This is a genomic window from Streptomyces sp. WM4235 (assembly GCF_001279725.1).
Classification (GTDB): Bacteria; Actinomycetota; Actinomycetes; order Streptomycetales; family Streptomycetaceae; genus Streptomyces.
Genome location: NZ_LGDE01000423.1, coordinates 1 through 54,576 on the forward strand (window position 1 = coordinate 1; position 54,576 = coordinate 54,576).

The following is a 54,576-nucleotide window of genomic DNA, read 5'->3' on the forward strand; positions in this document are numbered from 1 at the left end:
GGGCTGGAGGGGTGGGGTCAGACGTGGGCCAGGGGGGTGGTGGTGAGGGTCTCGGTGGGGGTGGCCGCCGTGATCAGGGCGGCCATGACCCGGGTGTCCTTGTCGCGTTCCGGGTGCCACTGGACGCCCACGACCCAGCGGTCCGGGTCGGGGAGTTCGATGGCCTCCACCGTGCCATCCAGGGCGTGGGCCGAGACGATCAGACCCTGGCCCAGGCGGTCCACGGCCTGGTGGTGGTAGGTCGGCACGTCCGCCTCCTCCGGCACCAGCGCCGCGTACCGGGTGCCCGCGACCGGGCGGACCGGGTGCGAGGAGATGGCGCCCGGGGTGTGGACGTGGCCGTCGAGGTGCTGGATCAGGCTGCCGCCCAGGGCCACGTTCAGCGCCTGCATGCCCCGGCAGATGCCGAGCAGCGGGAGGTCCGCGGCCAGGGCGGCCCTGATGAGGGCCAACTCCCACTCGTCGCGGACCGTGGCGGGTGCGCCCGTACGGGGGTCGCGGGGGGCGCCGTAGTGGACGGGGTCGACGTCCGGGCCGCCCGCGACGACCAGGCCGTCCACCCGGCTCAGCACCTCCGCCGCGCGTCCCGGTTCGTCGGGCGGCAGCAGTACTGCGGCGCCGCCCGCCGCCTGGACGAGTTCGTAGTACCCGGAGGGGACGAGGGCGGTCGGGAGGTCCCACACGTTGTAGCGGGTGGATTCCTCGACGTAGGTGGTGATGCCGATGAGCGGCCTGGGCACGGGTGCTACCTCCAGGGTGGTTCCGGGGTGGTGCGACGGACCCGTACCGGCGAACCGGTACGGGCCCAGGATTTCAGTCGCGGGTCAATTCCGCCTCGGCGGCCGCCAGCGCCGCGAACTCCTCCTCGGGCGCGGAGGCCACCAGGTGGTGGCGGCTGTAGAGCGCGAAGTAGGCGAGGGCGACGGCGTACACGGCCAGCGCGATGAAGGCCGCGTCCTTGTCCACGAGGAAGGTCGCGACGAGCGCCGAGAGGGCCAGGACGAAGGCCACCGAGGAGGTGACGATGCCGCCCGGGGTGCGGTACGGGCGCTCCAGACCGGGCTCCCGCCGGCGGAGCACGATGTGCGAGAGGGCCATCAGGGCGTACGAGATGGTCGCGCCGAACACGGCGATGTTCAGCATGCGCGGACCGTTGCCGGTGGCGGCGGCCAGGGCGAAGCCGATCGCGCCGGGGATCAGCAGGCCCAGGTACGGGGCCTTGCGCTTCGAGGTCAGGGACAGGAAGCGCGGCAGGTAGCCCGCCCGGGAGAGGGCGAACAGCTGGCGCGAGCCGGCGTAGATGAGGGAGAAGAACGACGCCACGAGGCCCGCGAGTCCCGCGTAGTTGACGAACGTCTTCAGCCACGAGAGGCCGGAGTTGCCCTCCAGGGCGACGACCAGCGGGTTGCCGGCGTCCTTGAGGACGTCGGCGCCGCGGGCGCCCGTCGAGGCGAGGAAGGTGATCAGGGCGAGCAGGACGAGGATGCCCATGGAGATCGACAGGGCCCTGGGCATCGAACGGACCGGGTCCTTGGCCTCCTCCGCCGCGAGGGGGACGCCCTCCACGCCCAGGAAGAACCACATTCCGAAGGGGAAGGCGGCCCAGATGCCGAGGACGCCCAGCGGAAGCCAGGAGCCCGAGCCGAAGGCGCTGCTGTCGACGGCGATGTCGTTCAGGTTCGACGCGTCGAACTCGGTGAACGCGCCGAGCGCGAAGACGATCAGCGCGATCACGGCGACGGCGGTGACGACGAGGGAGAAGCGCAGGGCCTCGCCGACGCCCCACAGGTGGATTCCGATGAAGATGGCGAAGCAGGCGAGGTAGACCGGCCAGCCGGAGGTCAGGCCGAAGAGGTTCAGGGATTCGACGTAGTCGCCGATGAAGATGGAGATCGCGGCGGGGGCGAGGATGTACTCGATGAGGATCGCGGTGCCGGTGAGGAAGCCGCCCCACGTGCCCAGTGCCCGGCGGGCGAAGCCGTAGCCGCCGCCCGCCGTGGGCAGGATCGCGGAGAGTTCCGCGAGGGAGAAGACCAGACAGGCGTACATCGTGCCCATCAGGACGGTGGCGATGGCCAGGCCGCCGAAGCCGCCTTGCGCCAGGCCTATGTTCCAGCCGGAGAAGTCCCCGGAGACGACGTACGCGACGCCGAGACCGGTGAGCAGCAGCCAGCCGGCGCTGCCGCGGCGGAGCGTGCGGCGTTCCAGGTAGCCGTCGCCGCCCTCGGGGGACGTGGTGGGATCGGCCGCGGCTGTCAGCCGGGCCTCGGTGTCGTCGGCCATGTGCGCTCCTGCCTAGGGCAATGGTTGTGAGGCGTACCTTTGCGTCATGGGAGTGGAGCGCGCAAGACCCCTGCGTTAAACAGGGGTTACGAAACGCTCTCGGTCCGAAACCTGGCTGAATCAGCCATGAAGGGCTGATTTCAGGCCAGAAATCCCCGCAGGAGCGCCGCCGTCCCGCAGCAGTGTTCGCGCATCGTCTCTCGCGCCGCGTCCGCGTTCCCCTCCAGGACCGCGTCCACCACGGTCGAGTGCTGCTGCTGCGAGTGCTCCAGGTTGCGCACCAGCAGCGGAATGCAGTCCAGCAGGTCGTTCACGGTGGCGCGGACGGCCGCGTACTGGGCCGTCAGCGTGGCCGAGCCGGCCAGTTCGCACAGGGTGAGGTGGAACAGGGTGTCCTGGCGGCGGTAGTCCGCGAGCGGGGCGTCGTGGGTGGCGGTCAGCGCGCCGAGCAGCCGCTCGGCGCCCTCCTCGGTCAGCCCCTGCGAGGCACACAGCCCGGCCGCGCCCACCTCCAGCACCTCGCGGAAGCGCAGCGCGTCCTCGATGTCCACGCCCGCCACCCGCCGCCGCAGCTCCTGCTCGGCGCCGCCGGCGGGGGTGTCGGGGCGGTTCAGCACGAACGTTCCGCCGTACCGGCCGCGACGGGCCTCCACCAGGCCCTGGTCCTGGAGCACCTTCAGCACTTCCCGCAGGGTCACCCGGCTGATCCCCATCCGCTCGGCCAGCTCGCGCTCGGCCGGAAGCCGCTCCCCGCCCGGTACCAGGCCCAGTCGGACGACCTGGAGGATCTGCTCCAACGCCTCCTCGAAACCGTTGCCCGCCCGCACCTGTCGCAGCACGGGATTCAGCCGTGCGATCGCGTCGCCTTCACTGGTCGTATCGGACATCTCGGCCCCTCCCCTTCCCAAGCAATGGTTCTGTTCAATACCTTAGGCGCACTCGGCTCACCGAAGGAGAGATTCCAGTGGTAGACCGCAAGCCGCCGCTCGCGATCGAGGAGCTCCGCTCCCTCGTCGCCAGCGGTGAGATCGACACAGTCGTCCTGGCCTTCCCCGACATGCAGGGGCGCCTCCAGGGCAAGCGGTTCGCCGCACAGTTCTTCCTCGACGAGGTACTCGCCCACGGCACCGAGGGCTGCAACTACCTGCTCGCCGTCGACACCGACATGAACACCGTCGACGGATACGAGATGTCCTCCTGGGACCGCGGTTACGGCGACTTCGCCATGCACCCCGACCCGGCCACCCTGCGCCGCCTCCCCTGGAACCCCGGCAGCGTCTTCCTCCTCGCCGACCTGGCCTGGAACGACGGCTCGCCGGTGGTCGCCGCCCCGCGCCAGATCCTGCGCCGCCAACTGGAGCGCCTCGCCGACCTCGGGTACACCGCCATGGTCGGCACCGAACTGGAGTTCATGGTCTTCCAGGACACCTACGAACAGGCCTGGAACGCCAACTACCGTGACCTGACACCGGCCAACCAGTACAACATCGACTACTCCGTCCTCGGCACCGGCCGCATCGAGCCCCTGCTGCGCCGCATCCGCAACGAGATGCAGGCCGCCGGCCTCGTCGTCGAGTCCGCCAAGGGCGAGTGCAACCTCGGGCAGCACGAGATCGTGTTCCGCTACGACGAGGCGCTCACCACCTGCGACCAGCACTCCGTCTACAAGACGGGAGCCAAGGAGATCGCGGCCCAGGAAGGCGTCTCGCTCACCTTCATGGCCAAGTACGACGAGCGCGAGGGCAACTCCTGTCACATCCACCTCTCACTGGGTGACGCCGACGGACACAACGCGATGGCCGGCGGACCCGACGACCCCGACGGCATGTCACCGGTGATGCGTCACTTCCTGGCCGGCCAACTGGCCGCGCTGCGGGACTTCTCCCTTCTCTACGCCCCGAACATCAACTCCTACAAGCGTTTCCGCCCCGGATCCTTCGCACCGACCGCCGTCGCCTGGGGCGTGGACAATCGGACCTGCGCACTCCGAGTGGTCGGCCACGGCCGCTCCATGCGCTTCGAGAACCGCCTGCCGGGCGGCGACGTCAACCCGTACCTCGCCGTCTCCGGCCTCGTCGCCGCGGGCCTCTACGGCATCGAGCACCGCCTGGAACTGCCCGAGGCCTGCGCCGGCAACGCGTACACCGCGGACTACGCCCACGTCCCCACCTCCCTGCGGGAGGCCGCGGAACTCTGGGAGAACAGCGAGATCGCCAAGGCCGCGTTCGGCCCGGAAGTCGTCGCCCACTACCGCAACATGGCGCGCGTGGAACTCGACGCGTACGACTCCGCGGTGACCGACTGGGAACTGCGCCGCTCCTTCGAACGCCTCTGACCGCACCCACCCCGCACCCACCGCACCCGAACGTCTGAGAGGCACCACGTGTCCGATGAGCTGGCCCCCCTCGATCTGAGAGTGCTGAACCCGGCCACCGAGGAGATCGTCGCCACCGTCCCGACCGCCACACGGGACGATGTCGACGCCGCCGTCACCAGGGCCGCCGCGGCCCAACGGGCCTGGGCCGCGGCCTCACCCGCCGACCGCGCCCGACTGCTGCGCCGCTTCGCGGCGGTGGTCGACGGACACGTCGAGGAACTCGCCGCCCTGGAGGTCCGGGAAGCCGGACACACCATCGGCAACGCCCGCTGGGAAGCCGGCAACGTACGCGACCTGCTCGACTTCGCCGCCGGGGGAGTGGAACGACTCTCCGGTCGGCAGATCCCGGTCGCGGGCGGCATCGACGTCACCTTCCTCGAACCCCTCGGCGTCATCGGCGTGATCGCCCCCTGGAACTTCCCCATGCCGATCGCCGCCTGGGGCGTGGCACCCGCCCTCGCCGCGGGCAACGCCGTCATCCTCAAGCCCGCCGAGACCACCCCCCTCACCGCCCTGCGCCTCGCCGAACTCGCCCTCCAGGCCGGGATCCCCGAGCACCTCTTCCAGGTGCTCCCCGGCCGGGGCGCGATCACCGGCGACGCACTGGTCGAACACCCCGGCGTCGCGAAGATCGTCTTCACCGGCTCCACCCCCGTCGGCAAGCGGATCATGGCCAAGTGCGCCGACCGGGTGAAGCGGCTCACCCTCGAACTCGGCGGCAAGAGCCCCAACATCGTCTTCGCCGACGCCGACCTGGAGGCCGCCGCCGCGGCGGCCCCGATGTCCTTCCTCGACAACACCGGCCAGGACTGCTGCGCCCGCACCCGGATCCTCGTACAGCGCTCCGTGTACGACCGGTTCCTCGAACTCGTCACCCCCGGCATCGAAGGCGTGCTCGTCGGCGACCCGTCCGACGAGAAGACCCAGATGGGCCCGCTGATCTCACAGGCGCAACGGGAGCGCGTACGGTCCCACGTGACCGACGACCTCACCGCGATCCGCGGCACCGCCCCCGACGGCCCCGGCTTCTGGTACCCCCCGACCCTCGTCGTCGATGTCGACCCCACCGCGCCCGTCGCCGTCGAGGAGGTCTTCGGCCCGGTCGCCGTCGTCCTGCCCTTCGAGGACGAGGAGGACGCCGTGCGCCTGGCCAACGCCACCACGTACGGGCTCTCCGGCTCCCTGTGGACCCGCGACATCGGCCGCGCCCTGCGCGTCTCGCGCGCCGTCGCCGCGGGCAACCTGTCCGTCAACTCCCACAGCAGCGTCCGCTACTGGACGCCCTTCGGCGGCTACAAGCAGTCCGGCCTCGGCCGGGAGCTCGGACCCGACGCCCTCACCGCTTTCACCGAGACCAAGAACGTCTTCATCAGCACGGAGGCCTGAACCCACCATGACCACTTCCGACAACGAGATCGTCTGCCGCCGCCTGGTCGGCCGTACCGCCGTCATCACCGGAGCCGGCAGCGGCATCGGTCTCGCCACCGCGCGCCGCCTCGCCTCCGAGGGCGCCAACATCGTCTGCGGGGACATCGACGAAACCGCCGGCAAGGCCGCCGCCGAGGAAGTCGGCGGAACCTTCGTCAAGGTCGACGTCACCAGCCCCGAGGAGGTCGAGGCGCTCTTCAAGACCGCCTTCGACACCTACGGCTCCGTCGACATCGCCTTCAACAACGCGGGCATCTCACCCCCCGACGACGACTCGATCCTCACCACGGGCCTGGAGGCCTGGAAGCGGGTCCAGGACGTCAACCTGACCTCCGTCTACCTCTGCTGCAAGGCCGCCCTGCCCTACATGCAGCGCCAGGGCCGCGGCTCCATCATCAACACCGCCTCCTTCGTCGCGATCATGGGCGCCGCCACCTCCCAGATCTCCTACACCGCCTCCAAGGGCGGCGTGCTCGCCATGTCCCGCGAACTCGGCGTGCAGTTCGCCCGCGAGGGCATCCGCGTCAACGCGCTCTGCCCGGGACCCGTCAACACCCCGCTCCTCCAGGAACTGTTCGCCAAGGACCCCGAGCGCGCCGCCCGTCGCCTCGTCCACATCCCGCTGGGCCGGTTCGCCGAACCCACCGAGATCGCCGCGGCCGTGGCCTTCCTCGCCAGCGACGACTCCTCCTTCATCAACGCCACCGACTTCCTCGTCGACGGCGGCATCGCCGGCGCGTACGTCACCCCCCTGTAGCCGACCCGCGGGCACGCGCCCTCCCCTCGACCACCCCCCGACAGCCGGGCGTCGCACGACGCCCGGCTGTCGTGCTCCACCATCCGCGACGCCCCCGCAGGAATCAGGAGTGCCCACCCCCATGACCCGATCCGGTCCCGCGCGACGCCTTCGGGCCGTCGCGGCCGCCGCGGCGATGGCCGCCGGCTCCCTCGCCGCCACCGCGCCCGCCGCCCAGGCCGCCCACCCCGGCGGCCACTGCACCACCCCCACGCTCGAAGCCGGCTGGTACGGGGACAACCAGGCCCGGCTCCAACGGCTCCTCGACACGTACGGCACCTGCGCCCCGTACCGACCGAACCGCGACAAGCCCGTCGCCGTCTTCGACTGGGACAACACGGTCGTCAAGAACGACGTCGGCGACGCCACCATGTTCTGGCTGCTGCGCAACGGCAAGATCCGCCGCCCCGCCGACGGCGGCTGGGCCGGCACCAGTCGCCACCTCACCCCGGCCGCCGCCGCGGCCCTGGCCGACGCCTGCGACCGGCTCGCCCGCCCCGGCGCCCCGCTGCCCACCGGCACCCCCGCCGGCGCCGACTGCGCCGACGAGGTCAACGCCGTCTACGGCACCGCCGCCACCCGGTCCGGCGCCGCCGCCTTCGCCGGCTGGGACCACCGCACGACCGAGCCCGGGTACGCCTGGCTGTCCCAGCTCACACGGGGCTGGACCGCCCGCGAGGTCCGCGGCTTCGCCGCCGCCGCACGGGCCGAGAACCTGGCCGCGCCCGTCGGCGCGAAACAGCGCGTCGGCACCACGACCGCCACCGGCTGGGTCCGCTACTACGACCAGCAGAAGGACCTCATCCGCGCCCTGCGGAAGGCCGGCTTCGACGTCTGGATCAGTTCGGCCTCGCCGCAGCCGGTCGTCGAGGTGTGGGCCCGGGGCGTCGGCATCGACGCCGACCACGTCATCGGCATCCGCAACACCACCACGCGCGACGGCCGTTACACCGCCCACCTCCAGGGCTGCGGCTCCGTCAAGGACGGCGCCGACACGATGATCACGTACATCGACGGCAAGCGGTGCTGGATCAACAAGGAGGTCTTCGGGGTACGGGGCGCCGCCGCCGAGAAGGTCCAACCGGCCGCCCGCCGCCAGGTCTTCGCCGCCGGCGACTCCGACACCGACATCTCGTTCCTGCGCGACGCCACCGCGCTGCGGCTCGTCCTCAACCGCAACAAGAACGAACTCATGTGCCGCGCCTACGACAACAGCGACGGCAAGTGGATCGTGAACCCGATGTTCATCGAGCCGAAGGGCCGCAAGGCCGGCCCGTACCCGTGCGCGACGACGGGTCACGTCGAGCGCGACGGCACCCCGGGCCCCGTCCGCCGCGGCGACACGAGCGTCATCCCCGACCAGCAGGACACCGTGTACTGATCGGCCCGGCTCGCCGCGACGGCCTAGAGGAACGTGCGGCCCTCGCCCCGGTACGTCGGGGCGGTGGCCGTCACCCGATCACCCTCGACGAGGTGCAACGTGTCGAAGCGCTCGCACAGTTCGCCCGCCTTCGCGTGCCGGAACCACACCCGGTCGCCGATCAGCAGATCGTCGGCCGGGCCGCCGAGCAGCGGCGTCTGGACCTCGCCGGCGCCCTCCTGCGGGTCGTAACGCAGGCCCGCGGGGAGGTACGGCACGGGCAGCCGGTCCGGGCCGGGCGCACCCGAGGCCGGATACCCGCCGCCGAGCACGGTCACGACCCCCACGCCGGGCCGGCGGACCACGGGCTGGGCGAACAGGGCGGCCGGCCGCCCCCGGAAGGACGTGTAATTGTCGAACAGCCGCGGCACGTAGAGCCCCGAACCGGCGGCGATCTCCGTGACCGCGTCCTCGGCGGCGGTCTGCTGCACGCTGCCGGTGCCGCCCCCGTTGACGAACTCCAGGTCGGGCACCACCGCACGGACGGCCCGTACCGTCTCGGCGCGACGGGCCGCCAACTCCCTGCGAGCCGCGCCCTGCATCAGGCGGATCGCCCGGGACCGCAGCGGGCGCCCGGCCAACGAGTCGCCGACACCGGCGACATGACCCTCGTAGCCCATCAGCCCCACGACCCGGAACCCCGCACGGGCCGAGACCGCGCGGGCCAGGTCCGCGAGCTGCCGCGGCTCGCGCAGCGGCGAACGGCGGGCGCCCACCCGGACCCTGCCGCCGAGGAGGTGCAGCGCGGTGTCCAACTCCAGACAGACCCGGATCTCCTGGGAACCCCCGTCCCTGGCCCGGTCGATGAGTTCCACCTGGGCGAGGTCGTCCACCATCACGGTGATCGCCCCGGCCAGTTTGGGGTCGTCCGCGAGTTCCGCGAAACCGGCGAGGTCGGCGGAGGGATAGGCGAGGAGCACGTCCTCGAACCCGGAACGGGCCAGCCAGATGCTCTCGGCGAGGGTGTACGACATGATCCCCTCGAACCCGGGTCGGGCCAGCACCCGTTCGAGCAGCACACGACACCGGACGGACTTGCTGGCCACCCGGATCGGCTTGCCGGCCGCACGGCGGACGAGGTCGTCGGCGTTGGCGTCGAACGCGGCCAGATCCACGATGGCCAGCGGCGCGTCGAGGTGGGCGGTGGCCTTGTCGTACCGGGCACGGTCGGAAGTCATGGCGGCAGCCTGCCATGCCCGTGTACCGGTGGGTAGGGGGTGCGTGTCACCACCCCGCGCGGCCGAGAACGACCACCATTCGGCCGTGACCCCGGCTTCCCCGCCCGGGACGCGGCCCCGACGAGCGGGTCGGCCGCCCTCCGGCGACCCGGGGTCGACCGCGCACCCCTTCCACCCCCCTGCCGGGGCCCCCGTACAGTACGGGGAAGGCCGCAGCGTAAGAACGGGGGCGGAGCAGCCGGATGACGACGTCCACACCGCAATCGCCGGTCCTGGCCGAGACCGACCCGCCCCCGCGCCGGCGCCCCGCACGCGTGACGGCCGCCGTCCTCTTCGGGGTGTTGGGAACCGGCCTCGTCGGCGGAGCCGCGTTCACCGCCTGGATCGAACACCGGGAAGCACAACGCCCCGTGGCCCCCGACGCCGCCTACCGCAAAGCGGCCACGCTCTGGCGCGACGCCCCCGTCGACCGCCTCTTCCCGCCCTCCCTCGACGGCCGCGACAAGGGCCCCGACGGCGCCGACCGGGCCTGGACCCGGATCGCGCTCGCCCCCGACGCCGACTGCCCCGCCGCCCTCGACGCCACCTGGCGCGCGACCCTGGCCGACACCGGCTGCACCCGCGTGCTCCGCGCCACCTACATCGACTCCACCCGCAGCTCCCTGATCGCCGTCGGCCTGGTCTTCACCACCGCGGACTCCACCACGATGGCCGGCTTCCGCGACCGGATGACCCTCCCCTCCGCCTTCGGGTTCTCCGACTCCCGGCGCGCCGCCTGGACCGCCACCCCGATCGCGGGCGCCCCCGCGATCGTCTACACCGTCTCCGCGTTCGCCGACGGCCGCGCACCCGACGCCCCCCGGCCCGCCGAGGAGGCCGTCCGGCAGGACGCGACCGGCGTCGTGGCCGAGTCCGGCCTCGGCCACGACGCCAAGGCCGTCGCGTCGGAGGTGGGACGCGCGGTCACCGCCCTGGCCGCCCCGCCCGCGTCACCCGCCCCGGACCGGAAGGCCCGACCGTGAGCGTCCCGCTCCTGAGCCGCCCGGGCGTGAGTCGCTCCCGCGCCGCCGCCGCACTCGCCCTCGCCGTCCTCCTCGCCGGAGCCGGCGCGCACCCCGCCTCCGCCGACGCCATCCGGGACCGCCAGTGGGGCCTGCTGGCCCTGCGCGCGGAGGAGGCGTGGGGAACCACCCAGGGCGACGGGGTCACGGTCGCCGTCCTCGACACCGGCGTGGACGCCACCCACCCCGACCTCGCCGGCCAAGTGCTCGACGGCACCGACCTCGTCGGCATGGGCGCCGGCCGCGGCGACCGCGCCTGGGCCCGGCACGGCACCGCGATGGCGAGCATCATCGCCGGACGCGGCCACGGCCCCAGCCGCGGCCAAGGCATCCTCGGCATCGCCCCGCAGGCCAGGATCCTGCCGGTACGGGTGATCCTGGAAGAGGCCGACCCGGGCCGGGCGAAGGCCCGCGGAAGCAAGTCCGGGGCCCTCGCCGAGGGCATCCGCTGGGCCGCCGACCACGGCGCCGACGTCATCAACCTCTCGCTCGGCGACGACAGCGAGTCCGCCCACCACGAGGGCGCCGAGGACGAGGCGGTCCGGTACGCGCTCGGCAAGGGCGTGGTCGTCGTCGCCTCCGCGGGCAACGGCGGCGAGCGCGGCGACCCCACCTCCTACCCGGCCGCCTACCCGGGGGTCATCGCCGTCACCGCCGTCGACCGCGAGGGCCGCAAGGCCGACTTCTCCACCCGCCACTGGTACGCGACCGTCAGCGCCCCCGGCGTGGACGTGGTCATCGCGGACCCCGACCGCTCCTACTACGAGGCGTGGGGCACCAGCGCCGCGGCCGCCTTCGTCTCCGGCACCGTGGCCCTCGTCAAGGCCGCGCACCCGGACCTGTCCCCGGCGCAGATCAAGAAACTGCTGGAGGACACCGCCTCCGACGCCCCGGCCGGGGGCCGCGACGACGCCAGGGGCCACGGCACGGTCGACGCGGTCGCCGCCCTCCAGGCCGCGGACGGGCTCCGCCCCGAAGCGCCGCTGCCCACCCCCGTCCCGGCCGGCCGGGAGTACTTCGGCCCCGGCCCCGAACCCGTCCGCCCGCCGCAACGCTCGCCGCGCCTGGGGCCCCCGGCGGCCGCGGCCGCGGGTGTGGCGCTGCTCGCACTGGCCGGCGTACTGGCCCGGCGCCCGAGGGTTTCCCGGCGGGATAGGGTCGGTTGATTGTGGCGAACAAGAACATTCCCGACCCCGGTTTCTCCGACGACGACGGCTCGGCCGATCCCGTCCTGAGTTCGGCCCTGGCCGCCTGGTCCCAGGACAAGGCGCTCGAACCGGAGGTGTTGGCCGCCCTCAAGGGCGCCCGCCTGCTGGTCCCCGTGGTCGCGGTCCTCGGCGAGGTGGAGACCGACCCGGAGACCGGGCTCAAGCGGGAGAAGACCAGCGACATGGCCGTCCCCACCCTCACGGCGGGGGACCGGCGTGCGCTGCCCGCCTTCACCTCGATCGCCTCGCTGGCGCTCTGGGACCCGACGGCCCGCCCGGTCGCGGTGCCGCTGCACCAGGCCCTGGCCGCGGCGGCCCACGAGAAGGCCGACACGATCGTCCTCGACCTGGCCGGGCCGGTGACCTATCAGCTGACCGGCCCGGCGCTGCTCGCCCTCGCGGAGGGCCGCACGGGTACGAGCCCGGTCGACGACCCCGCCGTGCGCGAGGCCGTACGGGCGGCCGTGGCCGCCGAGCCCGCCGTGCTCCGGGCCCACCTGGTCGCGGGGCGGGGCGACGCCGACGGGACGCTCGCGATCGTGCCCGCCGCCGACGCGCAGCCGGCCGCGACCGCGCGCCGGGTGGCGGAGGTCATCGCCGCCGACGAGACCCTGCGCGGCCGGCTGGTGCGCGGGCTGGACCTGGCACTCCTGCCGCCCGACGCGCCGGCCCCGCCCGGCGAGCCGCTGTACGTCCGCTGAGACGCGAACGGCGCCGGGCCCCTCGGATGATTCCGAGGGGCCCGGCGCCGTTCGCGTCCGGGGCGGGACGCGGCATGCGTCCCGGTCAGGAGAAGACGGGACCGGTGAACTTCTCGCCCGGCCCCTGACCCGGCTCGTCCGGCACCAGGGAGGCCTCGCGGAAGGCCAGCTGGAGCGACTTCAGGCCGTCGCGCAGCGGAGCCGCGTGGAAGGAGCTGATCTCGGTGGCGCTCGCGGTGACCAGTCCGGCCAGGGCGGTGATCAGCTTGCGGGCCTCGTCGAGGTCCTTGTGTTCGGAATCCGGCTTGTCCAGGCCCAGGTTGACCGCCGCGGCGCTCAGCAGGTGCACGGCCACCGTGGTGATCACCTCGACGGCGGGCACGTCCGCGATGTCGCGGGTCATGGCGTCGTAGTCGGGGGCGTGGTCGGCGTCGGTGGCGGGAGTGGGGGTCGCGTCAGTCATGTCCCACACGATAAGCCGGGCCGGGCGGCCCGCCGACCGGTGCTCGGGGTGAGCGGGTCCGGCGCACGGTGCTATATTGGGCTGACGACCGGCCGGAGACGTATGTCCCCGGCCCACAAGTGGAGGCTCCGATCTCCCACCTGACCGCCCTCCGGGGTGGCGGGTCACCGGTCAGGCGGTATCCATCGTTCCGTACGGACGATGGAAAGCTGCCCGAGTTGCGCCCCGCGTTCGCATGCGGCGGTGCTCCGGTCTTTTGGAGCCCCTGCCTGTGCCCGGCGGGGCTTTTTTCATTCCCCGCCGCGGTTGGTCTGACGACAATATCGTCAGCGGCTGTCTGCCAGGCAGTCGTGTGGTGCTACCGAGGAGGATCCATCAGCACCGAGCCCCGCATCAACGACCGGATTCGCGTTCCCGAGGTACGACTCGTCGGTCCGAGCGGCGAGCAGGTCGGCATCGTGCCGCTTGCGAAGGCGCTTGAGCTCGCGCAGGAGTACGACCTCGACCTGGTCGAGGTCGCGGCGTCCGCACGCCCGCCGGTCTGCAAGCTCATGGACTACGGCAAGTTCAAGTACGAGTCGGCCATGAAGGCCCGTGAGGCGCGCAAGAACCAGGCGCACACGGTCATCAAGGAAATGAAGCTCCGGCCGAAGATCGACCCGCACGACTATGACACCAAGAAGGGTCACGTCGTTCGGTTCCTCAAGCAGGGCGACAAGGTCAAGATCACGATCATGTTCCGTGGTCGCGAGCAGTCCCGACCGGAACTCGGTTACCGACTGCTGCAGCGCCTCGCCTCGGACGTCGAGGACCTCGGGTTCATCGAGTCGAACCCGAAGCAGGACGGCCGAAACATGATCATGGTTCTCGGTCCGCACAAGAAGAAGACCGAGGCGATGGCCGAAGCCCGCGAGGCGCAGGCCGCCCGCAAGGCCGAGCGCCAGGGTGTCGCCCTCACCGACGACGAGGCTCCTTCCGAGGACGTCGTCGAGGTGACGGAGGACGCCGACGACACGGTCGCCTCCGCCGAGGCAGCCTCCGACGAGGCGGACACCTCTCACGAGGCACCTGCCGAGGCCTGATTCCGGGGCAGCCCGTCTCGGATCACCGACACAACATGACGCTCCCGTGAGCCGGTCCCGAAAAGGGCCGGTGGGGGCGCCACCGACGAGGAGATAACGGCGCTATGCCGAAGAACAAGACGCACAGCGGTTCCAAGAAGCGCTTCAAGATCACCGGCTCCGGCAAGGTGCTCCGTGAGCGCGCCGGCAAGCGCCACCTGCTCGAGCACAAGTCGTCCCGTGTCACCCGCCGCCTGACCGGCACCGCGGAGATGGCTCCCGGCGACGCCGCGAAGATCAAGAAGCTTCTCGGCAAGTGACGCTCGCCGCTCCCACCACGGGAGCGGGACGTCAAGACCGGGACCCCATCGAATTCGGGTCGTGTGAAGACAACCACGGCCCCGCTACAAGGAGTTAAAAAGTGGCACGCGTCAAGCGGGCAGTAAACGCCCACAAGAAGCGCCGGGCGATCCTCGAGGCGGCCTCCGGCTACCGCGGTCAGCGTTCGCGCCTGTACCGCAAGGCCAAGGAGCAGGTCACCCACTCGCTGGTCTACAACTTCAACGACCGCAAGAAGCGCAAGGGCGACTTCCGTCAGCTGTGGATCCAGCGCATCAACGCCGCTGCCCGCCAGAACGGCATGACGTACAACCGCCTCATCCAGGGTCTGAAGGCCGCCAACATCGAGGTGGACCGCAAGATCCTCGCGGAGCTGGCCGTCAACGACGCCAACGCGTTCGCCGCGCTCGTCGAGGTCGCGCAGAAGGCGCTTCCGGCCGACGTCAACGCCCCGAAGGCCGCTGCCTAAGGCGTAGCCGGCCGCATCACGCGACCGGCACCCACGGACCCGCAGGCTCCACGCCTGCGGGTCCGTGTGCTTTCGCCCCGCACCGCCGGGGCGGGACCTCGCACCCCGCCACCACGTTGGCTCCCGCGACCCGCCGGGCTCCGTCCGTCGGCGAACCCCGCGGAGCCACGCTCCGGACCCCGAGAGAGAACCGCAGACACATGGGCACCCCCGAGCTGATCTCCCCCCGATCCACCCGGGTGGCCGCCGCCAGGCGCCTGGCGCGGCGCAACTTCCGCACCAAGGAGCGCCGGTTCATCGCCGAGGGCCCGCAGGCGGTCCGCGAGGCCGTCGAGCACCGCGGCCCCCAGGGCGCGTCGACCCTGACCGAGCTGTTCGCCACCGTCGAGGCGGCCGAACGCTACGCCGACATCGTCGAGGCCGCGCTCCTGGCCGGGGCGCGCGTGCACTACGCCGACGACGAGGTGCTCGCGGAGGTCTCGCAGACCGTCACCCCGCAGGGCCTGGTCGGCGTCTGCCACTTCCTGGACTCGCCCTTCGAGGACATCCTCAAGGCCGGCCCGAAGCTCGTCGCCGTCCTCGCCCACGTCCGCGACCCCGGGAACGCCGGCACCGTGCTGCGCTGCGCGGACGCCGCCGGAGCCGACGCCGTGGTGCTGACCGACGCCTCCGTGGACCTGTACAACCCGAAGTCCGTACGGGCCTCGGTCGGCTCCCTCTTCCACCTCCCGGTCGCGGTCGGCGTGCCGGTGGAGCAGGCCGTCGAAGGGCTGCGGGCCGCGGGCGTACGGATCCTCGCCGCCGACGGAGCAGGCGAGGACGACCTCGACGCCGAACTCGACGCGGGCACCATGGGCGGTCCCTCGGCCTGGGTGTTCGGCAACGAGGCCTGGGGCCTGCCGGAGGAGACCAGGGCCCTGGCGGACGCCGTCGTCAGGGTCCCGATCCACGGCAAGGCCGAGAGCCTGAACCTCGCCACGGCCGCCGCCGTGTGCCTCTACGCCTCCGCGCGTGCACAGCGGGCGCCCGGAGGGTGCCGCTCCGTGACCCCCAGCTAGTAATGTGGCGGCCCGGGGGGCCCACTGCGCTACTCGGAGATGTGGGGTACGGGGACATGAGCGTCGGTACGAACAGCACGCCGGCGGCCGCCGAGGCGGCCGGACCGCCGCCCCCGGCCGTGCCCGCCCGGGCCGCCCGGGGCGTGCCCACGCAGGCCACGCCCGCCCGCGCCGCCGACCGGCAGCAACCACCCGTGTCGGAGTTCGCCGCTCTCGCGGTCGACCCGGACGACCTGCCCGACGGCCTGGTCGTCGCCGACCACACGGGCCGCGTCATCTGCTTCAACTCCGCCGCCGCCCGCATCACCGCCCTCCCGGCGGGCGGGGCGATCGGGGCGCGGATCGACCGCGCGCTGCCGCTGGAGGACCTCGAAGGCCGCCGCTGGTGGGCGCTGACCGACCCGTACGGAGGCCTGGCCACCCGGCGCGGCCAGCCCGAGCGGAACCTCCTCCTCCCCGGCGGGCGGGAGGTCCTGGTCTCCGCGCGCTACGTGCGCACCCACCCCACCGGCCCGCTCACCCGCCTGGTGGTCACCCTGCGCGGAACCGAGGCCAGGCGGCGCACCGAACGCAGCCACGCCGAACTGATCGCGACCGTCGCGCACGAGCTCAGGTCGCCGCTCACCTCCGTGAAGGGGTTCACGGCGACCCTGCTCGCCAAGTGGGAGCGGTTCACCGACGACCAGAAGCGGCTGATGCTGGAGACCGTCGACGCCGACGCGAACCGCGTCACCCGCCTCATCGCCGAACTCCTCGACATCTCCCGGATCGACTCCGGGCGGCTGGAGGTCCGCCGGCAGCCCGTGGACGTCGCCACCGCCGTCGGCCGGCACGTCCAGGCGCTCACCGCGAACGGCCAGGCCCCCGAGCGGTTCTTCGTACGCGTCAGCCGTCCCCTGCCCGATCTCTGGGCAGACCCGGACAAGATCGACCAGATCCTCGGCAACCTCCTCGAAAATGCGGTGCGCCACGGCGAGGGAACCGTCACCATCGACGTGTCGCCGACCACCTTCGCGAACGCCGCGGGGAAGACCGAGAAGGGAACCGCCGTCACCGTGACCGACGAAGGCCCCGGGATCCCCGAAGAGTCGATGGGACGCGTCTTCACCCGCTTCTGGCGCGGCAGCAAGCGCGGCGGCACCGGGCTGGGCCTGTACATCGTCAAGGGCATCGTGGAGGCCCACGGCGGGACCATCACGGTCGGCCGCGGTCCCGACGGCGGCGCCGAGTTCCGATTTATCCTGCCCGTCGCCGCCCCGGCCTATCTCACGCAGTAACCCTGCGGAGGGTCTCGCCAGGCGGCCCACGGGCTCCTTCACCCCCGGCGACCTTTAGACTCGACCTTTGGCACCTTTGTGTCCTTGTGCAGAAACGGGTCGGTCGAGACTGTCGAGCGGGTCGCGCGGGGATCCACCAGCCAGCCATCGGAAGTACGGGAAGAGATGTCGGCACCGAACAAGTCGTACGACCCTGTCGAGGTCGAGGCACTGAAACCGGAAGAGATCGAGCGCATGCGGGACGAGGCGCTCGCCGCCTTCGCGTCCGCCGGCGACCTCGACGAACTTCGCGAGGCGAAGACCGCGCACATGGGCGACCGCTCGCCCCTGGCGCTCGCCAACCGCGAGATCGGCGCCCTGCCGCCCCAGGCCAAGGCCGAGGCGGGCAAGCGCGTCGGGCAGGCCCGCGGCGCCGTGAACAAGGCCTTCGGGGCCCGCACGGTCGCGCTGGAGGCCGAGCGCGACGAGCGGGTGCTGGTCGAGGAGGCCGTGGACGTCACGCTGCCCCACGACCGGATCCCGGCCGGCGCCCGGCACCCCCTGACCACGCTGATGGACCGCATCGCGGACATCTTCACGGCCATGGGGTACGAGGTCGCGGAAGGGCCCGAGGTCGAGGCGGAGTGGTTCAACTTCGACGCCCTCAACTTCACCCCCGACCACCCCGCGCGCCAGATGCAGGACACCTTCTTCGTCCAGGGGCCCGAGGGCACCGAGGGCGACGAGTCCGGTGTCGTGCTGCGCACCCACACCTCCCCGGTGCAGGCGCGCTCGCTGCTGGAGCGCAAGCCCCCCGTCTACATCGTCTGCCCGGGCCGGGTGTACCGCACCGACGAGCTCGACGCGACGCACACGCCCGTCTTCCACCAGGTCGAGCTGCTCGCCGTGGACGAGGGCCTGACCATGGCGGACCTCAAGGGCACCATGGACCACATGGTCCAGGAGCTGTTCGGCGAGGGCACCACCACGCGCCTGCGCCCGCACTTCTTCCCGTTCACCGAGCCGTCCGCCGAGATGGACATGCAGTGCTACGTGTGTCGCGGCGCGTCGGTGGGCAACCCCGACCGCCCGTGCCGCACCTGCTCCAGCGAGGGCTGGATCGAGCTCGGCGGCTGCGGCATGGTCAACCCCAAGGTGCTCGTCGCCTGTGGTGTGGACCCGGAGAAGTACAGCGGCTTCGCCTTCGGATTCGGCATCGAGCGGATGCTGATGTTCCGTCACAACGTGGAAGACATGCGAGACATGGTCGAGGGTGACGTCCGTTTCACCCGGCCGTTCGGGAGTGAGATCTGATGCGCGTCCCGCTTTCCTGGCTGCGGGAGTACGTAGACCTCCCCGCAGGTGAGACCGGCCGCGACGTGGCCGCCAAGCTCGTCGACGCCGGCCTCGAGGTCGAGACCGTCGAGCAGCTCGGCGCCGGGCTCAAGGGCCCCCTCGTCGTCGGTCAGGTCCTGACCATCGAGGAGCTGGAGGGCTTCCGCAAGCCCATCCGCTTCTGCACGGTCGACGTCGGTCAGGCCAACGGCACCGGCGAGCCGCAGGAGATCGTCTGCGGCGCCCGGAACTTCGCCGTCGGCGACAAGGTCGTCGTGGTCCTGCCCGGCGCGGTGCTGCCCGGAGACTTCGCGATCGCCTCGCGCAAGACGTACGGCAAGACCTCGCACGGCATGATCTGCTCCGGCGACGAGCTGGGCATGGGCGACGACGGCACGCACGGCATCATCGTGCTGCCGCACGAGCACGAGGTCGGCACCGACGCGATCGAGCTGCTCCAGCTCGTCGACGAGGTCCTCGACATCGACATCACCCCGGACCGCGGCTACTGCATGTCGATGCGCGGTGTGGCCCGCGAGGCCGCCACCGCCTACGGCCTGCCGCTGCGCGACCCGGCGCTGCTCGACGTACCCGCGCCGAACTCGTACGGCTACCTCGTCAAGATCGACGACCCGGCCGGCTGCGACCGCTTCACCGCGCGCACCGTGACCGGTCTCGACCCCGAGGCGCGCTCCCCGATCTGGCTCAGCCGCCGCCTGCAGAAGGCGGGCATGCGCCCGATCTCGCTCGCCGTCGACATCACCAACTACGTGATGCTCGAACTCGGTCAGCCGCTGCACGCCTACGACCGCTCGCGCATCGACGGCGCCATCGGTGTCCGCCGTGCCGAGCAGGGCGAGAAGTTCACCACCCTCGACGGGGTCAAGCGCACGCTCGACGCCGAGGACCTGGTGATCACCGACAACAGCGGCCCGATCGGGCTCGCGGGTGTCATGGGCGGCGCCAACACCGAGATCGCCGACTCCGTCACCGACCCCGAGACCGGCCGGGTCACGGGCACCACCGACGTGGTCATCGAGGCGGCGCACTTCGACGCCGTGTCGATCTCGCGCACCGCACGCCGCCTCAAGCTGTCCTCCGAGGCCTCCAAGCGCTTCGAGCGCGGCGTGGACCCGCAGGCCGCCGCCGCGGCCGCGCAGCGCACCGTGGACCTGCTCGTGCTGGTCGCCGGCGGCACCGCCGAGGCCGGCGTCACCGACCTCATCGCCCCGGGTGCCCCGCGCACCATCGCCATGCGCGCCGACCACCCGGACCGGGTCGCGGGCATGGACTACGGTCGCGAGACCGTCGTCCGCCGCCTCCAGGAGATCGGCTGCGACGTCTACGGGCAGGACGAGCTCGTCGTCACCGTCCCGTCGTGGCGCCCCGACCTCGCCGAGCCCAACGACCTCGCCGAAGAGGTCATCCGGCTGGAGGGCTACGGCAACCTGCCGTCGACCCTGCCGCAGGTGCCCTCCGGTCGCGGTCTGACCGCCCGGCAGCAGCTGCACCGCCGGGTGGGCCGCGCGCTGGCCGGCGCGGGCTACGTCGAGGTGCTCAGCTACCCGTTCCTGGGCGAGGGCGTCTTCGACCAGCTCCAGCTGGCCGCGGACGACTCCGCCCGCCGGGTCGTCAAGCTCGTCAACCCGATCTCCGACGAGGAGCCGGCGCTGCGCACCACGCTGCTGCCGGGTCTGCTGAACGCGCTGCGGCGCAACGACAGCCGGGGCAGCCACGACCTGGCGCTCTTCGAGACCGGTTCGGTCTTCCTCGCCGGCCCGCAGCCGGGCGTCGCCGTACGACTGCCCGTCGACCGGCGTCCCACGGACGAGGAGATCGCCACCCTCGACGCGGCCCTTCCGGCCCAGCCGCGGTACGCCGCGGTCGTGCTGGCCGGAGCGCGCGAGCAGGCCGGCTGGTGGGGCAAGGGCTACCCGGCCGGCTGGGCCGACGCCGTCCAGGCGGCGCGCTCGCTGGCCGTCGAGGCCGGCGCCGAACTCACCGTGCGCCAGGGCCGGTACGGCCCCTGGCACCCGGGCCGGTGCGCCGAGCTGCTCGTCACCCTCGACGGGGTGGAGACGGTCATCGGCCACGCCGGTGAGCTGCACCCGCGCGTGGTCAAGGCGATGGGCCTGCCGGCCCGCACCAGCGCCATGGAACTCGACCTGGACCGCCTCGCGGCGGCCGGCGGCGAGGCCCTGCGGGCGCCCCGGATCTCCTCCTTCCCGGTGGCGACCCAGGACGTGGCGCTGATCGTGGACACCGCGGTACCCGCCGCGGCGGTCGAGGACGCGCTGCGCAGCGGAGCGGGCGAACTGCTGGAGTCCCTGCGGCTGTTCGACGTGTTCACCGGTGAGCAGGTGGGCGAGGGCAAGAAGTCCCTCGCGTACGCGCTGCGCTTCCGGGCGACCGACCGCACGCTGACGGCCGAGGAGTCCACGGCCGCGCGCGACGCGGCGGTGGCCCTGGCCGGCGAGCGGACGGGCGCGGTGCTGCGGGGCGTGTGACCGCACCGCCGACACAGGCCTGCCGAGGGGCGCATCCGGATCACCGGATGCGCCCCTCGGTCGTTCGGTACAGGGGGTGGAAGCGCTGTGGGGTGCGCCGGCCGCACGCACCGGACCCGGTGGATGGGCCCGGTGCGCGTTCGGCCCGGTTCCGGCGGTTCCCGGCGACCAACCGGGCTCCGGCGGAACCGTGGCGCGCCGCCCGTCCTGCCGTGGAGTGTCGGGCAGACAACAGAACGGGCGGCGCGGTGCCGGGTCGTCGCACTGTACGAGGGGGAGCCGACGACCCGAGCGGCCTCTTCACGAGGCCCTTAAGTGAAGCGCTCCGGGGCGCCTTCGCGGCAGGGTGCGTATCGCATTTATGCGCGTACTCGTTTCACACCCCGTGTGAACCGCGCACCCATTAGCCTGATGCGGACGAGCCCTTGGAGGGCCCCATGCAGCCCAATGCCCTGCTCGACGCCCTCCTCGCAGAGGCGGGCATGTCCCACGCCGGACTCGCCGCGCACGTCAACCAGGCGGGCCGCGGCCTCGGACTCGCGCTGCGCTACGAACACACCGCCGTCTCCCGCTGGTTGAAGGGGCAGCGACCGCGCGGCCAGGTGCCCGTGCTGATCTGCGAGGTGCTCGGCGGGCGGCTGCGCAGGCCCGTCACGCTCGACGACGCCGGGCTCGGCGCCGGAGGTCGGCCCGCGCCCCACGCGACCCCGCTGAACGGGTTCGTGGACCGGGCCGCCGCCCTGTGGCGCGCCGACGAACAGGGCCGCTCCCCGTTGCGGTCCGACGAGGCGGTCACCGGCACCTCGGCCGTCATGCCGGTCTGGGAGTGGGAGAACCCGCCCGAGGACTGCGACGTGTCCCGGGACGGCCCGCTGCGGATCGGGCCCGAGCACATCGAGGTCCTCAGGGCCGCCCGCGCGCACTACGAGTTGATGTACCGCAGGGCCGGCGGGATGGCCACCCGCGCACGGATCGTCCGCTTCCTGGGCAACGAGACCGCGCCCATGCTGCGCGGAAGCTACCCCGACGCGCTGGGCCGACAACTGCACCGGGCCACCGGCTCGTTGGTGGCGGTCGCGGGCATCTGCGCGTACGACTCGGACGCCCACGGGGCGGCCCAGCGGTACTTCCACCAGGCCCTGCGGATGGCGAAGGCCAGCGGGGACCGGGGGCTCGGGGCGTACGTGATCGCGCTGCTCGTCAACCAGTCGCTGTACCTGGGGGACCACCGGCAGGCCGTGGCGTTCGCCGAGGCCGCGCTGCGGGCCGCCGGCCGGCACACCACCCCGGCGCTGGCCGCCGACCTGCACGCGATGCAGGCCAAGGCGTACGCCCGACTCGGCGACGGGGCGGCCGCGTTGGCGTGCATCCGGCAAGCGGAGGCGGAGGCGGAGCGGATCCGACCCGGTACCGAGCCGGCGGAGACGGGATACGTGCAGCCCGGGCTGGTCAACGTTCAGGTGGCGGAGGCGCTGCTCGCCCTCGGCGACCTGGAGGCGGCCCACACCCAGGCGGAGGCGGCCGTCGGGACGCCCGCGCACGACCGCGGGCGGGTCCATCGGCTGGCGATCCTGTGCGAGGTGCAGTTGCGGCAGGGGGAGCCGGACCGGGCGGTGCCGGCGGCGGTGGAGATGGCCGAGCGGGTCCGGGGCATGGAGTCGCAACGGCTGCGGGATCGGCTGAGGGCGGTCAGGGAGAGGCTCCTGACCAGCGGTTGTGCCAGCGCGGAGGAGACCGCCCGGCTCATCGACGGGGCGCTGCGCGTTCCCCTGTAAGGGGTCGGACTGCTGCCATGTTGCTACCGACGATTCGGAAGGTGGCACAACCGTGCAGTGGATGAACCTGAGTGAGCAGACCGTGTACAAGAACCGCTGGTTCGATGTGAACCTCGCGGATGTGGAACTCCCCGACGGCCGGCACCTGGACCACTTCGTGATCCGGCTGCGTCCGGTGGCGGTCGCCACCGCCGTCAACGCGGCCAACGAGGTGCTGCTGCTGTGGCGGCACCGTTTCATCACCGACAGCTGGGGTTGGGAACTGCCCGCCGGTGTGGTCGAGGACGGCGAGGACGTGGCCGTCGCGGCCGCCCGGGAGATGGAGGAGGAGTCGGGTTGGCGGCCCGGCCCGCTCCACCACCTGATGACCGTGGAGCCCTCCAACGGGCTGACCGACGCCCGCCACCACCTCTACTGGGCGGACGGGGCCACGTACATCGGTCACCCCGAGGACGACTTCGAGTCCTCGCGCCGCGAGTGGGTCCCGCTGAAGCTGGTGCCGGACATGATCGCGCGCGGCGAGATCCCGGCCGCCAACATGGCGGCCGGGTTGCTGCTCCTGCACCATCTGCGGCTGGGCTAGTCGATCTCTTTCGGCCCGCCCCGGACGATCAGGCGTACGGGTAGAAGCCCGAACCCGTCTTGCGGCCGAGGCGGCCCGCGTCGACCATGCGCTGGAGCAGCGGGGGAGCGGCGTACAGCGGCTCCTTGAACTCCGCGTACATCGAGTCCGCCACCGAGGCCACCGTGTCCAGGCCGATCAGGTCCGCGAGCTTCAACGGACCCATCGGGTGGGCGCAGCCCAGCTCCATGCCGTTGTCGATGTCCTCGCGGCTCGCGATGCCGGACTCGAACATCCGGATCGCCGACAGCAGGTACGGGATGAGCAGCGCGTTGACCACGAAACCGGATCGGTCCTGGGCGCGGATCGCGTGCTTGCCGAGCACGTCCCGCACCAGGGCCTCGGCCCGCTTGATGGTCTCCTCGCCCGTGGTCAGCGCCGGGATCAGCTCGACGAGCTGCTGCACCGGGGCCGGGTTGAAGAAGTGGATGCCGATGACCTGGTCGGGCCGCGAGGTGGCGACGGCCAGCTTGACCAGCGGGATCGAGGAGGTGTTGGAGGCGAGGATCGCGTCCGGGCGGGTGACCACCTGGTCGAGGACCTGGAAGATCTCCGTCTTGACCTGCTCGTTCTCGACGACGGCCTCGATGACGAGGTCGCGGTCGGCGAACTCGCCGAGGTCGGTGGTGAAGGTGAGGCGGGCCAGGGTGGCGTCCCGCTCCTCCTCGCTGATCTTGCCGCGTTCGGCGGCCTTCATCAGGGAGTTGTGCAGCCGGGTGCGCCCGATCTCCAGGGCCTCGCCGGTGGTCTCGGCGACCATCACCTCAAGACCGCTGCGGGCGCACACCTCCGCGATGCCAGCGCCCATCTGGCCACAGCCCACCACGCCGACGCGTGCGATGTCGGTCGGGAGGGTAGAGAGGTCCGTCACATCGTGCCTTTCGCTGCTCATCCATCGCGGGTCCCCCGTACTGGGCAGTGGTAACTGCGTTCCGGCGCCCGCCACGCCCCCCGACGTTACCCCCGACCTTGCCCCGGCCGGCGGGCCGGGGCGGGCATGCTGGGCGCACGCAACGCATTGTCACGGAACGGAACGGAGTCGTCACATGACGTACATCGGGCGGCGGGGACTGCTGGCGGCGGGCGCGGGGCTACTGGCCTCGGCCACGGGGGCGGGACCCGCCGGGGCGGCGGGCAGGACACGACCCGAGGAGCGAAGGCCGGTGCCGACGGGGGCGCCCGCCTCCGAGCTCCGGGGGATGTGGATCGCCTCCGTACAGAACGTCGACTGGCCCTCGGAGACGGGGCTCTCGGCCGCCGCGCAGCGCACGGAACTCCTCGCGCTCCTCGACACCGCCGTCGAGCGCCGGCTCAACGCGGTGGTCCTCCAGGTCCGGCCCACCGCCGACGCGATGTGGCCCTCCGCGCTGGAGCCCTGGTCCCAATGGCTGACCGGGACCCAGGGGGTCGACCCCGGCTGGGACCCGCTGGGCACGGCGGTCACCGAGGCCCATGCGCGGGGGCTGGAACTGCACGCCTGGTTCAACCCGTACCGGGTGGCCAACCACACCGACCCGACCCGGCTCGCCCCCGCGCACCCGGCGCGCCGCAACCCCGGCTGGACGGTCCCGTACGGAGGCAAGCTGTACTACAACCCGGGACTGCCCGAGGTGCGGGCCTTCGTGCAGCGGGCCATGCTCGACGCGGTCGCCCGCTACCCGGTCGACGCCGTGCACTGGGACGACTACTTCTACCCGTACCCCGTGGACGGCGTGGACTTCGACGACGACGAGGCCTTCGAGGAGTACGGCGGCTCCTTCGCCTCCCTCGCCGACTGGCGGCGGCACAACACCGACACCCTGGTGAAGGAGATGTCCGAGCAGCTCCGCACGGTCCGCCCGGGGACGAGGTTCGGCATCAGCCCGTTCGCGGTCTGGCGCAACCAGGAGTCCGACCCGCTCGGCTCCCCGACCCGGGCGGGCATCGGCACGTACGACGACCTGTACGCGGACACCCGCAAGTGGGTCAAGGAACGCTGGATCGACTACATCGCGCCGCAGGTCTACTGGCAGATCGGCCACCCCACCGCCGACTACGCCTCACTCGTGCCGTGGTGGGCGCGCACCGTCGAGGGCACGGGCGTCGACCTGTACGTGGGGGAGGCGCTCTACCGCTGCGACGCCGCGAGCCCCACCGCCGCGTGGCGCGACCCGGGAGAGCTGTCGCGTCACGTGCGCTTCGCCCGGGATCACGCGCAGGTCCGCGGCCACTGCTACTTCTCGGCGAAGCAGGTGGTCGCGGACCCCAACGGGGCGATGGCCAGGGTGGTGGCCGATCACTATCCGACGCGCGTGCCGCCGCGTTGAGCCTCGGCGTCGCCCTTCGCGTCGAGACGGGCGCGCGTCGGTCCGTGTGTCGGGTGGGTGGAGTGTCCGGGGTGGGTCGGGTGTCGGGTGTGGGCTCAGTGGGTGGGCTCGGGCGGGTGCTTGACGACGCAGTCGGGGCCCGGGGACATCACGGCCTCGTGCCCGTCCTGGAAGCGGACCCGGTAGGGAGGGGTTCCGTTCTCTCCCAGTACCTGGGTGATCTCACCCACCTTGTCGTGCTGGCCCACGATCCTGCCGTGCTGCACCAACTGGTCGCCCTCGGTCGCGCGCATAGCCGGCCTCCCTCACAAGGCGGTCTGATCCGGTGCTAGCAGTTTAGGTCGTTCCAGCACTATTTGACCCGCTGTGTCACCGCGATGCAGACGAGTACCGCACCGGCCGCCACCGGTGCGGCCGGGGACATGTGCTCGCCGAGCAGCGCCACCGACCAGACCAGCGTCAGCAGGGGCTGCGCGAGCTGGAGCTGGCTGGCCCGGGCCGCGCCGATCTCCGCCATGCCCCGGTACCAGACGTACAGCCCCAGGAAGGTCGAGCCCGCCGCCACCCAGACCAGCCCGATCACCCCGTGCGCGGTCAGGTGTACGGGCTCGTACGCCAACCCCAGCGCCGAACCGGCGAGGCTGAGCGGCAGGCACAGCACCAGCGCCCAGCCGATCACCTGCCAGCCCGGCAGCAGGCGGGCGAGCCGCCCGCCCTCGGTGTAGCCGGCGGCGCACACGAGCAGCGCCCCGAAGAGGTAGCCGTCGCCGGCCGAGAGGGAGCCGCCGCTCTGACCCAGGGTGAAGCCGAGCACGATCACCGCCCCCGCGACGGCCGCGGCCCAGAACCGCCTCGACGGCCGGGCCCCCGTGCGCAGCGAGGACACCACGGCGGTGGTCAGCGGGAGCAGGCCGACCACGACGGCGGCGTGCGAGGTGGTGGAGGTCTGGAGCGCGAGGGTGGTGAGCAGGGGGAAGCCGACGACGACCCCCGCGGCGACGACGGCGAGCCCCACCCAGTGCGCGCGGTCGGGCAGCGGCACCCGGCGGGCCAGCAGGAAGGCGCCCGCGATGGCCGCGGCCAGGACGCTGCGCACGGCGACGAGCGACCAGGGGCCGAAGCTCTCCAGGCCCCAGGCGGTGGCGGGAAAGGTCAGCGAGAAGGCGACGACCCCGAGCCCGGCGAGAGCGGATCCGCTTCTGGCTCCGCGCTGAACCGCTATCGGGGTCGGACGAGTAGCGCTATTCTGTGCTGTCATGTACGAGCGTAGCAGTGCGGCGGAACTGGCCGAATCCCTCAAGTCGGAACTGAACCGCTACTCGGTGGGTGGAAAGCTGCCGTCGAGTCGGGCCCTCGTGGAGCACTACCGGGTCAGTCCGGTCACCGTGTCGCGCGCCCTCGCCCTGCTCGCGGCCGAGGGGCTCGTCGTCACCCGACCCGGCGCCGGGGTGTTCCGGGCCCGACCCCGCTCCGCGGAACCGGCGTCCGGGGACACCTCCTGGCAGGAGGTCACCCTCAGCGGGGAGGGCGCCGGCGACGTGGTCCCGCGCTCCGTGGACGCCTCCGGGGTGCTCGTCTCGCTGGCCGCCCCGCCGTCCGGGGTGATCGAGCTGAACAGCGGATACCTGCACCCCTCGCTCCAGCCCGAGCGGGCCATGGCGGCCGCCCTCGCCCGCGCCGGCCGCCGGCCCGGCGCGTGGAGCAGGCCCCCGGTGGAAGGGCTGCCCGAACTGCGCGACTGGTTCGCCCGGGAGATCGGCGGCGCCGTGTCGGCTGCCGACGTGCTGGTCACCGCGGGCGGGCAGAGCGCCCTGACCACCGCGCTGCGGGCACTGGCCCCGCCCGGCGCGCCGATCCTGGTGGAGTCGCCCACCTACCCCGGGCTGCTCGCCATCGCCCGCGCCTCCGGCTGCCGTCCCGTACCGGTCCCCGTCGACGTCGAGGGGGTCCGCCCGGAGCTGCTGGCGGCCGCCTTCGAGGCGACGGGCGCCCGCGTCTTCGTCTGCCAGCCGCTGTTCCAGAACCCGACCGGCTCCGTCCTCGCGACCGCGCGCCGCGCCGAGGTCGTACGGATCGCGCGCGCGGCCGGGGCCTTCGTGGTCGAGGACGACTACGCGCGAAACCTGGCCCACGAGGACGCCGGCCCGCTGCCCGCCACCCTCGCCGCCGACGACGCCGACGGGGTCGTCGTCCACGTCCGCTCGCTCACCAAGGCGACCTCGCCCAGCCTGCGCGTGGGAGCGCTGGCCGCCCGAGGTCCCGTCCTCGACCGGCTGCGCGCCATCCAGGTCGTGGACAGCTTCTTCGTATCCCGCCCGCTCCAGGAGGCCGCCCTCGAACTGGTCGGCGCGCCCGCCTGGCCCCGGCACCTGCGGGCCGTCGCCGCCGAGCTGCGGCACCGCCGGGACGTCCTCGCGGGCGCCCTGCGCCGGGAACTGCCCGCCCTGACCCTCCCCCAACCGCCCTCCGGCGGATACCAGTTGTGGCTCCGGCTCGCGGACGGCGCGGACGAGGCCGCCTTCGTCGCGTCGGCCCTGCGCGCCGGCGTCGCGGTCGCACCCGGCCGCCCGTACTTCGGTGCGGAACCGCCGGGGCCCTACGTACGGCTGAGCTTCGCCGGCGTCGCCGGCGCGGGCGAGCTGACCGAGGCCGCCCAACGGCTGCGATCCGGCCTCGGCCCCCACGCGTGACACCGCCCCGCAATTCGGTTGAGGGGCGCGCGAGCCCCGCCTAGCCTGCGCCCATGACCGGCATCGAGATCACCACCCTGGCCCGGCGTCCCGAACTGGCCGCCCGGCTCTGGGACATGAAGGACCCGTGGCCCCCGTTCGCCGGCCACGACTCGCTGGCCTGGTTGCTGTACCCGCGCATGGTGGCCGAGTTCCCCGACCACGTACTGGTCGGCACGGACGGCGACGCGGTGGTCGCCAGGGCGTTCAGCCTGCCCTTCGCCCTGCACGCGCAAGGCCGCGGCGCCGGCGTGCTGCCCGCCCGCGGCTGGGACCAGGTCCTGCTGTGGGCCTTCTCCGACCTGCGGCGCGGGGTGGCACCCGACACGGTCAGCGCCATCGAGATCACCGTCGCCGCCGACCGGCAGGGCGAGGGGTTGTCGGGGCTGATGCTCGCGGCCATGCGGGACAACGCCCGCGCCCGCGGCTTCGCCGAGGTCGTGGCCCCCGTACGGCCGAACGGCAAGCACGCCGAGCCGGACACCCCGATGGACGAGTACGCGTACCGCACCCGCGAGGACGGTCTGCCCCACGACCCGTGGCTGCGGGTGCACGTCCGCGCGGGGGCCGTCATCGACTCCGTGGCGCCGCTGTCCATGACGGTCAGCGGGTCCCTGGCCGACTGGCGGGAGTGGACCGGGCTGCCCTTCGACACGACCGGCCCGGTGCGGGTGCCCGGCGCGCTGTTGCCCGTCCGTTGCGAGGCGGAGCAGGGGTACGCCGTGTACGTGGAACCGAACGTGTGGGTGAGGCACTCGCTCGGCTGAGGCGACCGGGTCGGGGTCGGTCGGCCGGTCGGCCGGCCGGCTGGTCCCGGTCCCGGTCCTGGCCCCCGTCCCGGTCCCGGTCAGACGATGGGCTCGCCGATCCCCACCAGGTTCCCCTCGCTGTCGCGGAACCAGGCGGCGCGCTCACCCCGAGCGCCCTTGCTCGGGTAGTTCCCCTCGATCTCGGCGATCCCGTCCTCGGTGTGCAACCCGGGCGCGTCGACCTCCTCGAACCGCACCCCGCGCCGCCGGAGCTCCGACACGACCGACGTCAGGTCGTCGACCACCCATCCCATCTGGGTGAACGTGCCGGGAGACGCCCCCGTGGACGCGAACAGGACGAACTCCGTGCCCCCGCACCGGTACAACAGCCCACCGGGCCGTTCGTCCACGGGCTCCAGGCCGAGCCGCTCGGCGTAGAAGCGCCTCGCCCGCTCCAGGTCCTGCGCGGGCAGCCGGGTCGCGACGTGTCCCCGGGCCAGAATGTTGCCGTCGTCAGCGTTCACGACACCACTGTGCCGCGCGCCGCGACCGAACCGCGGGCGACATGCGCGGACCACGATTGGACGGCGCGGCGCCGTGCGCCGGCGATGCCCGGCGAGACGCGAGGATGCTTTGCATAAACGTGCATAGATACGTATAGTCATGCCATCGATGAGGAGGGTCCGATGGTGGTACGTGTAGCGGTGGCCGGAGCGAGCGGATACGCGGGCGGTGAAGTCCTGCGCCTGCTGCTCTCGCACCCCGAGGTCGAGATCGGCGCGCTGACCGGCAACTCCAACGCGGGCCAATCCCTCGGAACCCTGCAACCGCACCTCGTGCCCCTCGCCGACCGGACCCTGGAGGCGACCACGCCCGAGGTCCTCGCCGGACACGACGTCGTCTTCCTCGCCCTGCCGCACGGCCAGTCCGCCGCCGTCGCCGCCCGCCTCGGCGAGGACGTGCTCGTCGTCGACATGGGCGCCGACCACCGGCTCAAGGACTCCGCCGACTGGGACCGGTTCTACGGCGCTCCGCACGCCGGGACCTGGCCCTACGGACTCCCCGAGCTCCCCGGCGCCCGCGCCGCGTTGGAGCGGGCCAAGCGTATCGCCGTTCCCGGCTGCTTCCCGACCGCCGTCTCGCTCGCGCTGTTCCCGGCCTACGCCGCCGGGCTCGCCGAGCCGGAAGCCGTGATCGTGGCGGCCACCGGCACCTCCGGCGCCGGCAAGGCCCTCAAGTCGCACCTGCTCGGCTCCGAGGTCATGGGCTCCGTCAGCCCGTACGGAGTGGGCGGCGGTCACCGCCACACGCCCGAGATGGTGCAGAACCTCAGCCCCCTCGCGGGCCGGCGGGTCTCGGTGTCCTTCACGCCCACCCTGGTGCCCATGGCCCGGGGCATCCTCGCCACCTGCTCCGCCAAGGCCCTCCCCGGCACCACCGCCGACGCGGTCCGCGCCGCGTACGAGAAGGCCTACGCCGACGAGCCCTTCGTACGCCTCCTCCCCGAGGGGCAGTGGCCCGTCACGAAGTCCGTCCACGGCTCCAACGCCGCCCAGGTGCAGGTGGCGTACGACGAGTCCGCCGGGCGGATCATCGCGATCAGCGCCATCGACAACCTGACCAAGGGCACCGCCGGCGGCGCGGTGCAGAGCATGAACATCGCCCTCGGATTCGACGAGGGCCTGGGCCTTTCCACGATCGGAGTCGCACCGTGAGCGTCACGGCAGCACAGGGATTCACGGCGGCGGGCATCGCCGCCGGAATCAAGGCGAACGGCAGCCCTGACCTGGCCCTCGTGGTCAACAACGGGCCGCGACTGGCAGCCGCGGGCGTCTTCACCTCCAACCGCGTCAAGGCGGCGCCCGTGCACTGGTCCGAGCAGGTCCTGCGCGGCGCCGCCGTCAGCGCGGTGATCCTCAACTCCGGTGGCGCCAACGCCTGTACCGGCCCCAAGGGCTTCCAGGACACCCACGCCACGGCGGAGAAGGTCGCCGAGGCGCTCGGCGGCGAGCACAACGCCGGCGAGATCGCCGTCGCCTCCACCGGCCTGATCGGCGTCCTGCTCCCCATGGACAAACTGCTCGCCGGCGTCGAGACCGCGGTCACCGCCCTCTCCGCCGACGGCGGCGAGGACGCGGCCATCGCCATCAAGACCACCGACAGCGTGCACAAGACGGCCACCGTCACCCGGGACGGCTGGACCGTCGGCGGCATGGCCAAGGGCGCGGGCATGCTCGCCCCGGGACTGGCCACCATGCTCGTCGTCCTCACCACCGACGCCGACCTGGACGCCCCCACCCTCGACAAGGCGCTCCGCGCCGCCACCCGCACCACCTTCGACCGGGTCGACTCCGACGGCTGCATGTCCACCAACGACACCGTGCTGCTGCTCGCCTCGGGCGCCTCCGGCCGGGTGCCCGAGTACGAGTCCTTCGCGGAGGCCGTACGGACGGTCTGCGACGACCTCGCCCGGCAGTTGATCGGCGACGCCGAAGGCGCGAGCAAGGACATCCGCGTCGAGGTCGTCGGCGCGCTCAGCGAGGACGACGCGGTCGAGGTCGGCCGGTCCATCGCCCGCAACAACCTGCTCAAGTGCGCCCTCCACGGCGAGGACCCCAACTGGGGCCGGGTGCTCTCCGCCATCGGCACCACCCGGGCCGCCTTCGACCCGGACCGGTTGAACGTCGCCATCAACGGCGTCTGGGTGTGCCGCAACGGCTCGGTCGGCGAGGACCGCGACCTGGTCTCGATGAAGGACCGCGAGGTCCGCATCACCGCCGACCTGGCGAACGGCTCCGAGTCCGCGGTGATCTGGACCAACGACCTGACCGCCGAGTACGTCCACGAGAACAGCGCGTACAGCTCATGAGCACCGCGAGGAAGCACACCGCGCTCCCCAAGGCCGAGATCCTCATCGAGGCCCTGCCCTGGCTGACCCGCCACAACGGCAAGATCGTCGTGATCAAGTTCGGCGGCAACGCCATGATCGACGAAGACCTCAAGGCCGCCTTCGCCCAGGACGTGGTCTTCCTGCGCCAGGCCGGGCTGCGGCCCGTCGTGGTGCACGGCGGCGGACCGCAGATCAACGCCCAGCTGGACAAGCAGGGCCTGGTCAGCGAGTTCAAGGCGGGCCTGCGCGTCACCACGCCGGAGGCCATGGACGTCGTACGCATGGTGCTGGCGGGGCAGGTCCAGCGCGAGCTGGTCGGGCTGCTCAACCAGCACGGGCCGCTCGCGGTCGGCATGACCGGCGAGGACGCCCACACCATCACCGCGACCAAGCACAGCCCGCAGATCGGCGGTGAACTCGTCGACATCGGCCGGGTCGGGGTGATCACCGCCATCGAGACGGGCGCGATCGAGGCGCTGCTGGCCGACGGCCGGATCCCCGTCATCTCCTCCATCGCGCGCAGCGCCGACGACCACCACGTCTACAACGTCAACGCCGACACGGCGGCCGCGGCCCTCGCCGCCGCGCTGGGCGCCGAGACGCTGATGGTCCTCACCGACGTCGAGGGCCTGTACGCGGACTGGCCGAACAGCGACGAGGTGATCAGCCGGCTCACCGTCGGCGAGCTGGAGAAACTGCTGCCCGAGCTGTCCAGCGGCATGGTGCCCAAGATGGAGGGCTGCCTGCACGCCGTGCGCAACGGCGTGAACACCGCCCGCGTGATCGACGGACGGGTCCAGCACTCGATCCTGTTGGAGATCTTCACCGACGAGGGAATCGGCACGATGGTCGTGCCCGACGCACAGGGAGGGGAACCCGCATGACCGGCGGAAACCAGGAGACCGGCAACCAGCGCTACGGCGCCCGTTGGCGGGGCGCGCTGACCGACAACTACGGCACCCCGGCGCTGGCCCTCGTGCGCGGCGAGGGCGCTCAGGTCTGGGACGCGGACGGCAGGCAGTACACCGACTTCGTCGGCGGCATCGCGGTCAACGCCCTGGGCCACGCGCACCCGGCGATCGTGTCGGCCGTCACCTCGCAGATCTCCACCCTCGGCCACGTCTCCAACCTGTACGCCTCCGGGCCGGTGTTGGCGCTCGCCGAGCGGCTGCTCCAGCTCTTCGACCGCCCGGGCCGGATCTTCTTCTGCAACTCCGGCGCCGAGGCCGTCGAGGGCGCCTTCAAGATCGGCCGGTTGACCGGTCGGACCCACATGGTGGCCACCGACGGCGGCTTCCACGGCCGGACCATGGGCGCCCTCGCGCTCACCGGCCAGCCCAAGAAGCAGGAGCCCTTCCTGCCCCTGCCCGGCGAGGTCACGCACGTCCCCTACGGCGATGTGGAGGCCCTGCGGGCCGCCGTCACCGAGGAGACCGCACTGGTGATCATCGAGCCGATCCAGGGCGAGAACGGCGTCGTCGTCCCGCCCGCCGGCTACCTGACGGCCGCCCGTGAGATCACCCGGGCCACCGGAACCCTGCTCGTGCTCGACGAGGTGCAGACCGGCGTCGGGCGGTGCGGCCAGTGGTTCGAGCACCAGGCCCACGAGGGCGTCGAGCCCGACCTCGTCACGCTCGCCAAGGGCCTGGGCGGCGGCCTGCCGATCGGCGCCGTCGCCGCCTTCGGCCCGGCCGCCGACCTGCTCCGGCCCGGCCAGCACGGCACCACCTTCGGCGGGAACCCGGTCGCCTGCGCCGCCGGCCTCGCCGTGATCGACACCATCGCCGCCGACGGCCTGCTCGACCGGGTCAAGGCACGCGGCGAGCGGCTGCGCTCCGGGATCGAGGGCCTGGGCCACGGCCTGGTCTCCCACGTCCGCGGCGCCGGCCTCCTGCTGGGTATCGTGCTGACCGAGCCGCTCGCAGCCCTGGTGCAGCAGGCGGCTCAGGACGCCGGCTTCCTGGTGAACGCGCCCGCCCCCGACGTCGTACGGCTGATGCCCCCGTACGTACTGACCGAGGCCGAGGCGGACGCGTTCCTCCGGGCCCTGCCCGGCGTGCTCGACGCAGCCAAGGACGCAGCCAACGGGGACGGACGAACCGGGGAATGAGACGACGATGAGTCAGGCGCAGGAACACGAGCAGAACGGCCAGTCCGTCCCCCAGACCCGCACCGCACGCCACCGCCGGATCGTGGACATCCTCAACCGGCAACCGGTGCGCTCGCAGAGCCAGTTGGCCAAGCTGCTCGCCGACGACGGGCTGAGCGTCACCCAGGCGACGCTCTCGCGGGACCTCGACGAGCTGGGCGCGGTGAAGATCCGCAACACGGGCGGCGAGCTGATCTACGCGGTCCCCAGCGAGGGCGGCTTCCGCACCCCGCAGGCCCCGCTCGGCGAGTCGGCGAAGGAGGAGCGCATGCGGCGCCTCTCCGGGGAACTGTTGATCTCCGCCGAGGCCTCCGCGAACCTCGTGGTCCTGCGCACCCCGCCCGGCGCGGCCCAGTTCCTCGCGTCCGCGATCGACCAGGCCGAACTCCGGGAGATCCTCGGCACCATCGCCGGCGACGACACCCTGATGCTCATCAGCCGTGATCCGGCGGGCGGTCAGGCCCTCGCCGACCACCTGCTGCGGTTGGCGCAGAAGGAAGGCTGAGCCCCGCGAGGCGTCCCGCCCCGGGCGGGCGCCTCGCGGGCGGGCGCCGAAATCGGCTGCTGCGAACGCCTGTTCGCCCCTGGCCTCGGAAGGTGCACTCTTTCGCCCTGCCCGCCTCGCTGACCGTCCTGGCCTGCCTCCTGTACGGGGCCATCGGCGTGCGGTGGTGGCACCGGGCCGCCGCCGGCCGGGCCCGCGCCGGGACGGCCCTTAGTACCGCGTCACGGCGAGCGGGCCGTCCTGCGTGCCGACCGCGATGTGCGGCCGGCGCCCGGGGTCCGCCCAGCGCAGGATCGCGCGCATCGACCGCTCCGGCACGGACACGCAGCCCGCCGTCGCGCCCTTGCCGTCGACGTGCAGGAAGATGCCCGCGCCCCGGCCGCGCACCGGCCTGTCGTAGTTGAAGTCCATCACCAGCGCGTACGCGTACTGCTGCCGGTACGTGACCAGGTGCTCGGCCTCGCCCGGCGCGCAGTCGGCGGGCAGCGGCTCCACCCAGCGGTTGTAGCTGCTCGACGCGTTGTCCTGGCACCACCAGGAACGCTCGGTCACCCGCCGGTACCGGGTGCGGTACTCCGTGCCCGCGGGCGGGGCCGCGATGCCGAACGCGTACGGCAGTCCGTACAGGCCCGCCGGGGTGGTGCTGGTGCCCTGGACCCGGGTGGTGCCTTCGGCCAGGCCGTTCGCCCCGAACCGCGCGGGTGCGCTGCCCGCCTCGTACCAGCGGCCCGCGCGCCGGTCCCACCAGGTGAGCCGGCCCGTCGTGGATCCGGCGGAGGGGGCGACGGCGACGATCAGCTGACTGCCGCCCCCGGTGTCGGCGAGGCGCGCGGGCAGGGGCGTGGGGCCGGGCCACAGCAGGCCGGTGACGAACAGTGAGCCGGCGAGGAGAGCGGTACGCAGCACCCGTCAGACGGTACGGGCAGGGAGGGGCAGAGGCAGTGCAGGCAGGCCGTCGAGACTCGTTCCGATGTGGTCCTTCTTCTCGCAGTACTCGGCGAACTCCTCGTCCGTCTTGCGGCCGAAGTACTCCGCGTGCAGGCTGCGCTCGCCCTGGTAGTCCATGAGGGGGACGGCGTAACCGCACACGTCCGCGATCCGGCGGGCGTGGACCACGACGATCGCCCGCGCCGAGGGCCCGTCGGCCTCCCCGAACAGGGCGATGAGCTCGCCCCAGCGCGGATCGTCACGGAAGACCGCCTCGCCCTCGCCGTGGATGCGCACGATGTTCGGCGGACCGGAGAACGCGCACCACATCAGCGTGATGCGACCGTTCTCGCGGACGTGGGCGATGGTCTCGGCGCCGCTCCCGCCGAAGTCGAGGTATGCGAGGGTCTGCTCGTCGATGACGACGAGGGTCCCGGCGCGGCCCTTGGGGGAGAGGTTGACGTGACCGTCCCCGGCGAGCGGGGCGGTCGCGGTGAAGAAGACCGGCTGTTCCTCGATGAACTTCCGCAGGCGGCCGTCGATCTGTTCATAGAGCTTTCCCATGACCTGATCATCTCCTGCCGTGACGGGCGACCGCCGCACGTTTCACCTCGTGAGACCCAGGCGCGAGCGCCGCACCCCCATTTCGTACGCGTCGAACAGCCCCGCCGAGCGCCGCAACAGCTCCGCGAGTTCCGGCCGGTCCGTGTCGTCCGTGTGGAGACTGAGCTGCCACTTCCACCCCCGTACGGTGGCACGGGCCGTCGCCCGCAGGCGGGGGTCGTCGTCCGCGACCATGGCGACACAGGCCCGCAGTTCCGTGATGCCGCGCCGTGCCCGCAGCAGCCGGAAGGCGGCCCGGCGCAGGTGCCGGGGGCGGTCCGCGGCGAGCCGCGCGATCAGCCGGTCGGCGTCCAGGCGCCCCGAGAACGGGAGCAGGCTGAGGGAGGCCTCGCGCACCACGGCCGGCCAGGGGTCCTCCAACAGGGCGGTCAGCGCCGTGATGTCGGTGTTGTCGTCCAGGAGCCGCAGCCCGGCGACGGCCGCGGCGCGCACCCGTCCGTCGGGGTGGGTGAGCAGGGCGTGCAGCCGCGGGCCGTCGCTGCGGCGCGCGCACTCGGCGAAGCCCGCCACGGCGTACGCGGTGACCCGCCCGGGGTCCGTCACCAGCTCGCGGTAGTGCGGGAAGGGGTCGCCGCCGCCCTGACCGACGAGCCATCGCGCGCAGGCCCGCACCAGGCCGGAGCGGTCCGCCAGGTGGCGCACCGCCTCCTCGGTCCGACCGGCTCCGCGCAGTGCGGTGACCCCGGTGGCCCGGACCATCGGTGACCGCGCGCCGAGCAGCAGGTCGACGGCCTCGTCGTCGGGCCCGTCGGTGGCCATCAGCCGGGTGGCCGCGTCGGCCCACAGTCGGGCGGTGACGGGGTCGGGGTCGGTCGCGGCGAGGCGGGCCAGGGCGCGGGCGTCGAACCGCCCGCTCTCCAGGGTGAGCCGGGCGGCGTATCGCCGGGTGGGGAGGTCCGTGTCCGCCCGGAGCGCGGCCAGGACGGGTTCGTCGTCGCGCAGCACCTCCTCCAGTCGGGCCAGGGCCCAGCCGCCCTGTTCGCGGGCGGACAACCGCAGTACGAGCGGGGTGAGGGTGCGCGCGGCGCGCTCGGGGTGGGTGCGCAGGAGCGCGCCGAGCACCTGGCGGGCCCGGTCCCGTACCGCCGGCGCCCAATCGGCGCACCGGATCGCGACGAGCTCGGGCCACCGCTCGGCCCGGTCGAGCGCGGCCTCTCGGATCCGCCCGTCGGGGTGGCACAGCAGTGTCGCGTGGAGGCCTTCCCGGGGCCCGGCCGAGTCGTCCCGGCCGTACCGCAGTCGGCTGCGGACCTCCTGGTCGAACGCGATCCACGCCGTGGGCCCGGCGTCCGCGAGTTCCCGTCGGACGTCCGCTCCCGGGCGGGCCGCGTTCGGCCCCGTCCGGAGGTGCTCTTCCCGGTGTGCGCTCACGTCGGCGCCGCCTTCCTTGGGCTCGATGCGCCGATGCTACGGACGTTCATGCGGCGCGGGCCATTGAATAACCGCAGGCCAGAGCGGAGGGGGCACGGTCGATTGACGAAACATACGGAGCAGTGCATAGTTATGCCTGTTCGAGGCCAACCGGTACGTGACCGGCGACATCCGCGTGACCCCGCACGGCGGCCGCGCCGTCGTCACGGGGCGCAGGTCGGACGTGTCGCTCTACGACTTCAACCTGGCCACCTACGACTCGGGCGACACCTTCGACCAGTCCAAGGCCCAGGGTTTCATCGAGATCCTCGGCCTGTCGTCGAAGATCGCCGCACGCCGCGACCTCGCCTGAGTCCAGTCGTTGGGTCGTTGCGCAGTACGACGTCGGACTCCCCGACACCTCCGCGGCGGGGAGCCCGCGCACATCCGAGTATGCAGTCTGAGGAGCAGTAGCTGTGAGCAGCAACAACGGTGGTGACGTCCGGCTCTGGGGCGGCCGGTTCGCCGACGGCCCCGCCGAGGCCCTCGCGAAACTGTCCGCGTCGGTCCACTTCGACTGGCGCCTCGCGCCGTACGACATCGCCGGTTCCCGGGCCCACGCCCGTGTCCTGCGCAAGGCGGGTCTTCTGACCGCCGAGGAACTGGATCGGATGACCGACGGTCTGGACCGGCTGGAGGCCGACGTGGCCGACGGCTCCTTCGTCGGCACCGTCGCCGACGAGGACGTCCACACCGCCCTGGAGCGGGGTCTCCTGGAGCGGCTCGGCGCCGACCTCGGCGGCAAGCTGCGCGCCGGGCGGTCCCGCAACGACCAGGTGGCCACCCTCTTCCGGATGTACCTGCGCGACCACGCCCGGATCGTCGGCGGCCTGATCGCGGACCTCCAGGACGCGCTGGTCGGCCTCGCCGAGACGCACGCCGACGTGGCCATGCCGGGCCGGACCCACCTCCAGCACGCGCAGCCGGTGCTCTTCGCCCACCACGTGCTGGCCCACGTGCAGTCCCTGTCCCGGGACGCCGAGCGGCTGCGCCAGTGGGACACCCGGACCGCGGTCTCCCCGTACGGCTCGGGCGCCCTCGCGGGTTCCTCGCTGGGCCTGGACCCGGAGGCGGTCGCCGCCGACCTGGGCTTCGAGCGCGGCTCGGTCGGCAACTCGATCGACGGCACCGCCTCCCGGGACTTCGTCGCCGAGTTCGCCTTCATCACCGCGATGATCGGGATCAACCTGTCCCGGATCGCGGAGGAGATCATCATCTGGAACACGAAGGAGTTCTCCTTCGTGACCCTGCACGACGCCTTCTCCACCGGCTCGTCGATCATGCCGCAGAAGAAGAACCCGGACATCGCGGAGCTGGCGCGGGGCAAGTCGGGTCGGCTCATCGGCAACCTGACCGGCCTGCTCGCCACCCTGAAGGCCCTCCCGCTCGCCTACAACCGGGACCTCCAGGAGGACAAGGAGCCCGTCTTCGACTCCTGCGACACCCTCGAAGTCCTGCTCCCCGCCTTCACCGGCATGATGGCCACCCTCACGATCAACCGGGAGCGGATGGAGGAGCTGGCTCCGGCGGGCTTCTCCCTCGCCACCGACATCGCGGAGTGGCTGGTCAAGCAGGGCGTGCCGTTCCGGGTGGCGCACGAGGTGGCCGGCGAGTGCGTCAAGGAGTGCGAGGCGCTCGACATCGAGCTCGACGAGCTCACCGACGAGCAGTTCGCGAAGATCTCGGAGCACCTCACCCCCGAGGTCCGCACCGTCCTGAACGTCGCCGGGGCCCTGGCCTCCCGCAACGGCCGCGGCGGCACCGCCCCCTCGGCGGTGGCCACCCAGCTCACCGAGCTCAAGGCCGACCTGGTCATCCAGCACGCCTGGGCGATCCACAAGCAGTAGCCGCACGACAGCGGTGGCCGCACGACAGCGGTGGCCGCGTACGACAGTGGTGGCCGCGTGACCCGAAGGGGGCGGCCGGAGCACCCGCTCCGGCCGCCCCCTTCGGCGTGCCATGCCGCACGGTCCGCCGGGCGCCCGGCCGCCCGGGCGTCCTACGCGGCCCAGTGCGCCAGCGCGTCGAAGTCGGCCGGGGTCAGCCCGATCCGCTCGTCGATGCGCATCAGCAGGGTGCGCGCCGGATGGCGCAGGTCCACGTACTCCCGGTCCATCGCGGTGATGTCGTCGTCGATCCACGCGAAGGGACGCTCCCCGGCGTACTCCAGGATGTATTGCGTCTTCCAGAAGGTGCCGCGCGGCGCCCGGCCGTGCATCCGCGGCCAGTCGATGTACGGCAGCCGGGGGAGTCCCAGGCGGGGGCCTATCCAGTCGTTGGCCTCGCCCTTCCAGGTCGTCGCCCAGACCAGCTCGTAGGACTCCGCCAGGGCGAGCAGCTCGGTGCCGTGGTCGGGGTTCAGCCAGACCCGCAGGGGCTTGCGGCTCTCGGCCTCGGCCCAGCCGGTGGGGCGCATGCGGTGGGTGCCGTAGCCCTCGGGGCGGCTCTGCGCCTTGGCCGCGTACGGGTTCAGCGGGCCGTCGACGTCGATCAGCAGCAGGGGCCGGTGTCTCGGGTTCATCTCGACAGGATTCCTTTCGCCGCCCTGGGGGGCAGCCCATTTTCGGATCACTCGATGATCACTCGATGAGACAAAGTTGTCTCATTCGGGTTATGGTTGTCTCATGGCCATGGATCGTGACCAGGTGCTCCGCGACGCGGCGGCCCTGCTCTCCCGCAAATCGACCGCGACGATGGACGAGGTCGCCCGCGCCGCCGGAATCGGCCGCGCGACCCTCCACCGGCACTTCGCCGGGCGCGACGCCCTCGTACGGGCCCTGGAGGAACTGGGGATCCGCGAGTTCGAGGTGGCGTTCGACAGCGCCCGCCTCGACGAGGACACGGCCGTCGACGCGCTCACACGGCTCGTCGCCGAGGTGGAGCCCAACGCCCAGCTGCTGGCCTTCCTCGTCACCGAGAACCAGCTGTTCGAGGGCGACGAGGTCAACGAGGGCTGGGCCCGGCTCGACGCCCGCGTGAGCGCCCTCTTCCGGCGCGGCCAGGAAGAGGGACACATCAGGATCGACCTGAGCCCCGCGTGGCTCACCGAGGCCCTGTACGGGCTGGTCGGCACCTGCGCCTGGGCCGTCATGGACGGCCGGGTCGCGGCCAAGGACTTTCAGTACATGATCATCGAGCTGCTGCTCGGTGGCGCACGACGGAGCGTGGAGAAATGAGTCGTACCGAAGAGCTGAGCAGGCGGACCGGGACGGAGGGACAGAGCCGAGGACGCTGGCCGGCGCTCTCCGTGCTCGTCCTGGCCGTGCTGCTGGTCGCGGTCGACGCCACCGTACTCGGCCTCGCCACCCCCGCCCTCAGCGAGGACCTCAAGCCGTCCGGCACCCAACTGCTGTGGATCGGCGACATCTACTCCTTCGTCATCGCCGGCCTGCTCGTCTCCATGGGCTCCCTCGGCGACCGCATCGGCCGCAAGAAGCTGCTGCTCATCGGAGCCACGGCCTTCGGCGCCGTCTCCGTGCTCAACGCCTACGCGAGCAGCCCCGAGATGATGATCGTGGCCCGCGCGCTCCTCGGCGTGGCCGGCGCCACCCTGATGCCGTCCACCCTCGCGCTGATCCGCAACATCTTCCACGACCCCCGGGAGCGCAGCCTCGCCATCGGCATCTGGGGCGCCACCGCCTCGGCCGGCGCGGCCGTCGGCCCCGTCGTCGGCGGAGCGCTGCTCCAGCACTTCTGGTGGGGCTCGGTCTTCCTCATCAACCTCCCCGTGATGATCGTCCTGGTCATCGTCGGCATCAAGCTGCTTCCCGAGTCCAAGAACCCGGTCGCCGGGCCCTGGGACCTGATCAGCGTCGGCCTCTCCCTCGTCGGCATCATCGCCGTCGTCTACGCCGTCAAGGAAGCCGCCACCCACGGGCCCTCGTGGGAGGCCGCCGGCGTCGCCGCCCTCGGTATCGGCACGCTCTACGCCTTCGTGCGCCGCCAGTTCACGCTGACCGCGCCGCTGCTCGACATGCGGCTGTTCAAGCACCGCGGCTTCTCCGGCGCGGTCCTCGCCGACCTGCTCACCGTCTTCGGACTGTCCGGCCTGGTCTTCTTCCTGTCCCAGTTCCTCCAGCTCGTCCAGGGGCGCGAGCCGCTGGAGGCGGGCCTGGCGGAGCTGCCCGCCGCGATCGGCGCGGTGGCCACGGGCCTGCTCGCCGGCCGGTACGCCCGCAAGTACTCGGTACGGGTGCTGGTCAGCGGTGGTCTCGCCGCCATCGGCGCGGCCCTCGCCGTCCTGACCGTGATCCACAAGGAGACCGGCTACCCACTGCTCGGCGCGGCCCTGCTCGTCGTCGGCCTCGGCGCCGGCTTCTCCTTCACGGTCACCGCCGACGTCATCCTCTCCAGCGTCCCCAAGGAGCAGGCCGGTTCCGCCTCGGCCGTCTCCGAGACCGCGTACGAACTCGGCGCCGCCCTCGGCATCGCCCTGCTCGGCTCCATCGTCACCGGCGTTTACCAGAGCTTCACCGCCCCCGCGTCGGTCTCCGGCCCGGTCGCCGACGCGGCGCACGAATCGCTCGGCGGCGCCGTCGAAGCGGCCAAGTCGCTGGACCCGGAGACCGCCCGGACGATGGTCGACGCGGCGCAGGTCGCCTTCGTGGACGGGCTGCGACTCGCCTCCGGCGTCGGCGCGGCCGTCCTGCTGGCCACCGCCGTGGCCGCCTGGTTCCTGCTCAAGGGGCAGAAGCTCCAGGACGGGATCGAGCACTGACCGCGGTGCCCTGATCTCCTCAAGGAGCGGTTTCCCGCACGCGGTTGACAGTCCGTCGACAGGCGGGACACCATCCCGGCGATGGAGATCAACGAGCTGACGCCGGCCGAGCGCCGCGTATGGGACGCCTTCCCGCGCGGCGAAGGCGTCGACTTCAGGCCGTCGCCCGACGAGGACTCCTCGGAGGGCGACTCCTGGGGGCCCGAGCGGACCCTGCGCGCCGAGGTGATCACCGCCCTGGTGCTGAGCGGGGCCCCGGCCACCGGCCAGGTGCCGGGTCTCAACGTCAGGGGCGCCCGGATCACCGGCAAGCTGGACCTCAAGTACGCGATCGTGCCGTACGGGATCCGCCTGCGGGGCTGCTGGTTCGAACGCAAGCCCCTCGTCCACGGGGCCCAACTGCGCGCCCTCGTCCTGTCCGACTCGACACTGCCCGGCCTGACCGGCGCCACCGTGAGCGTCGACATCGCACTGCGACTGTCCTGCTGTCGGATCACCGGGCCCGTCCGCCTCCAGGGCGCCCGCATATCCGGCGGCCTCTTCATCCGGCGGGCGGTCCTCGGCGACCCGGACGCGTCCGACGGACAGGACCCGGACGAGGAACCGCTGCTCCAGATCAACCACGCCCAGATCGGCACCGACGTCATCGCCATGGACCTCACCGTCCACGGCCGGACCCGCGTCAACGGCGCCGTCGTCGGCGGCCAGGTCAACCTCGACGGCGCCCGCCTGTTCGCCCCCGGCGGCACCGCCCTGCACGCCGAGAACCTCACCGTCGGAACCGACCTGCGGGCCATGCGGATGGAGGCCCGGGGCCGGGTCAACCTCTCCGGAGCCCGCATCCCCGGACAGCTCAATTTCGCCCACGCCCGGTTCGTCAACCCCGGCGGCGTCGCCCTGCGCGCGTCGAGCTGCGTGATCGGCGAGGTCTGGCTGCGGTCCTGCCCGAGGCTCCAGGGCGAGGTCAACCTGCGCCGCTCCACCTTCGACCTGCTCCACATCGAGCCCGACACCTGGCCGGAGCGGATCCGCGTCGACGGCCTGACCTACCGCACCCTCGCCCCGCACCTGCCCGCCGAGCAACGGCTGCCCGCCCTGGAACGCGAGGAGTCCGGGTACCTCCCGTACGCCTACGAGCAGCTCTGCGCGGCCTACCGCACGGTCGGCGACGAACTCGCGGCCCGGACCGTCCAACTCGCCAAACTCCGCCGACACCGACGCACCCAGCCACGGCACGCACGGCTCTGGGGACTGCTCCAGGACGTCACCGTCGGCTACGGGTACCGGCCGATGCGGGCGGCGGGCTGGCTGACGGCCCTGCTGCTCACGGGGTGGATCGCATACGGTCTGGAGCCACCGCCCGCCCTGAAGGCGGACGAGTCCCCGCAGTTCAACGCGGTGTTCTACACGATCGACCTGATGCTGCCGATCATCGGATTCGGGCAGGAGGGCGCCTTCGCGCCACGAGGCCGGTACCAGTGGCTGTCGTACCTGCTGATCGTGACCGGCTGGATCCTCGCCACGACCACCGCGGCGGGCGTCAGCCGGTCACTGCGCCGCCAGTAGCGGCGGCGCGGCACCGATCAGGCGGCCTTCGCCTTGGTGGCGTACATGTCGACGTACTCCTGGCCGGACAGGCGCATGACCTCGGCCATCACCGAGTCGGTGACGGCGCGCAGCACGTAGCGGTCGCGGTCCATGCCCTCGTACCGGGAGAACTCCATCGGCTCGCCGAAGCGCAGGGTGACCCGCCCCGGGCGGGGCATGCCCTTGCCGCCGGGCTGGAGCTTGTCGGTGCCGATCATCGCGAACGGGACCACGGGCGCGCCCGTCATCAGGGTCAGACGGGCGATGCCGGTGCGACCGCGGTAGAGCCGGCCGTCGGGGGAGCGGGTGCCCTCGGGGTAGATGCCGAAGATCTTGCCCTCTTCGAGGATCCGGCGACCGGTCATCAGGGCTGCGACCCCGCCGTTGGCACCGTCGCGGTCCACCGGGATCATGCCGGAGCCGGTGAAGAACCAGGCCATCACGCGCCCCTTGAGGCCCTTGCCCGTCACGTACTCGTCCTTGCCGATGAAGTGCACCGTCCGGTCGCACACCAGGGGCAGGATCATCGAGTCGATGAAGGTGAGGTGGTTGCCCGCCAGGATCACCGCACCGCTGCCCGGAATGTTCTCGATGCCCTCCACCTTGGTGCGGAACATCAGCCGCATGACGGGTCCGACGGTGGCCTTGATGAGCGCGGTACGGAACAACGTGAGCCCTCCGGCATCGAAACGCGGGTTTCGCACCACACAGTGGTAGTGCAGGTGAGGACGATACTCGCGGGTCATCACTGATCGCACATCGGGTTCACGTGTCGGATACGCAGTGTTGACGCGCGTTCGCGCCAAATTCGGCCAGGCGGCCCCTCCGGGCCATCGACCGCTGCCTACCATCGGCACGCCGATTCGGGCCGTCTGACACCGGGCCAACCGAGGTCCCGGAACCACCGGCCCTTGTCCGAACGGGGAGTGGCGGTCATGACGCAGGGTGGGACGGCGCGGCGCGCGGTACTGGGAGCGGCGGTCCTGGCGGCGGGAGGCGGACTCGTCGGCCTCTCCGCGCCGACCGCCGCGGCGGCGACCGCGGGCACGGGGCGCGGCGGCTACCGGGACCTCCCCGTCCCGACGGTGATCGGCCACCGGGGCGCCTCGGGCTACCGGCCCGAGCACACCCTCGGCTCGTACCGGCTCGCCCTCGACCTGGGCGCCGACGTCATCGAGCAGGACCTCGTCCCCACCAAGGACGGCCACCTCGTGTGCCGCCACGAGAACGAGATCGGCGGCACCACCGACGTCGCCGACCACCCCGCGTTCGCCTCCCGCCGCGTCACCAAGTCCGTCGACGGGGTCTCCGTCACGGGCTGGTTCACCGAGGACTTCACCCTCGCCGAACTGAAGACGCTGCGAGCCAAGGAACGCATCCCCGCCGTCCGCCGGCGCAACACCCTCTACGACGGCCGGTGGGCCGTGCCCACCTTCGAGGAGGTGCTGCGCTGGGCGGACCGCGAGGGCGAACGGCGCGGCAGGCGGATCTGGCTGCACGTCGAGACCAAACACCCCACCTACTTCCGGGGGCTGGGCCTCGGCCTGGAGGAGCCGCTCGCCCGGCTGCTGCGCCGGTACGGCCGCGACGGCCGCGACGCGCCCCTCTTCCTCCAGTCGTTCGAGCCGTCCAGCATCCAACGGCTCGCCCGGCTGGTCTCGGCGCCCCGCGTGGTGCTGCTCTCGGCCGCCAACACCCGCCCCTGGGACTTCGAGACCGCCGGGGACCCGCGCACCGTCGCCGACCTGGTCACGCCCGACGGGCTGAAGTGGATCGCCGGCTTCGCCCAGGGGATCGGCCCGACCCTCGACCTGATCGTCCCGCGCACCGCGGACGGCAGGCTCGGCACCCCCACCACGCTGGTGCGCGACGCCCACGCCCGCGGACTGGTGCTCCACCCCTACACCGCGCGGAACGAGAACAGCTTCCTGTCGACCGAATACCGCAAGGGCGCCGACCCGGCCGACTACGGCGACGCCTTCGGCGCCTTCCGCGCGTACTTCGAACTGGGCATCGACGGGATCTTCACCGACAACCCGGACACCGGGCTGCTCGCGGCCGAGGACTTCCGCCCGGGCCGCGGCGCACGCCGGTAGCGCGGGCCCGCCCCCGGGAGGAACGCCGGCCGAACGCGTCAACGGGCGCGCGGAGTTTCTCGTACGAGTGTTCCGGGTCCGGCGCGGAAACCACCGGGCGGGACCCCCGCGTCCCGCCCGGCATGGACCTGCTGAAGGACGCCGACCTCCTGAACGAACTGGGACCGCTGCTCTCCGCCGAGGCGGCCGCGGAGGCCCCGGCCGCCGGAGTGGACGCGGCCGACCTGGAACAAGCCGTCTGGGTCAGGCTGCTGGAGGGCGGACCCGCCCCGGAGCCGGCCGACCGCGCGAGCTGGTTGCGCCGGGCGGTGCGCGCCGAGGCGCGCGGGGCGCGCCGCCGGGCACGGCGCGAAGTCCCCTACGGGGCCCGCCCCGGCAGCGCCGGCGCCGAACCGGAGGACGCCGCCCTGCACGGGGAGGTCAACCGCGTCCTCCGATCGGCTGTCGCCCGATTGCCCGGACGTTGTCCGGAACTCATAGGGGCACTTCTTTCGCCCAGGGATCTCACCTACCGTGAAATCGCAGGAGAGTTGGGTATCTCACAAGGAAGTTTGGGACCCGTACGTTCCCGTTGCCTGGGATGTCTGCGCAGAATGCTGGCTGCAGAGGTTGCGGCTCCTGACCTGCGGGGAAGGGAGCGGTAGACCAACAGGCCACCAGGTGAGCGGGAGGCATGCGCACATGGGCATGAGTGTGACCATTTCGGCGGCGGCCGCCGAGGATGCGGAGCAGATCTTCAAGCTCCAGTACCTGGCGTTCCAGAGCGAGGCCGAGCTGTACGGCAACTACCTCATCCAACCGCTCACCCAGTCGCTCGACTCCCTCAAGGCGGAGCTGGAGACGGACACCGTGCTGGTCGCCCGCCTCGGCGACGAGGTCGTCGGCACCGTCCGCGGCAACGTGGACGAGGACGGCACGGGCCGGATCGCCAAGCTCTGCGTCCACCCCCGACTCCAGGGCCACGGCCTCGGCGCCCGACTGCTGCGCGCGGTCGAGGCGGCGCTCACGGGCGATGGCGAGACCAGCCGCTTCCGGCTGCACACCGGCCACAAGAGCGAGGCCAACCTGCGGCTGTACCGCAAGGCGGGCTACACCCGGGTCGGCGACCGCACCGCCTCCGACGGCGTGCACCTGGTGATCCTGGAGAAGGAGGCGAAGGACGCCTCGGACTTCGCCGTCAGCGCCTGACCTCCCGCCACCGCCGGTCGGCCGCCCCTCACTTCGGGTCGGTCGACCGTCACCGCCGGCCCGCCCCCGCGGGGTGTCCTCAACCCTGTCGGCGCCGGCGCAGCCATAGCATTCCGGTGATCGGCAGGATCACCGGGATGAACAGATAGCCCCTGCCGAAGTCCGACCACACGGTCGCGTCCGGGAAGGCGTCGGGTTCCACCAGCGTCCAGGTGCCCACGACGAGTACGCCGGTCAGCTCGGCGGCGCAGCAGATCCGCGCCGCCTTGCGGGCCGTCTCCCCGCCCCGCACCAGTGAGTACGTGATGAAGGCGTAGACCAGCGCGGCCACACCCGACAGGGCGTACGGCAGCGGGGCCCGGTCGAACTCGGTGGAGATCTGGTAGGCCGAACGCGAGACCGCGCCGACCGTGATCACCCCGTACAGCCAGACCAGCAGCAGCCCCGGTCCGGAGACCAGCCGCTCGCGCGCCCCGGCCGGCGGGGCCGCGGCGGAATCGGTGTCGGGCATGTCAGGCACCGGCGGTTCCCCAGATGTCGTAGAGGCGTACTTCGAGCACGGCCAGGACGACCGCGCCCGCGGCCACCGTCACCGAACCCCACTTGGTCCGCTCGGTGAGCGAGAGCATCCCCGCGGCCGGGACCGCCGCGAAGGCGCCCAGCAGGTAGGCCACGAAGATCACCGTGCCCTCGTCGGCCTTCTCGCCCCGACCCAGCCGCACCAGGCCGATCACCAGCTGGGCCAGGACCAGCACGGTCACCACGGCCATGCCGATGAAGTGCCAGTCCTTGGTCGGCTGGTCCCGCAGTGCGGCGTGACCGCACCAGGCGGCGAGGGCGAGTGCGGCCACACCGATGGCGACCGTCAGGGCGTCGAGCATGCAGCGAGGGTATTACGGGCCGAAAGACCCGATGCGCTCACCCCTCGGCGCGGGCTTTCCTGGAGGGCATGAAGCCCTCGGACGCGCACGACACCCCCGCGGGCGCCGGCCTCACGCGGGTCGAGGACCTGGAGGCGGAGGACTCGGCCGGAACCCTTCCTGCTCGCCGCCGCCCGGCGCGGGGATCCGGCCCGCTGCGTGGTCTTCGAGGACGCGCCCGCCGGCCTGGCCGCCGGTCGGGCGGCCGGCATGCGGACCGTGGTCTTGACCACAACGCACACCGCCGCGGAGCTCGTCGCGGACGTGGTCGTGCGGGACCTCTCGGCCGTGTCCGCGCAGGTCACGGACGCCGGTATGACGATCCGGACCGACGGCTGAGACTGATCGCCGCTGTCCGGAATGTGGTCGATATTCGTCCGCTATCCGGACGGCATTGATCGGTCAGGTGACAGGTCTGCTTTACTGGGCCCATGACCACGACGAGCAGCCGCACCCTTGCGACCGAGGCGACCACGACGCCCGGTGCTCGTTGTATGTGTCGAATGCGCGCCTTCTGAGGGCCCCTCCCAGCAGTCTCGCGCCCCGAAGCGAGACCGGCCGAGCCCCGTCCGGCACCACCGTGTGACACCCGGAACGCTCCTGCCCCGCGCACGCGCCGCCATCGCCGATTCGTGATGGTTCGTCCCGTGTCGCGTCCCCTGATGTTTGCCCCGTGCCCGGCACACCGCACCGCCGTGCACTCGACAGCGACGGAATTCCTGTGATCACCACATCGGGCCTCACGAAGGTCTACAAGTCCCGTGACCGCGAGGTCACCGCCCTGGACGGCGTCGATCTCCACGTCCGCGAGGGCGAGGTCTACGGAGTCATCGGCCAGAGCGGCGCCGGCAAGTCCTCCCTCATCCGCTGCGTGAACCTGCTGGAGCGCCCCACCACCGGCACCGTCACCGTCGACGGCGTGGACCTCACCGCCCTCGCCGGCCGCGGCCGGCGAGCCGGCAAGGAGCTCCGCGAGGCCCGCAGCCGCATCGGCATGGTGTTCCAGCACTTCAACCTGCTGTCCTCGCGCACCGTGCAGGCCAACATCGAGCTGCCCCTGGAGATCCTCGGGATCTCCGGCCGCGAGCGCTCGCGCAAGGCCGTCGAACTCCTCGACCTCGTGGGCCTCGCCGACAAGGCCAAGGCCTACCCCGCCCAGCTCTCCGGCGGCCAGAAGCAGCGCGTCGGCATCGCCCGCGCCCTGGCCGGCGACCCCAAGGTGCTGCTCTCCGACGAGGCCACCAGCGCCTTGGACCCCGAGACCACCCGCTCGATCCTGCAACTGCTGCGCGACCTCAACCGGCAGCTCGGCCTGACCGTCCTCCTGATCACCCACGAGATGGACGTGGTCAAGGCCGTCTGCGACTCCGCCGCGCTGATGAAGAACGGCCGGGTCATCGAGTCCGGCACCGTCTCGGAACTGCTGGCCACCCCCGGCTCCGAGCTGGCCACCGAACTGTTCCCGGTCAGCGGCGCCGCCACCGGCCCCGACCGCACGGTCGTCGACGTCACCTTCCACGGCGAGGCGGCGACCCGCCCGGTCATCTCCCAGCTCTCGCGGACCTACAACATCGACATATCGATCCTCGGTGCCGCGATGGACACCGTCGGCGGGAAGCAGATCGGCCGCATGCGGATCGAGCTGCCCGGCCGCTACGAGGACAACGTGGTCCCCGTGGGCTTCCTCCGGGAGCAGGGCCTCCAGATCGACGTGGTCGACGAGGTCGAGGACGTACAGACCGCGGTGAACACGATCACCGACGCACTGGTCAAGGAAGGTGCCAAGTGACCTGGTCCGAGATGCAGCCCCTGCTCACCCAGGGCACGTACGACACCCTCTACATGGTCCTGTGGTCCACCCTGGTGACCGTCGTCGGCGGCCTGCCCATCGGCATCCTCCTCGTCCTCACCGACAAGGGCGGCCTGCTGCGGAACCAGCCGCTCAACAAGGTCCTCGGCGTGATCGTGAACATCGGCCGCTCGCTGCCGTTCATCATCCTGCTGATCTTCCTGATCCCGGTCACCACGGCTGTCGTCGGCACCTTCATCGGCCCCACCGCCATGATCGTCCCGCTCGCCATCGGCGCCATCCCCTTCTTCGCGCGGCTCGTCGAGACGGCCGTCCGCGAGGTGGACCACGGCCTCGTCGAGGCCGTCGAGTCCATGGGCGGCGGCGTACCGACCCTGGTCGGCAAAGTCCTGCTGCCCCAGGCCCTGCCCTCCCTGATCGCCGGCGTCACCACCACCGTGATCACCCTCGTCGGCTACTCCGCCATGGCGGGCGCCGTCGGCGGCGAGGGACTCGGCTCCAAGGCCATCACGTACGGCTTCCAGCGGTTCGAGACCGGCTTCATGGTCGCCACCGTCGTGGTCCTGATCGCCCTCGTCACCGTGATCCAGCTGATCGGCGACGGCGTCGTACGCGTCCTCGCCCGCCGCGGCCGCACGGCCTGACCCCCCAGACCCCCCACCCCCAGAGCGCCCGCACTTGTCGTGCTTGGGCCACCACCCCGCAAGAACCGCGCGCGATCCGCGCCCTTGCAAGCAATGAAAGGCACTCTTCGTGCGTAAGAACATCAAGCTCACCGCTTTCGCCGCCGCGTCCGCCGCGCTCGCCCTCGGCCTCACCGCCTGCGGCACCTCCTCGGACCCGTCCTCCGCCAAGACCGACGGCGGCAAGGCGGACGAGAGCAAGGCGCTGGTCATCGCCGCGTCCCCGAGCCCGCACGCCGACATCCTGAACTTCGTCAAGGACAAGCTGGCGGCCAAGGACGGCCTCAAGCTGGAGGTGAAGGAGTTCACGGACTACGTCCTGCCCAACACCGCCACCGAGCAGGGCCAGGTCGACGGCAACTACTTCCAGCACAAGCCGTACCTCGACGACTTCAACAAGAAGAACGGCACGCACATCGTGCCCGTCGTGAACGTGCACCTGGAGCCCCTCGGCCTCTACTCCAAGAAGATCAAGGCCATCGGTGACATCAAGCCCGGCCAGACGATCGCCGTCCCCAACGACACCACCAACGAGGGCCGCGCGCTCCAACTGCTCGCCACCAACAACCTGATCACCCTCAAGGAGGGTGTCGGCACCAGCGCCAAGCTGTCCGACATCACCGACAAGAAGGGCCTGGAGTTCAAGGAGCTGGAGGCCGCCACGGTCCCGCGCGCCCTGAACGACGTGGACGCCGCCATCATCAACGGCAACTACGCCATCGAGGCCAACCTGGCGCCCGCCAAGGACGCGCTGGTCCTGGAGAAGGCCGAGGGCAACCCGTACGCCAACTTCCTCGCCGTCAAGGACGGGAACCAGAACGACCCGCGCGTCCAGAAGCTCGCCAAGCTCCTGAACTCCGACGAGGTCAAGAAGTTCATCGAGGACAAGTACCAGGGCTCGGTCGTCTCCGCCTTCGGCGCCCCGAAGGCCTGACCCACAGCGGTACTTCGGCCCCGCACGCCCCCCGCCGGCGTGCGGGGCCGCGCGCTGCCCGCTTCCGGGCAACCCGGTCCTGCACAACCCGCGGCCGATGCTGCATGCTGTGGCCTACGACCCGCACAAACGGTCCCGCAACACGGTCGCACCACGGTCTCAGGCATGGAGCTGCGCATGACTACCACCTTCCCGGACGTCACCATCAGCACGGACCGGCTGGTGCTGCGCCCCTTCGAGGTGGAGGACGTCACCGCGCTCGCCGAGATGATGAACGACGAGCACGTCACCGCCTGGACCAGCGCTCCGCACCCCTACACCCATGCCGACGCACACCGTTGGGCCACCCGCGAGTCCCACGCCGAACGCACCGAGGGCCGCGGGATCGTCCTGGCCGTCACCGAATTCCTCACCCACCGCCTCGTCGGCTTCGTCCGCCTGATGAACACCGACTGGCGGACCCTCACCACCGAGGTCGGCTACGTCACCGCCCCCTGGGCCCGGGGCGAGGGCTACGCGAGCGAATCCGTGCTCGCCGTCGCCCAATGGCTCTTCCGCGACCGGGGGTTCGAACGCCTCGAACTGCGCACCGCCGCCGACAACGCCGCCTCCCAGCAGGTCGCCCAGAAGATCGGCTGCATCAGCGAGGGCGTCCTGCGCAACGCCTGCATAGTGCGCACCCAGACCGGCGCCGGAGGCTGGACCGGGACCCGCAGCGACCTCATCGTCTGGGGCCTGGTCCCCGAGGACCTCGACGACGGCGAGGGCTACGACGGCTACCCCGGCCACGGGGACCAGTACGCGTTCGGGCGGCGCGCCGACGCGAGCGGATACCCCGTCGGGGCCGACTGGAGCTGACCCGATGACCAGGTAGTCTCACCGTGCCCGCCCCCCGACGCATCCCAGGAGACTGACGACGATGGCCGACCGGGTCACGGTGATCGGCTGGGACGGTTCGCCCTTGACCGCGGCCGCCCGGTCCGCGCTCTCCGCCGCCACCCTCGTGGCCGGCGCGGCCCACCACCTCGCGCTCCCCGAGGTCCCCCCGGGCGCGGAACGCATCCGCCTCGGCAGCCTCGGCCTCGCCGCCCGCCGGATCGCCGGCCACCGCGGCACCGCCGTGGTCCTGGCCGACGGCGACCCCGGCTTCTTCGGAGTCGTACGCACCCTGCGCGACCCCGAACACGGCCTCGAAGTCGAGGTGGTCCCCGCCGTCTCGGCCGTGGCCGCCGCCTTCGCCCGCGCCGGAATGCCCTGGGACGACGCCCAGGTCGTCGTGGCCCACCCCCGCACCCTGCGCCGCGCCGTCAACGTCTGCCGCGCCCACGGCAAGGTCGCCGTCCTCACCTCACCCGGAGCGGGCCCCGCCGAACTGGCCCTGCTGCTCGGCGGAGTCCACCGGACCTTCGTCATCTGCGAGGAACTCGGCACCGAACGGGAACGCGTCACCGTCCTCACCTCCGACCGGGTCGCCGACCACACCTGGCGCGACCCCAACGTCGTCATCGTCATCGGCGGCGCAGCCCAGGCCGGCGGCGTCGCGGCCGAACCCGGCTGGCTGCTCGGCCATGCCGCCGGAGGCGACCGGGGGTGGGCCCGACCGCAGGCCGACACCGGCGAGGGCGAGTCCGCCCTGCTGCGGGCCGCCCAGCTCGCCCGACTCGGCCCGCGCCCCGGCGACCTCGTCTGGGACATCGGCACCGGCTCCGGCACCCTCGCCCTGGACGCCGCCGCGTTCGGAGCCGCCGTCATCGCCGTCGACGCGGACCCGCACGCCTGCGCCCGCCTCGTCACCGCCGCCCGCGGCCGGGGCACACAGCTCCAGATCGTGAACGGCCGTGCGCCCCACGTCCTCGAAGACCTGCCCGAACCCGACGTCGTGCGGGTCGGCGGAGGCGGAGCCGAGGTCGTCGCCGCCGTCGCGGACCGGCGCCCCGAGCGGATCGTCAGCCACGCCTCGACCCGCGACGAGGCCGAGGCCATCGGCCGCACCCTCACCGAACACGGGTACGCCGTCGAGTGCGCGCTGCTCCAGTCCGTCGGCCTCGACACCCGCTCCTGGAGCGAACGGCAGCGCTCCGTCGTCTTCCTGCTGGCCGCCGAACGCCCGGCGAACCGCCCGGACAGGACCTGAGGAAGGGCCCGGGGTAGGCTGACCGATCGGCTGTACCGCCCGCGGACCGCGCGACGTGGCGCAGTCCACAACGGACCGCGGTGATTTCTGGCCGACACGGCGGCCGGCGAGCGCGACAATGCTCAGTGGTTGTCGTGCGTACGGGCGAGACACGAACGCGACGCACGGCGGCCCCGCTCGTTGGTCACGTGGGCGTCGGGCGATCGAAGAGGCAACACCGATGGGCGAGGGGTACGCATGACTGACACCGGCCAGGTTCCGGGCGAGGGCCACCCGGACAACGCGGGCATGGTGGATCAGCAGAGCATCCCCGCCCCGGTCCCGCCGCAGATCCCGGCGGGCTACGCCTTCCAGGACCTCGTGGACAATCCGGCCGAGCCGGAGGACGAGGAACTGCTGCTGATGCCGAGCGGCCAGGGCGCGTGGAGCGATCCGCAGCTGGTCCCGCCGCCGGCCTTCCCGATCGAGCCGGCCCCCGCGTACGACGAGGCCCCCGCGTACGAGCAGTACGCGCAGCAGTCCGCGGCCCCGGCATACGCCGACCCGGCCGCCGCACCCCGGTTCCCCGAGCCGGCGGCGCCCGTCCACACCGAGCCCGCGCCCGTTCACCCCGAGGCGGCCGTCGCGCCCGCCTACGCCGAGCCCGCGCACCCGGGCTTCCCCGACGCCGGACAGCCCGAGCCCTTCTACAGCGCCGGTGCCCACGAGGCGGGAGGCCGGGACTCCGGGTCGCTCGACCTCGGCGGCCTCCTGATCCCGTCGCCGGCCGCGCCGCCCGTCCCCCCGGCCCCCGCGGAGGCCGCCCCGGCCCCCGCCCCGCAGCCCGAGCCCGCCCCCGAACCGGTCGTCGCGGTCGAGCCCCCGCCCGTGGTGGTGGAGGC

The 54,576-nt window shown here is 72.3% G+C and carries 52 protein-coding genes and 3 pseudogenes; 39 read left to right on the forward strand and 16 right to left on the reverse strand.

Annotated elements, in window-relative coordinates; all coding sequences use genetic code 11:
* Positions 1-17 precede the first annotated feature (17 nt).
* From ADK55_RS24295 to ADK55_RS24305, 3 genes are all read right to left on the reverse strand, one after another.
* Positions 18-740, reverse strand: coding sequence for a gamma-glutamyl-gamma-aminobutyrate hydrolase family protein (locus ADK55_RS24295; protein ID WP_053681907.1), 723 nt, complete (start codon positions 738-740; stop codon positions 18-20).
* Positions 741-813: 73 nt separating this feature from the next.
* On the reverse strand, positions 814-2,283 hold the full coding sequence (gene eat / locus ADK55_RS24300) for an ethanolamine permease (protein WP_053681908.1): 1,470 nt from the start codon (positions 2,281-2,283) through the stop codon (positions 814-816).
* A 140-nt stretch (positions 2,284-2,423) separates the two neighbouring features.
* On the reverse strand, positions 2,424-3,170 hold the full coding sequence (locus tag ADK55_RS24305) for a FadR/GntR family transcriptional regulator (RefSeq protein ID WP_053681909.1): 747 nt from the start codon (positions 3,168-3,170) through the stop codon (positions 2,424-2,426).
* 77 nt (positions 3,171-3,247) lie between these two features.
* Here ADK55_RS24305 and ADK55_RS24310 point away from each other — a divergent pair, with 77 nt between their 5' ends.
* The 4 genes from ADK55_RS24310 (at position 3,248) to ADK55_RS24325 (ending at position 8,265) form a co-directional block, all read left to right on the forward strand.
* Positions 3,248-4,618 (forward strand): glutamine synthetase family protein, encoded by a 1,371-nt coding sequence (locus ADK55_RS24310; RefSeq protein WP_053681910.1) that lies wholly within the window; start codon positions 3,248-3,250, stop codon positions 4,616-4,618.
* Between the two features lie 48 nt (positions 4,619-4,666).
* On the forward strand, positions 4,667-6,046 hold the full coding sequence (locus ADK55_RS24315; RefSeq protein WP_234350222.1) for an aldehyde dehydrogenase family protein: 1,380 nt from the start codon (positions 4,667-4,669) through the stop codon (positions 6,044-6,046).
* Between the two features lie 7 nt (positions 6,047-6,053).
* On the forward strand, positions 6,054-6,845 hold the full coding sequence (locus tag ADK55_RS24320; RefSeq protein WP_053681911.1) for a 3-oxoacyl-ACP reductase: 792 nt from the start codon (positions 6,054-6,056) through the stop codon (positions 6,843-6,845).
* A gap of 121 nt (positions 6,846-6,966) precedes the next feature.
* On the forward strand, positions 6,967-8,265 hold the full coding sequence (locus ADK55_RS24325) for a haloacid dehalogenase-like hydrolase (RefSeq protein WP_078999342.1): 1,299 nt from the start codon (positions 6,967-6,969) through the stop codon (positions 8,263-8,265).
* 23 nt (positions 8,266-8,288) lie between these two features.
* On the opposite strand, the gene ADK55_RS24330 is transcribed toward ADK55_RS24325, so the two are convergent.
* Positions 8,289-9,482: an amino acid deaminase/aldolase gene (locus ADK55_RS24330; RefSeq protein WP_053681912.1), complete on the reverse strand. Its 1,194-nt coding sequence runs from the start codon at positions 9,480-9,482 to the stop codon at positions 8,289-8,291.
* Between the two features lie 242 nt (positions 9,483-9,724).
* On the opposite strand from ADK55_RS24330, the gene ADK55_RS24335 reads away from it, so the two are divergent.
* Genes ADK55_RS24335 through ADK55_RS24345 form a run of 3 tightly spaced genes read left to right on the forward strand, consistent with a single transcriptional unit; the run spans position 9,725 to position 12,452 of the window.
* On the forward strand, positions 9,725-10,504 hold the full coding sequence (locus ADK55_RS24335) for a hypothetical protein (protein WP_053681913.1): 780 nt from the start codon (positions 9,725-9,727) through the stop codon (positions 10,502-10,504).
* Complete coding sequence (gene mycP, locus ADK55_RS24340; protein WP_234350223.1) at positions 10,501-11,709, forward strand: type VII secretion-associated serine protease mycosin; 1,209 nt, start codon at positions 10,501-10,503, stop codon at positions 11,707-11,709. The genes ADK55_RS24335 and mycP overlap by 4 nt, the downstream gene beginning before the upstream one ends.
* A gap of 2 nt (positions 11,710-11,711) precedes the next feature.
* Positions 11,712-12,452 (forward strand): SseB family protein, encoded by a 741-nt coding sequence (locus ADK55_RS24345; RefSeq protein ID WP_053681914.1) that lies wholly within the window; start codon positions 11,712-11,714, stop codon positions 12,450-12,452.
* Between the two features lie 85 nt (positions 12,453-12,537).
* On the opposite strand, the gene ADK55_RS24350 is transcribed toward ADK55_RS24345, so the two are convergent.
* Positions 12,538-12,915 carry a DUF1844 domain-containing protein gene (locus ADK55_RS24350; RefSeq protein WP_053681953.1) on the reverse strand — a complete coding sequence of 126 codons (378 nt, stop codon included), beginning with the start codon at positions 12,913-12,915 and terminating at the stop codon, positions 12,538-12,540.
* A 350-nt stretch (positions 12,916-13,265) separates the two neighbouring features.
* Between ADK55_RS24350 and infC the strand changes: the two genes are divergently transcribed.
* From infC to ADK55_RS24395, 9 genes are all read left to right on the forward strand, one after another.
* Positions 13,266-13,997, forward strand: coding sequence for a translation initiation factor IF-3 (infC, locus tag ADK55_RS24355; protein WP_053681915.1), 732 nt, complete (start codon positions 13,266-13,268; stop codon positions 13,995-13,997).
* A gap of 104 nt (positions 13,998-14,101) precedes the next feature.
* Positions 14,102-14,296 (forward strand): 50S ribosomal protein L35, encoded by a 195-nt coding sequence (gene rpmI, locus ADK55_RS24360; protein WP_030387121.1) that lies wholly within the window; start codon positions 14,102-14,104, stop codon positions 14,294-14,296.
* A 101-nt stretch (positions 14,297-14,397) separates the two neighbouring features.
* Complete coding sequence (gene rplT / locus ADK55_RS24365) at positions 14,398-14,784, forward strand: 50S ribosomal protein L20 (protein WP_007263143.1); 387 nt, start codon at positions 14,398-14,400, stop codon at positions 14,782-14,784.
* Between the two features lie 200 nt (positions 14,785-14,984).
* Entirely contained in the window at positions 14,985-15,842 is an 858-nt protein-coding gene (locus ADK55_RS24370) for a TrmH family RNA methyltransferase (protein WP_053681916.1), read from the forward strand.
* 56 nt (positions 15,843-15,898) lie between these two features.
* Positions 15,899-17,119: a sensor histidine kinase gene (locus ADK55_RS24375; RefSeq protein WP_053681917.1), complete on the forward strand. Its 1,221-nt coding sequence runs from the start codon at positions 15,899-15,901 to the stop codon at positions 17,117-17,119.
* Positions 17,120-17,284: 165 nt separating this feature from the next.
* Positions 17,285-18,412 carry a phenylalanine--tRNA ligase subunit alpha gene (gene pheS / locus ADK55_RS24380; RefSeq protein ID WP_053681918.1) on the forward strand — a complete coding sequence of 376 codons (1,128 nt, stop codon included), beginning with the start codon at positions 17,285-17,287 and terminating at the stop codon, positions 18,410-18,412.
* Positions 18,412-20,940, forward strand: a complete 2,529-nt coding sequence (gene pheT, locus ADK55_RS24385; protein ID WP_053681919.1) for a phenylalanine--tRNA ligase subunit beta — start codon at positions 18,412-18,414, stop codon at positions 20,938-20,940. Before pheS ends, pheT begins: the two co-directional genes overlap by 1 nt.
* Positions 20,941-21,377: 437 nt before the next feature.
* Positions 21,378-22,715, forward strand: coding sequence for a hypothetical protein (locus ADK55_RS24390; RefSeq protein WP_053681920.1), 1,338 nt, complete (start codon positions 21,378-21,380; stop codon positions 22,713-22,715).
* A gap of 61 nt (positions 22,716-22,776) precedes the next feature.
* Entirely contained in the window at positions 22,777-23,298 is a 522-nt protein-coding gene (locus tag ADK55_RS24395; RefSeq protein ID WP_384615821.1) for an NUDIX hydrolase, read from the forward strand.
* Between the two features lie 28 nt (positions 23,299-23,326).
* Here the strand turns inward: ADK55_RS24395 and ADK55_RS24400 are convergent, their stop codons facing one another.
* Positions 23,327-24,229, reverse strand: coding sequence for a 3-hydroxybutyryl-CoA dehydrogenase (locus ADK55_RS24400; RefSeq protein WP_053681922.1), 903 nt, complete (start codon positions 24,227-24,229; stop codon positions 23,327-23,329).
* A 154-nt stretch (positions 24,230-24,383) separates the two neighbouring features.
* On the opposite strand from ADK55_RS24400, the gene ADK55_RS24405 reads away from it, so the two are divergent.
* Positions 24,384-25,643, forward strand: coding sequence for a glycoside hydrolase family 10 protein (locus ADK55_RS24405; RefSeq protein WP_053681923.1), 1,260 nt, complete (start codon positions 24,384-24,386; stop codon positions 25,641-25,643).
* 95 nt (positions 25,644-25,738) lie between these two features.
* On the opposite strand, the gene ADK55_RS24410 is transcribed toward ADK55_RS24405, so the two are convergent.
* A complete protein-coding gene (locus ADK55_RS24410; protein ID WP_053681924.1) occupies positions 25,739-25,936 on the reverse strand; it encodes a DUF1918 domain-containing protein in 198 nt (65 codons plus the stop codon).
* Positions 25,937-25,995: 59 nt separating this feature from the next.
* Entirely contained in the window at positions 25,996-26,901 is a 906-nt protein-coding gene (locus ADK55_RS24415; RefSeq protein WP_078999344.1) for a DMT family transporter, read from the reverse strand.
* On the opposite strand from ADK55_RS24415, the gene ADK55_RS24420 reads away from it, so the two are divergent.
* The gene (locus ADK55_RS24420) at positions 26,900-28,333 is read left to right on the forward strand and encodes a PLP-dependent aminotransferase family protein (RefSeq protein ID WP_053681925.1); all 1,434 of its coding nucleotides are present in this window, start codon (positions 26,900-26,902) and stop codon (positions 28,331-28,333) included. The genes ADK55_RS24415 and ADK55_RS24420 overlap by 2 nt on opposite strands.
* Before the next feature lie 53 nt (positions 28,334-28,386).
* Entirely contained in the window at positions 28,387-29,139 is a 753-nt protein-coding gene (locus ADK55_RS24425) for a hypothetical protein (protein ID WP_053681926.1), read from the forward strand.
* 80 nt (positions 29,140-29,219) lie between these two features.
* Here ADK55_RS24425 and ADK55_RS24430 read toward each other — a convergent pair whose 3' ends face one another.
* Positions 29,220-29,645: a VOC family protein gene (locus ADK55_RS24430; protein ID WP_053681927.1), complete on the reverse strand. Its 426-nt coding sequence runs from the start codon at positions 29,643-29,645 to the stop codon at positions 29,220-29,222.
* Between the two features lie 162 nt (positions 29,646-29,807).
* On the opposite strand from ADK55_RS24430, the gene argC reads away from it, so the two are divergent.
* Genes argC through ADK55_RS24455 form a run of 5 tightly spaced genes read left to right on the forward strand, consistent with a single transcriptional unit; the run spans position 29,808 to position 34,665 of the window.
* Positions 29,808-30,836 (forward strand): N-acetyl-gamma-glutamyl-phosphate reductase, encoded by a 1,029-nt coding sequence (gene argC, locus ADK55_RS24435; RefSeq protein ID WP_053681928.1) that lies wholly within the window; start codon positions 29,808-29,810, stop codon positions 30,834-30,836.
* Positions 30,833-31,990: a bifunctional glutamate N-acetyltransferase/amino-acid acetyltransferase ArgJ gene (argJ, locus tag ADK55_RS24440; RefSeq protein WP_053681929.1), complete on the forward strand. Its 1,158-nt coding sequence runs from the start codon at positions 30,833-30,835 to the stop codon at positions 31,988-31,990. The genes argC and argJ overlap by 4 nt, the downstream gene beginning before the upstream one ends.
* The gene (gene argB / locus ADK55_RS24445) at positions 31,987-32,895 is read left to right on the forward strand and encodes an acetylglutamate kinase (protein ID WP_053681930.1); all 909 of its coding nucleotides are present in this window, start codon (positions 31,987-31,989) and stop codon (positions 32,893-32,895) included. Before argJ ends, argB begins: the two co-directional genes overlap by 4 nt.
* Positions 32,892-34,121 (forward strand): acetylornithine transaminase, encoded by a 1,230-nt coding sequence (locus ADK55_RS24450; RefSeq protein ID WP_053681931.1) that lies wholly within the window; start codon positions 32,892-32,894, stop codon positions 34,119-34,121. Before argB ends, ADK55_RS24450 begins: the two co-directional genes overlap by 4 nt.
* A 7-nt stretch (positions 34,122-34,128) precedes the next feature.
* On the forward strand, positions 34,129-34,665 hold the full coding sequence (locus ADK55_RS24455) for an arginine repressor (protein WP_053681932.1): 537 nt from the start codon (positions 34,129-34,131) through the stop codon (positions 34,663-34,665).
* A gap of 210 nt (positions 34,666-34,875) precedes the next feature.
* Here the strand turns inward: ADK55_RS24455 and ADK55_RS24460 are convergent, their stop codons facing one another.
* The 3 genes from ADK55_RS24460 to ADK55_RS24470 are packed head-to-tail and all read right to left on the reverse strand — an operon-like array spanning position 34,876 to position 37,587.
* A complete protein-coding gene (locus ADK55_RS24460) occupies positions 34,876-35,571 on the reverse strand; it encodes a L,D-transpeptidase family protein (RefSeq protein WP_107089294.1) in 696 nt (231 codons plus the stop codon).
* Positions 35,572-35,574: 3 nt separating this feature from the next.
* Positions 35,575-36,156, reverse strand: a complete 582-nt coding sequence (locus ADK55_RS24465) for a pyridoxamine 5'-phosphate oxidase family protein (RefSeq protein WP_053681933.1) — start codon at positions 36,154-36,156, stop codon at positions 35,575-35,577.
* A 42-nt stretch (positions 36,157-36,198) separates the two neighbouring features.
* Entirely contained in the window at positions 36,199-37,587 is a 1,389-nt protein-coding gene (locus tag ADK55_RS24470) for a HEAT repeat domain-containing protein (protein ID WP_053681934.1), read from the reverse strand.
* A 142-nt stretch (positions 37,588-37,729) separates the two neighbouring features.
* Here ADK55_RS24470 and ADK55_RS24475 point away from each other — a divergent pair.
* Together ADK55_RS24475 and argH are read left to right on the forward strand one after the other, a co-directional pair.
* Positions 37,730-37,939 (forward strand): annotated as a pseudogene (locus tag ADK55_RS24475) (argininosuccinate synthase); the annotation flags it as partial.
* Between the two features lie 103 nt (positions 37,940-38,042).
* Positions 38,043-39,473 carry an argininosuccinate lyase gene (gene argH / locus ADK55_RS24480; RefSeq protein WP_053681936.1) on the forward strand — a complete coding sequence of 477 codons (1,431 nt, stop codon included), beginning with the start codon at positions 38,043-38,045 and terminating at the stop codon, positions 39,471-39,473.
* 152 nt (positions 39,474-39,625) lie between these two features.
* Here the strand turns inward: argH and ADK55_RS24485 are convergent, their stop codons facing one another.
* Entirely contained in the window at positions 39,626-40,147 is a 522-nt protein-coding gene (locus ADK55_RS24485) for an HAD domain-containing protein (RefSeq protein WP_053681937.1), read from the reverse strand.
* A 103-nt stretch (positions 40,148-40,250) separates the two neighbouring features.
* Between ADK55_RS24485 and ADK55_RS24490 the strand changes: the two genes are divergently transcribed.
* From ADK55_RS24490 to ADK55_RS24500, 3 genes are all read left to right on the forward strand, one after another.
* Entirely contained in the window at positions 40,251-40,802 is a 552-nt protein-coding gene (locus ADK55_RS24490) for a TetR/AcrR family transcriptional regulator (protein ID WP_053681938.1), read from the forward strand.
* The gene (locus tag ADK55_RS24495) at positions 40,799-42,343 is read left to right on the forward strand and encodes an MFS transporter (RefSeq protein WP_053681939.1); all 1,545 of its coding nucleotides are present in this window, start codon (positions 40,799-40,801) and stop codon (positions 42,341-42,343) included. Before ADK55_RS24490 ends, ADK55_RS24495 begins: the two co-directional genes overlap by 4 nt.
* An 81-nt stretch (positions 42,344-42,424) precedes the next feature.
* Positions 42,425-43,909 carry a hypothetical protein gene (locus ADK55_RS24500; RefSeq protein WP_053681940.1) on the forward strand — a complete coding sequence of 495 codons (1,485 nt, stop codon included), beginning with the start codon at positions 42,425-42,427 and terminating at the stop codon, positions 43,907-43,909.
* 17 nt (positions 43,910-43,926) lie between these two features.
* Here the strand turns inward: ADK55_RS24500 and ADK55_RS24505 are convergent, their stop codons facing one another.
* Entirely contained in the window at positions 43,927-44,556 is a 630-nt protein-coding gene (locus ADK55_RS24505; RefSeq protein ID WP_053681956.1) for a lysophospholipid acyltransferase family protein, read from the reverse strand.
* Positions 44,557-44,865: 309 nt separating this feature from the next.
* Between ADK55_RS24505 and ADK55_RS24510 the strand changes: the two genes are divergently transcribed.
* From ADK55_RS24510 to ADK55_RS24520, 3 genes are all read left to right on the forward strand, one after another.
* Entirely contained in the window at positions 44,866-46,026 is a 1,161-nt protein-coding gene (locus tag ADK55_RS24510; protein ID WP_053681957.1) for a glycerophosphodiester phosphodiesterase, read from the forward strand.
* A 122-nt stretch (positions 46,027-46,148) separates the two neighbouring features.
* On the forward strand, positions 46,149-46,670 hold the full coding sequence (locus ADK55_RS36755) for a sigma-70 family RNA polymerase sigma factor (protein WP_078999346.1): 522 nt from the start codon (positions 46,149-46,151) through the stop codon (positions 46,668-46,670).
* A gap of 37 nt (positions 46,671-46,707) precedes the next feature.
* On the forward strand, positions 46,708-47,214 hold the full coding sequence (locus ADK55_RS24520) for a GNAT family N-acetyltransferase (protein ID WP_053681942.1): 507 nt from the start codon (positions 46,708-46,710) through the stop codon (positions 47,212-47,214).
* Positions 47,215-47,293: 79 nt separating this feature from the next.
* Here the strand turns inward: ADK55_RS24520 and ADK55_RS24525 are convergent, their stop codons facing one another.
* The gene (locus tag ADK55_RS24525; protein WP_053681943.1) at positions 47,294-47,725 is read right to left on the reverse strand and encodes a hypothetical protein; all 432 of its coding nucleotides are present in this window, start codon (positions 47,723-47,725) and stop codon (positions 47,294-47,296) included.
* 1 nt (position 47,726) lies between these two features.
* Positions 47,727-48,095: a hypothetical protein gene (locus ADK55_RS24530; protein ID WP_053681944.1), complete on the reverse strand. Its 369-nt coding sequence runs from the start codon at positions 48,093-48,095 to the stop codon at positions 47,727-47,729.
* Positions 48,096-48,227: 132 nt separating this feature from the next.
* On the opposite strand from ADK55_RS24530, the pseudogene ADK55_RS24535 reads away from it, so the two are divergent.
* The 7 genes and pseudogenes from ADK55_RS24535 to ADK55_RS24565 all read left to right on the forward strand — a co-directional run.
* A pseudogene (locus tag ADK55_RS24535) lies at positions 48,228-48,473 on the forward strand (HAD-IA family hydrolase); the annotation flags it as partial.
* 382 nt (positions 48,474-48,855) lie between these two features.
* Positions 48,856-49,923 carry a methionine ABC transporter ATP-binding protein gene (locus tag ADK55_RS24540; RefSeq protein ID WP_053681945.1) on the forward strand — a complete coding sequence of 356 codons (1,068 nt, stop codon included), beginning with the start codon at positions 48,856-48,858 and terminating at the stop codon, positions 49,921-49,923.
* The gene (locus ADK55_RS24545) at positions 49,920-50,588 is read left to right on the forward strand and encodes a methionine ABC transporter permease (RefSeq protein ID WP_053681946.1); all 669 of its coding nucleotides are present in this window, start codon (positions 49,920-49,922) and stop codon (positions 50,586-50,588) included. The genes ADK55_RS24540 and ADK55_RS24545 overlap by 4 nt, the downstream gene beginning before the upstream one ends.
* A gap of 109 nt (positions 50,589-50,697) precedes the next feature.
* Positions 50,698-51,561, forward strand: coding sequence for a MetQ/NlpA family ABC transporter substrate-binding protein (locus tag ADK55_RS24550; protein WP_053681947.1), 864 nt, complete (start codon positions 50,698-50,700; stop codon positions 51,559-51,561).
* Positions 51,562-51,738: 177 nt separating this feature from the next.
* Positions 51,739-52,419, forward strand: a complete 681-nt coding sequence (locus tag ADK55_RS24555) for a GNAT family N-acetyltransferase (RefSeq protein WP_053681948.1) — start codon at positions 51,739-51,741, stop codon at positions 52,417-52,419.
* Positions 52,420-52,480: 61 nt separating this feature from the next.
* Complete coding sequence (cbiE, locus tag ADK55_RS24560; protein ID WP_053681949.1) at positions 52,481-53,695, forward strand: precorrin-6y C5,15-methyltransferase (decarboxylating) subunit CbiE; 1,215 nt, start codon at positions 52,481-52,483, stop codon at positions 53,693-53,695.
* Positions 53,696-53,932: 237 nt separating this feature from the next.
* Positions 53,933-54,576 (forward strand): annotated as a pseudogene (locus ADK55_RS24565) (hypothetical protein); the annotation flags it as partial.

What these genes read in the sequence shown, in the direction of transcription:
- ADK55_RS24405 (WP_053681923.1), top strand. Translation starts at nt 24,384, where the DNA reads ATGACGTACATCGGGCGGCGGGGACTGCTGGCGGCGGGCGCGGGGCTA.
- ADK55_RS24500 (WP_053681940.1), top strand. Translation starts at nt 42,425, where the DNA reads ATGGAGATCAACGAGCTGACGCCGGCCGAGCGCCGCGTATGGGACGCC.
- ADK55_RS24370 (WP_053681916.1), top strand. Translation starts at nt 14,985, where the DNA reads ATGGGCACCCCCGAGCTGATCTCCCCCCGATCCACCCGGGTGGCCGCC.
- ADK55_RS24450 (WP_053681931.1), top strand. Translation starts at nt 32,892, where the DNA reads ATGACCGGCGGAAACCAGGAGACCGGCAACCAGCGCTACGGCGCCCGT.
- ADK55_RS24395 (WP_384615821.1), top strand. Translation starts at nt 22,777, where the DNA reads ATGAACCTGAGTGAGCAGACCGTGTACAAGAACCGCTGGTTCGATGTG.
- ADK55_RS24375 (WP_053681917.1), top strand. Translation starts at nt 15,899, where the DNA reads ATGAGCGTCGGTACGAACAGCACGCCGGCGGCCGCCGAGGCGGCCGGA.
- ADK55_RS24425 (WP_053681926.1), top strand. Translation starts at nt 28,387, where the DNA reads ATGACCGGCATCGAGATCACCACCCTGGCCCGGCGTCCCGAACTGGCC.
- ADK55_RS24505 (WP_053681956.1), bottom strand. Translation starts at nt 44,556, where the DNA reads ATGCGGCTGATGTTCCGCACCAAGGTGGAGGGCATCGAGAACATTCCG.
- ADK55_RS24525 (WP_053681943.1), bottom strand. Translation starts at nt 47,725, where the DNA reads ATGCCCGACACCGATTCCGCCGCGGCCCCGCCGGCCGGGGCGCGCGAG.
- ADK55_RS36755 (WP_078999346.1), top strand. Translation starts at nt 46,149, where the DNA reads ATGGACCTGCTGAAGGACGCCGACCTCCTGAACGAACTGGGACCGCTG.
- pheS (WP_053681918.1), top strand. Translation starts at nt 17,285, where the DNA reads ATGTCGGCACCGAACAAGTCGTACGACCCTGTCGAGGTCGAGGCACTG.
- ADK55_RS24465 (WP_053681933.1), bottom strand. Translation starts at nt 36,156, where the DNA reads ATGGGAAAGCTCTATGAACAGATCGACGGCCGCCTGCGGAAGTTCATC.
- ADK55_RS24485 (WP_053681937.1), bottom strand. Translation starts at nt 40,147, where the DNA reads ATGAACCCGAGACACCGGCCCCTGCTGCTGATCGACGTCGACGGCCCG.
- ADK55_RS24415 (WP_078999344.1), bottom strand. Translation starts at nt 26,901, where the DNA reads ATGACAGCACAGAATAGCGCTACTCGTCCGACCCCGATAGCGGTTCAG.
- ADK55_RS24350 (WP_053681953.1), bottom strand. Translation starts at nt 12,915, where the DNA reads ATGACTGACGCGACCCCCACTCCCGCCACCGACGCCGACCACGCCCCC.
- cbiE (WP_053681949.1), top strand. Translation starts at nt 52,481, where the DNA reads ATGGCCGACCGGGTCACGGTGATCGGCTGGGACGGTTCGCCCTTGACC.
- ADK55_RS24305 (WP_053681909.1), bottom strand. Translation starts at nt 3,170, where the DNA reads ATGTCCGATACGACCAGTGAAGGCGACGCGATCGCACGGCTGAATCCC.
- ADK55_RS24495 (WP_053681939.1), top strand. Translation starts at nt 40,799, where the DNA reads ATGAGTCGTACCGAAGAGCTGAGCAGGCGGACCGGGACGGAGGGACAG.
- ADK55_RS24335 (WP_053681913.1), top strand. Translation starts at nt 9,725, where the DNA reads ATGACGACGTCCACACCGCAATCGCCGGTCCTGGCCGAGACCGACCCG.
- ADK55_RS24455 (WP_053681932.1), top strand. Translation starts at nt 34,129, where the DNA reads ATGAGTCAGGCGCAGGAACACGAGCAGAACGGCCAGTCCGTCCCCCAG.
- ADK55_RS24390 (WP_053681920.1), top strand. Translation starts at nt 21,378, where the DNA reads ATGCAGCCCAATGCCCTGCTCGACGCCCTCCTCGCAGAGGCGGGCATG.
- argB (WP_053681930.1), top strand. Translation starts at nt 31,987, where the DNA reads ATGAGCACCGCGAGGAAGCACACCGCGCTCCCCAAGGCCGAGATCCTC.
- ADK55_RS24330 (WP_053681912.1), bottom strand. Translation starts at nt 9,482, where the DNA reads ATGACTTCCGACCGTGCCCGGTACGACAAGGCCACCGCCCACCTCGAC.
- ADK55_RS24420 (WP_053681925.1), top strand. Translation starts at nt 26,900, where the DNA reads ATGTACGAGCGTAGCAGTGCGGCGGAACTGGCCGAATCCCTCAAGTCG.
- argC (WP_053681928.1), top strand. Translation starts at nt 29,808, where the DNA reads ATGGTGGTACGTGTAGCGGTGGCCGGAGCGAGCGGATACGCGGGCGGT.
- ADK55_RS24510 (WP_053681957.1), top strand. Translation starts at nt 44,866, where the DNA reads ATGACGCAGGGTGGGACGGCGCGGCGCGCGGTACTGGGAGCGGCGGTC.
- rpmI (WP_030387121.1), top strand. Translation starts at nt 14,102, where the DNA reads ATGCCGAAGAACAAGACGCACAGCGGTTCCAAGAAGCGCTTCAAGATC.
- ADK55_RS24490 (WP_053681938.1), top strand. Translation starts at nt 40,251, where the DNA reads ATGGCCATGGATCGTGACCAGGTGCTCCGCGACGCGGCGGCCCTGCTC.
- eat (WP_053681908.1), bottom strand. Translation starts at nt 2,283, where the DNA reads ATGGCCGACGACACCGAGGCCCGGCTGACAGCCGCGGCCGATCCCACC.
- pheT (WP_053681919.1), top strand. Translation starts at nt 18,412, where the DNA reads ATGCGCGTCCCGCTTTCCTGGCTGCGGGAGTACGTAGACCTCCCCGCA.
- ADK55_RS24400 (WP_053681922.1), bottom strand. Translation starts at nt 24,229, where the DNA reads ATGAGCAGCGAAAGGCACGATGTGACGGACCTCTCTACCCTCCCGACC.
- ADK55_RS24320 (WP_053681911.1), top strand. Translation starts at nt 6,054, where the DNA reads ATGACCACTTCCGACAACGAGATCGTCTGCCGCCGCCTGGTCGGCCGT.
- ADK55_RS24410 (WP_053681924.1), bottom strand. Translation starts at nt 25,936, where the DNA reads ATGCGCGCGACCGAGGGCGACCAGTTGGTGCAGCACGGCAGGATCGTG.
- ADK55_RS24520 (WP_053681942.1), top strand. Translation starts at nt 46,708, where the DNA reads ATGGGCATGAGTGTGACCATTTCGGCGGCGGCCGCCGAGGATGCGGAG.
- ADK55_RS24325 (WP_078999342.1), top strand. Translation starts at nt 6,967, where the DNA reads ATGACCCGATCCGGTCCCGCGCGACGCCTTCGGGCCGTCGCGGCCGCC.
- ADK55_RS24555 (WP_053681948.1), top strand. Translation starts at nt 51,739, where the DNA reads ATGACTACCACCTTCCCGGACGTCACCATCAGCACGGACCGGCTGGTG.
- ADK55_RS24530 (WP_053681944.1), bottom strand. Translation starts at nt 48,095, where the DNA reads ATGCTCGACGCCCTGACGGTCGCCATCGGTGTGGCCGCACTCGCCCTC.